We start from the raw sequence: 57671 nt of genomic DNA, 5'->3' as shown, positions 1-57671 counted from the left end.
AGCATCCGCTGGCCGCCGGCCGGGATCTGGTCGAGCAGTTCGGTGACCTCGGGCAGGAAGCCCAGGTCCGACATCTGGTCGGCCTCGTCGAGGACGGCGATCTGGACGTTCTCCAGCGAGCAGGCACCGCGGTTGATGAGGTCGCGGAGACGGCCCGGGGTGGCGACGAGGATGTCGACACCGCGCTCCAGGGCGTAGATCTGGTTGCCCATCGACGTACCGCCGCAGACGACCTTCATCTTCAGGCCGAGGACGTCGCCGTACGGCTGGAGCGCGTCCGCGACCTGCATCGCGAGCTCACGGGTCGGGGTGAGGATGACGGCGCGCGGCTTGTGCTTCTCGGTGCGGCCGCCGGCGAGCGTCGCCAGGGTCGGCAGCCCGAAGGAGAGGGTCTTGCCGGAGCCGGTGCGGCCACGGCCGAGGATGTCCTTGCCGGCCAGGGCGTCCGGGATGGTCGCCGCCTGGATCGGGAAGGGGCTGGTCACGCCGTTCTGCGCGAGCTTGCGCACGACGCCCTCGGGGAGACCGAGGGTCGCGAAGGTGACCTCGGGGGCCGCCGCCTCGACGGTGTCGTTCTCGCCGTTCTCGGGCACGACGACGTGATCAGTACTGGAAATGGACATGCGTATGCGAAACCTTCCGGAGTCTCGTCGGCACGCGCCCGTCAACTCCGTGATTCGCACACGACCGCCTCTATGCGGTCCGCCACGGCAAGGGAGAGTACGCGCCACACGGCGCGCTCTGCGGTGGCGCCGGGCAAATGGGATCAAACGATCTACCACCATACGCACCCACCACCCCTCTAGGCAAACTGAGCGGAGATCCGCAGGTCAGGGGCGCGCGGCAGATTCAGCGGGGCTGCGGCAGATACGGCGGGACCGCAGGGGCAGCGTCTCCGGCGAGCTCCGGGCGAGCCCTGTGCGGGCGTGGCGTACGCCACGCGGACGCCCTCCCCCGCCGCGGCGCCCTTCCGGACCAACCGCCGCGGACCTACGCCGTGTTGCCCGCCTGCGGTGCCGGCTCCCGTTCCACCAACTGCGCCCCCTGCTCGTGCGCGGACGACGACGGCTCGGCCGAAGGCTCCGGCGACGGCGGGGGCTCCACCGGCTTCGTCGGCTCCGGCTCGGGCTGCTCGACCGTCGGCGTGGGAGTCGGCTCACCCTTCGTCGGCTCGGGCTTCTCCGGCCGCTCGCCCTTCCCCTCGTCCTGTCCCCCCTTGGGCGGCTCCGCCCTGCCGGACGGCTTGGCGGCCCCGGACGGCGACGCAGAGGGGGAGGCGGACCGGCTGGCGGAGGGGTCGGGCGAGGCGGAGCCACGGCGCTTGCCCTGACCGGCCTGGTAGCCCGTGCCGCCTCCGCCCGTCACCGCGGAGCCCCCGTCCGGCTTCTCCCCGCCCCGCTGCCCCACGGACGGCGACGGCCCGGATTTCCGCCCTTCGTCCCCCACGCTCATACAGCCGCCGGCTGCCGCGACGGCCAGGACCGTGGCGGCCAGACGGACGGATACGTTCAAGGCACGCACGGCGGCCACCTCCGAGGGGGGCGGAATGAGGAGTCCCCCTGCCCAACTCCCGCCGCCCGCAAGAAGACACGCGCAGCGGGAAGCCCCTGCGCGCGCGGCCCGGAAGTGCCGCATGTCACGGCCCCGGCCGAGCGGCGCCCCCTCCCGAGGACGCGGGGACCTGCGTGACCGGCACCACGCCCGCCCGCACGCCCCACCGCCCCGAGCCCACTCGCACGGCCGCACCACTGGAGACGGCATTCCCCGGCCGAGACGGCAAGCAGCCCCCAGACGGCAAACGGCCCGGGACCGGCTATCCGTATCCGAGCGCGTGCAGCCGCGCGTCGTCGATCCCGAAGTGATGCGCGATCTCGTGCACCACGGTCACCTCGGTCTCCGCGACCACGTCCTCCCGCGACTCGCACATCCGCAGCGTCGGCCCCCGGTAGATCGTGATCCGGTCCGGCAGCACCCCGGCGTACCACTCACCGCGATCCGTGAGCGGAGTCCCCTCGTAGAGCCCGAGCAGCTCGGGATCGTCGGCGGGCGGTTCGTCCTCCACGAACACCGCCACGTTGTCCATCAGCCGCGTCAGCTCCGGCGGAATCCGGTCCAACGCCTCGGCGACCAGTTCCTCGAACTCCTCGCGCGTCATCTCCAGCACAGGGCCATTGTCATGCACGACCCCCGCAACTCGCCCCCCGCATATCCGTCCTCCCCCCTGGGCATACGGGACCAATGGCACGCGTCCCCGCCGCCCCAGCCACCCACGCCACCGACGCCACCGACGCCGACAAGACCGGCAACGCCCTGAGGACCGCCTTGCGGTCCGCTCTGCGCCGCGTCTCCCGGGCCATGCCCCGGGCCCCGCGCGCCCTGGCCCGGCACTACCGCTCCCGCCGCACGCACCCGACCCTCGAACTGGTCCACCACCCCCACCCCTGGGGACGTGCGCTCGGCCTCGTCGCGGTCGTGCTGCTCGGCGCCTGGCTGGGCCTGCTGATCGTCGGCAACGTCCGCACCCCCGTCGGCCCCATGAACACGACGATGACCCTGCGCCCGTCCCTCACCGGCGGTACGAAGATCAACGTCTCCCCCCTCGGCGCCCTGGAGCTGCACAGCCACAACGCCCCCGTCCGCCTGGACGTGAACGTCGACCAGCTCGACCCGGAACGCGCCCAGGCCCTGGTCGACCACCCCGAGCGGATCTCCGGACTGCAGGAGGAGATCGCCTCGGACGTGCAGCACGGCACCATCGACCTGGCCGTACGGTCGGGCGTCGCCGTCGTCGTCGGGGCCACCACACTGGGCCTCGCCGTGTTCCGCCGGCCCCGCCGCGCCCTCGCCGCGGGCGGCCTCGCCCTCGTCCTGCTGGCCGGCGCCGGCGGCACGGCCGCCGCCACCTGGAACCCCAACTCGGTCCTGGAACCCAAGTTCTCCGGCCTGCTCTCCTCCGCGCCGTCCCTCGTCGGCAACGCGCGCAGCATCGTCACCGAATTCGACATCTACCAGAAGGAGTTGGCCCGCCTGGTGACGAACGTGACCAAGCTGTACGACGTCACGTCCACGCTCCCCGCGTACCAGCCGGACCCCACGACCATCCGCGTGCTGCACGTCTCCGACATCCATCTGAACCCCGCGAGCTGGAAGATCATCGCCTCGCTGGTGGAGCAGTACGAGATCAACGTCATCGTCGAATCCGGCGACACCATGGACCACGGCAGCGCCGCCGAGAACGCGTTCCTGGACCCGATCGCCGACCTCGGCGCACCGTACGTCTGGGTGCGCGGCAACCACGACTCGCGCGAGACACAGCGCTATCTGGAGGGCGTCGACAACACGCACGTCCTCGACGAGGGGAAGGCGGTGACCGTCGGCGGGCTGCGCTTCGCGGGGATCGGGGACCCGCAGTTCACCCCGGACCGCTCGACCGACAAGGCGGGCCTGCCCTCGGAGCAGGTGGCCGGGCGGCAGCTGGCGGACGCCCTGCGTGCCCAGCGGGCGGCCGGCAGCCCCGTGGACATCGCGATCGCCCACAACCCGGACGCGGCCCGCGAGACGGACGGCGAGGTCCCGCTCGTGCTCGCCGGGCATGTGCATCACCCGGAGATGGAGGTCCTCGACCAGGGCACTCGCCTGCGTATCGAGGGCTCGACCGGTGGCAGCGGTCTGCGCGCCGTGGAGGGCAAGTACCCCGATCCCATCCAGGCCTCGGTCCTGTACCTCGACCGCGACACCCGGCGCCTCCAGGCCTGGGACGAGATCGAACTCGGCGGGCTGGGCCTGACGACGGCCGAGGTCAGCCGCCACCTGCCGAAGGAGAACCAGCCGGGGGCCGAACCCGGCGACGAGGAGTCCCCGTCCCCGTCGGGGAGCACGTCAACCGAGGAGTCCCCCGGTGGCCCGTAAACCGTTTTGGCGATACCTCCCGCCATCCCATATGCTTCTCACGTCCCCGACGCGCTGACGAAGCGCCCAGGCGGGCCGATAGCCCTCATCGTCTAGCGGCCTAGGACGCCGCCCTTTCAAGGCGGTAGCACGGGTTCGAATCCCGTTGGGGGCACGCAAGAACGTGTGCGACACTGTCGTACGCATCTTGGTCCTGTGGAGCAGTTTGGAGTGCTCGCCACCCTGTCAAGGTGGAGGCCGCGGGTTCAAATCCCGTCAGGACCGCTGGTGTTTCACGTGAAACATCGCGGCTGGGTAGCTCAGTTGGTACGAGCGATCGCCTGAAAAGCGATAGGTCGCCGGTTCGACCCCGGCCCCAGCCACAGCGAACGAAGACCCCCTCCGGGTAGCCGGAGGGGGTCTTCGCGTATGCGGCAAACGTGGACGTCTCCGGCGCACGCCCGGCGGTTCGGCCCCGCACCCGCGACGGGCGCACGCAAAAGCGTTCGCCCCTCGTTTCCCGGAGGTGAGATCCTGGGTCCCGTATGTCCACTCACCCTGCCCCCGCCCCCGCCTTCGGCGCCCTCGCCCCTCGTCTGGCCGAGCTGTCCCTGCGCGACGCGCACCGGCTCGGCCGCAGACTCGAAGGCGCGCGCAAGATCCGTAAGCCCGAGGCCCGGGCCGCCGTTCTCGCCGAGATCGAGGCGGAGGTCGCCAAGGGCGAGTCCCGCATGGCCGAGCGCGCCGCACGCGTGCCGGCCGTCACGTACCCCGAACAGCTGCCCGTCAGCCAGAAGAAGGACGAGATCGCGGCCGCCATCCGCGACCACCAGGTCGTCATCGTCGCGGGCGAGACCGGCTCCGGCAAGACGACCCAGATCCCCAAGATCTGTATGGAGCTGGGGCGTGGCGTGCGCGGCATGATCGGGCACACCCAGCCCCGTCGTATCGCCGCCCGTACCGTCGCCGAGCGGGTGGCGGAGGAGCTGCGGACGCCGCTCGGCGAGGCGGTCGGCTGGAAGGTGCGGTTCACCGACCAGGTCAACCCGGACGCCACCTTCGTCAAGCTGATGACGGACGGCATCCTGCTCGCCGAGATCCAGACGGACCGCGAGCTGCGCGCCTACGACACGATCATCATCGACGAGGCCCACGAGCGGTCCCTCAACATCGACTTCCTCCTGGGCTATCTCGCCCAGCTGCTGCCCAAGCGCCCCGACCTCAAGGTCGTCATCACCTCCGCGACCATCGACCCCGAGCGCTTCTCCCGCCACTTCGGCGAGGCGCCGATCGTCGAGGTCAGCGGCCGTACGTACCCCGTGGAGGTGCGCTACCGCCCCCTACTCGAAGAGGACTCCGACGACGCCGACCGCGACCAGATCACCGCCATCTGCGACGCCGTCGAGGAGCTTCAGGGCGAGGGCAAGGGAGACATCCTCGTCTTCCTCTCCGGTGAGCGCGAGATCCGGGACACGGCGGACGCGCTGGTCAAGAAGAACTACCGCTTCACCGAAGTCCTCCCTCTCTACGCCCGGCTCTCGCACGCCGAGCAGCACCGCGTCTTCCAGCCGCACACCGGTCGCAGGATCGTTCTGGCCACGAACGTCGCCGAGACCTCCCTCACCGTCCCCGGCATCAAGTACGTCATCGACCCGGGCTTCGCCCGCATCAGCCGCTACAGCCACCGCACCAAGGTCCAGCGGCTCCCGATCGAGGCGATCTCCCAGGCCAGCGCCAACCAGCGCAAGGGCCGCTGCGGCCGTACCTCCGACGGTGTCTGCATCCGCCTCTACAGCGAGGAGGACTTCGAGGCCCGCCCCGAGTTCACGGACGCGGAGATCCTCCGGACGAACCTCGCCTCCGTCATCCTCCAGATGACCGCGGCCGGCCTCGGCGACATCGAGAAGTTCCCGTTCATCGACCCGCCGGACCACCGCAACATCCGCGACGGCGTCCAGCTCCTCCAGGAGCTCGGCGCGCTCGATCCCGGGCAGAAGGACGTACGCAAGCGCCTCACCCCGATGGGCCGCAAGCTCTCCCAGCTGCCCGTCGACCCCCGTCTCGCCCGCATGGTCGTCGAGGCCGACAAGAACGGCTGCGCCCGCGAGGTCATGGTGATCGCCGCCGCGCTCTCCATCCAGGACCCGCGCGAGCGCCCCGCCGACAAGCAGGCCCAGGCGGACCAGCAGCACGCCCGCTTCAAGGACGAGACCAGCGACTTCCTCGCCTTCCTCAACCTCTGGCGGTACGTCCGCGAGCAGCAGAAGGAGCGCGGCTCGTCGTCGTTCCGGCGGATGTGCAAGCAGGAGTACCTGAACTTCCTGCGCATCCGTGAGTGGCAGGACATCTACAGCCAGCTGCGCACGGTCGCCAAACAGATGGACATCCATCTCAACGAGGACGACGCCCCGGAACAGCACATCCATGTCTCCCTCCTCGCCGGCCTGCTCTCCCACATCGGCATGAAGGACGTGAAGGACGCCGGGGCCGAGAGCGGCAGGGGCTCGGGGAAGAACGAGTATCTGGGCGCCCGGAACGCCAAGTTCGCGATCTTCCCGGGCTCGGCCCTCTTCAAGAAGCCCCCGCGCTTCGTGATGTCCGCGGAGCTGGTGGAGACGAGCCGCCTCTGGGGTCGCGTCAACGCGAGGATCGAGCCCGAGTGGGTCGAACCCCTCGCCGAGCACCTCCTCAAGCGCACGTACAGCGAGCCGCACTGGGAGAAGGACCAGGCGGCCGTGATGGCGTACGAGAAGGTCACGCTGTACGGCGTACCGATCGTCGCCCAGCGGAAGATCAACTACGGCCGGATCGACGCGGAGGCCAGCCGCGAGCTGTTCATCCGCAACGCGCTCGTCGAGGGCGACTGGCGCACGCACCACAAGTTCTTCGCCGACAACCGCAAGCTCCTCAGCGAGGTCGAGGAGCTGGAGCACCGGGCCCGGCGCCGGGACATCGTGGTCGACGACGACACGCTCTTCGACTTCTACGACCAACGCGTCCCCGAGCATGTCGTCTCCGGCGCCCACTTCGACTCCTGGTGGAAGCACAAGCGCCACGAACAGCCCGACTTCCTGGACTTCGAGCGGGAGATGCTCATCCGGGAGTCGGCCGAGGCGGTCACGAAGGCCGACTATCCGGACTCCTGGCGCCAGGGACAGCTGAAGTTCCGGGTCACGTACCAGTTCGAGCCGGGCGCCGACGCGGACGGAGTGACGGTCCACATCCCCCTCCAGGTCCTCAACCAGGTCTCCGACGAGGGCTTCGACTGGCAGATCCCGGGCCTGCGGGAGGAGGTGGTGACGGAGCTGATCCGTTCCCTGCCCAAGCCGATCCGCAGGAACTACGTACCGGCGCCGAACTTCGCGCGCCGCTTCCTGGACCAGGCGGTCCCCCTCCAGGAGCCGCTGCCGGTGACGATGGCCCGCGAGCTCAAGCGCATGGTGGGGGTGCCGCTGACCCCCGAGGACTTCGACTGGTCCCGGGTCCCCGACCATCTGAAGATCACCTTCCGGATCGTCGACGAGCGGCGCCGGAAGCTGGCCGAGGACAAGGACCTGGAGTCGCTGCGGCTGCGGCTGAAGCCGAAGGCCCGCCAGGCCCTCTCCCAGGCCGCCGCGGCCACCGCCGAGCGCCAGGGCGGCGAGTCCGTCGAGCGGACCGGCCTGACGGACTGGACGATCGGCTCGCTCACCCGGGTCTTCGAGACACGCCGGGCCGGGCAGCCGGTGAAGGCATATCCGGCGCTCGTCGACGACGGGCCGAAGGCCGGCACCGTCTCCGTACGCCTCTTCGACACGGAGGCGGAACAGATGGAGGCGATGTGGAAGGGCACCCGTAGGCTCATCCTCCGAAACATTCCGGTCAACCCTGCGAAGTTCGCGAGCGAAAAGCTCACCAACGCGCAGAAGCTGGCCCTGTCCGCCAACCCGCACGGTTCGATCCAGGCGCTCTTCGACGACTGCGCGATGGCCGCGGCCGACAAGCTGATCGCCGACTTCGGCGGACCGGCGTGGGACGAGTCGTCGTACCGCAAGCTGTACGACAAGGTGCGCGCGGAGATCGTCGACACGACGGTCCGTACGGTCGGCCAGGTGCAGCAGGTACTGGCCGCCTGGCAGGCCTGTGAACGCCGTCTGAAGTCCACCCGCAGTCCGGCCCTCCTCGCCAACCTCACGGACGTACGGGGGCAGCTGGACGCCCTCGTGAAGCCCGGGTTCGTCACGGAGGCGGGGCTGCGCCGGCTGCCGGACCTGATGCGCTATCTGGTGGCGGCCGACCGCCGGCTGCAGCAGATGCCGACCGGCGTCCAGCGGGACACGTCCCGGATGGAGAAGGTCCACGAGATGCGCGACGAGTACGCCTGGCTGCTGGAACAGCTGCCCCAGGGGCGGCCCGTACCCTCCTCGGTCAAGGAGATCCGCTGGATGATCGAGGAGCTGCGGGTCAGCTACTTCGCGCACGCTCTGGGCACGGCCTACCCCGTCTCCGACAAGCGGATCGTGAAGGCGATCGACGCCGCTGTTCCGTAATCGGCCATGCACACCGGGTGAGTTCGACCGTGGGGCCACCGCTCCTGTACAGTCTCTTCTCGCAGGCCAGCGCGGCAACAAGGCGCGGACTGCGAAACCTGGTCCTGTGGAGCAGTTTGGAGTGCTCGCCACCCTGTCAAGGTGGAGGCCGCGGGTTCAAATCCCGTCAGGACCGCACGACGAAGAAGGCCCGCATCCCTCTGGGATGCGGGCCTTCTTGCTGCCCCTTCGCCGCCTGTGCGTCCAAGAGCGCGCGCTGCCTGGGCTGTTGGGCCCGCGCGGGGCGCCTGGGGCTGGTCGCGCAGTTCCCCGCGCCCCCGGGGAGGGGCCTGAGGCTCTCCCTCGGCGCCGTGGGGGTTGACGGCGTCACATTCCGCCGGTACCTCAGATTCAGGGGCCAGAGACCCACGGAGGTGGCGTATGGCGGCGTCCGCTCGGCACGAGACTCGCGCATTGCTCCGTGCTCACCTGTCGGCCGCCTCCTCGTACCGCCACCTCACCCACCACTGCCCGATCTGCCACCGCCTGCTGCGGCTGGCGACGGAACACCCCTCGGGCGCCGAGGACGGCGCCGAGGACCCCACGGAGGACGAGACGCCCGCCAAGGCGTGAGACGCGTCCCGCAGGGAAAACACTCGGCAGGGGTGCGTCACGCTCAACTCCCGCCCCCTTTACCGCAGATGCCGCTCAGGCAACAAGGAGCCCGGCATGTGACGGGTGTCACTGAACGAGTTTTCGGATCGCCGGTTCTTACCAGTCCCCTACAACTAGTCAATTTAATATGTGCAATTGCACCAGTCCCCGGGGTCCTGCACAGGAGATCCGACGCCCCTCCCCAGAGTCCGTCAAGCCCGCGCACAACCCGCCGCGTCCGGACCGGAACCGACCCGGAATCGACCCAGAACCGACCCGGAACCGTCGATTCCCCCCTGGCTCCGCGCACAAAAAAGATCGCGCTGGACCCGGCGGAGTCCAGCGCGATCTACGACGCACCCTTGGCGCTTGCCTGACGATGCCCGGGAAGCCTGGGCCTCCCGGAAAGCTCTGTATGGCTCGGGCGTGGGATCTGTTGGGGCAGAACCCGCGTCGCTTGAAGCTGCTTGAGCGGTGCTTTCAGGCTTCCGGCCGATTGGGGGACCAGCCGAAATGCCCTGTTATGCGATGGTCAGGCCTCGCTGCGCTGCTGCGGAATGCCCGCGAGCAGTGCGCGGACCTCAGCCTCGCGGTAACGGCGGTGTCCGCCGAGCGTGCGGATGGACGTGAGCTTGCCGGCCTTCGCCCACCGCGTGACCGTCTTGGGGTCGACGCGGAACATGGTGGCGACCTCAGCCGGGGTCAGCAGCGGCTCGGCATCAGGGGTGCGAGCGGTCATGAGCGGCCTCCTCGGGAGAACCGAACCTTCTCGGTTCTTTCCTCTAAATTCTGCACCTTGACCCGCGTTGCCCGAAATGGCGGACGCGAGTCGAGTCGGTTATAGGACGAACGGCTTGTCCTCGGCACTACAACTACACCATCTGTCCAGCCGCGTCGGCCAAACCGATGGAATTGCCCTCCCAGGTGTTCATCAGCGACGGATGCCGATGGACCATGCCATAGCGGACAGTCACGCCACTGTGACGATCAGTCACAGTGGCGTGCAGGAGTCACGAGACCCCCCAATAGCGTGCAATGCTGAGATTCCACCCATACGTGGGCAGAAGGAGCCTCCCCCGGGCTCCTTGTCCTATTTTGACACGAGGAGGTGCGTAAGAGGCAAGGCCCGCGTAAGTGCAATCCGTCACGCTTGGCGGCTTCTTGACACAAAAGCCCGGATCGGGACCTACGTCCCACGATGACACACGCAGGTCACTGCGTTGCGTCAAGCTTGGGTCAAGGGTGGACAGTTCACCACGGTTCGGCTTTCGTGGAAAGCCTTTTCCCATCAGCCCCACAAGTCACATGTACGGACGCGAGGTTGAGCCGGTTCAACCGGTTCGGCCCGGTTCAGTTCGCCGAGCGCCGGTCCCGTACCGCCCGCCAGCGCTCGACCAGACGCCCGTACGCCTCCCCGGCGGCGAGGCCGTCCCCGGCGCGCAGGGCCTCGATGCCCTCGGCGACGTCGGCGGCGGAGTGGTCGCCGTCCAGCTCGGCGGCCGGCAGGACGTGCACGAGGCCGCCGTAGTCCAGCTCGACGAGCGAGCGCGGGTGGAACTCCTCCAGCCAGCGGCCCACGTCGATGAGACCGTCGATGAGCGGCCCCTCGTCGATGGCCTCCCGCAGGGTCCGCAGGCCCCGCGCCACGCGCCGCCGGGCCTGCACCATGGGAGTGCGATAGCGAAGCACCGGCGAGATCTCGCCGGATCCCCCCTCCCCCGACCCCTTCTCGTAGGTCCGCTCCTCGTCCGAGACGAGGACGAACCAGTTCAGGGGCACATGCCAGGTCGCGGTGCGGATCCAGGGCCGGGCGTCGGGGTTGCCGACCATCCAGCGCTCGTAGTCCTGGCTCGCCTGGTGGCGCACCAGCGGCGGCAGCACCGCGTCCAGGACCGGGGCCGGCAGCTCCTCGGCCAGGTCGCCGAGCGCCTGCCAGCCGCGCAGCCGGGTCCGCCAGGGACAGACACAGACCACGCCGTCGACCTCCAGCACGAAGGCGTCGTCGCTCTCGTGCACCGGCACGGGCACCGGCGGGGTCGGCAGCAGGTCGGCCAGCGAGCGGCGCAGCTCGTCCTGGTACGAGGGACGGTCGGGGCGCCGGGCGTAGCGGTCCCAGTGGCCGCGCTCCGGCTCGGGGAAGGCCGCCAGCGGCTCGTACACGCGGAGGTAGGACGCGTACGGGACGATCACCGAGGACACCTTGGGCACGCCTGCTCCCTCCCCCGGCTGCCACCGGGGAAACCTGCCGAATCCGCACATGGGCGGGCCGGAAAACTGTGCGGATCGCACCACGTCCGTACTCCGGCCGGGGGGTGATCCTGAGGCTGCGCCGCTGTACGGCGGACGCAGGCTCTACTCTCATGCTCACAGACCCCGCCACCCGTACGGGAGCCTGTCACCCACCGCCGCTTCTTACCCAGGAGTCACCACAGTGACCGAAGTATCTGACGGCGTCCTGCACACCCTGTTCCACTCGGACCAGGGCGGTCACGAGCAAGTCGTGCTCTGCCAGGACCGGGCCAGCGGCCTCAAGGCCGTCATCGCCATCCACTCCACCGCGCTGGGCCCCGCACTGGGCGGCACGCGCTTCTACCCGTACGCGACCGAGGCGGCGGCCGTCGCCGACGCCCTGAACCTCGCGCGCGGCATGTCGTACAAGAACGCCATGGCCGGTCTCGATCACGGCGGCGGCAAGGCCGTGATCATCGGCGACCCCGACCGGATCAAGAGCGAGGAACTGCTGCTCGCCTACGGACGGTTCGTGGCCTCCCTCGGCGGCCGGTACGTGACCGCGTGCGACGTCGGCACCTACGTCGCCGACATGGACGTCGTGGCCCGCGAGTGCCGCTGGACGACCGGGCGGTCGCCCGAGAACGGCGGCGCCGGCGACTCGTCCGTCCTCACCGCCTTCGGCGTCTACCAGGGCATGCGGGCCTCCGCCCAGCACCTGTGGGGCGATCCGTCGCTGCGGGACCGCACGGTCGGTGTCGCGGGCGTCGGCAAGGTCGGCCACCACCTCGTGGAGCATCTGCGGGCCGAGGGCGCCGAGGTCGTGATCACGGACGTGCGCGAGGACGCCGTACGGCGCATCCTCGACAGGCATCCGGAAGGGGTCCGCGCGGTCGCGCACACCGACGCGCTCATCCGGACCGAGGGGCTCGACATCTACGCCCCCTGCGCGCTCGGCGGAGCCCTCGACGACGACTCCGTGCCCGTCCTGACCGCCAAGGTGGTGTGCGGCGCGGCCAACAACCAGCTCGCGCACCCCGGCGTCGAGAAGGACCTCGCCGACCGCGGGATCCTCTACGCGCCGGACTACGTGGTGAACGCCGGCGGGGTCATCCAGGTCGCCGACGAGCTCCACGGGTTCGACTTCGAGCGGTGCAGGGCGAAGGCAGCGCGGATCTTCGACACCACTCTGGCGATCTTCGCACGTGCGAAGATGGATGGTATTCCGCCGGCCGCCGCGGCCGACCGGATCGCCGAGCAGCGGATGCACGAGGCGGCCGCTTCACGCGGTCGCTGAGCCTCGGGGAAGACGCCGCACGGCTTTCGCGCGGCGTCGGCGGTACCCGCCGGCGGCTTTAGAGAGAACTCTCACTTCCGTCGGCGGGTCGCCCGCCCAGAAACGGTTAAAATCACCGTTGACCAGCGGGGAAAGGGCTCCTCGCAGGTTCTGGGCACGGGCACGTCCTGCGGGCGACGTACCGTATGGGCGTGGGCTCAGGTACCGTGGAAGCCCTACGGACCGGTCTCTCCGCGGAGAGCCCGTTCTAGATCATGAACGCGTGTCAAGACTCTGGGGCCGTCGAGCCCCGTCACCGAGGGGGTCGAGCCATGGGGCGCGGCCGGGCCAAGGCCAAGCAGACGAAGGTCGCCCGCCAGCTGAAGTACAACAGCGGCGGGACTGACCTGTCGCGTCTGGCCAGCGAGCTGGGCGCTTCGACTTCGAGCCAACCGCCGAACGGCGAGCCGTTCGAGGATGACGAGGACGAAGACAACCCGTACGCCCAGTACGCGGATCTCTACAACGACGATGAGGACGACGAGGACGACCAGTCCGGTCCTGCCTCTCATCGTCGCGGCGCTTGACGATCTAGCCGCGCTCGACCCGGTCCGGGAGGGTTGCTCCGCCGGACCGGGTTTTGTGCGGTTTCGCTCCGCTCTGAGCGGGGGCGCCCAATAGCTCGGGTCCACCGCAATTTCGGCGACCCCGGGTCGCGTTGCGGTTCCTCGCGCAGTTTCCCGCCCCTGACGGTCGGGCCTTTTCGGCCTCAGTCAGGGGCTTACTGCCGTTCAGCCCCGTGCGTAGTCGCCGACCATTTCCGCGCCCGTGGTGTGCTCGGCGCGGTCCGTGATCTCGCCCGCGACCCAGGCCTCGACGCCGCGGTCCGCCAGGGTGGTCAGGGCCACGTCCGCCGACTCCTCGGGGACGATGGCGATCATGCCCACGCCCATGTTCAGGGTCTTCTCCAGCTCCAGGCGTTCGACCTGACCGGTCGTGCCCACGAGGTCGAAGATCGGGGCCGGGGTCCAGGTGGAGCGGTCGACCGTGGCGTGGAGGGTGTCGGGGATCACACGGGCCAGGTTGGCGGCCAGACCGCCGCCGGTGACATGGCTGAAGGCGTGGACCTCGGTGGTGCGGGTGAGGGCCAGGCAGTCCAGCGAGTAGATCTTGGTGGGCTCCAGGAGCTCCGCGCCGAGGGTGCGGCCGAGCTCGGCGATCTCCGCGTCCAGGGAGAGACCGGCCTGGTTGAGCAGGACGTGACGGACGAGCGAGTACCCGTTCGAGTGAAGGCCGGAGGCCGCCATGGCGATCACCGCGTCACCCGTACGGATACGATCCGGGCCGAGCAGACGTTCGGCCTCGACCACGCCCGTGCCGGCGCCGGCGACGTCGAAGTCGTCCGGGCCGAGCAGGCCGGGGTGCTCGGCGGTCTCGCCGCCGACGAGGGCGCAGCCGGCGAGCACACAGCCCTCGGCGATGCCCTTGACGATGGCCGCGACCCGCTCGGGGTGGACCTTGCCGACGCAGATGTAGTCGGTCATGAACAGCGGTTCGGCGCCGCAGACCACGATGTCGTCCATCACCATGGCGACCAGGTCGTGGCCGATGGTGTCGTACACGCCCAGTTGACGCGCGATGTCGACCTTCGTACCGACGCCGTCCGTGGCGGAGGCGAGCAGCGGACGCTCGTAGCGCTTGAGGGCGGAGGCGTCGAAGAGACCGGCGAAACCGCCGAGGCCGCCGAGGACCTCGGGGCGCTGTGTCTTCTTCACCCACTCCTTCATCAGCTCTACGGCGCGGTCGCCCGCCTCGATGTCGACGCCCGCGGCTGCGTAGCTGGCACCAGTTGTCTCAGACATGACGGTGAGAACTTTCGTGTCGTCCTGCGGCAGGTAAGCAGGTGTTACCCGCTGTCTACGGGCTGTCTTACGGGCGACGGATCGCGTCGGCCGCGGCCGTGGCGGCGGGCCCTGCTGCCAGCTCGGTCTCCAGGAGCTGCTTGCCGAGCAGCTCGGGGTCCGGCAGCTCCATCGGGTACTCGCCGTCGAAGCAGGCCCGGCAGAGGTTCGGCTTGGCGATGGTGGTCGCCTCGATCATGCCGTCGAGGGAGATGTACGCCAGGGAGTCGGCGCCCAGCGAGGTGCCGATCTCGTCGATCGTCATGCCGTTGGCGATGAGCTCGGCGCGGGTGGCGAAGTCGATGCCGAAGAAGCAGGGCCACTTCACGGGCGGGGACGAGATCCGGATGTGGACCTCGGCGGCGCCCGCCTCGCGGAGCATCCGGACCAGCGCGCGCTGGGTGTTGCCGCGGACGATCGAGTCGTCGACGACCACCAGACGCTTGCCCTTGATGACTTCCTTGAGCGGGTTCAGCTTCAGCCGGATACCGAGCTGGCGGATCGTCTGGGAGGGCTGGATGAACGTACGTCCGACGTATGCGTTCTTCACCAGACCCGCACCGAACGGGATGCCCGAGGCCTCCGCGTAGCCGATGGCGGCCGGGGTGCCGGATTCCGGGGTCGCTATGACCAGGTCGGCCTCGACCGGGGCTTCCTTGGCCAGCTTGCGACCCATCTCCACGCGGGAGAGGTACACGTTCCGGCCGGCGATGTCGGTGTCCGGGCGGGCCAGGTACACATACTCGAAGACACAGCCCTTGGGCTTCGCTTCCGCGAATCGGGAGCTGCGCAGACCGTTCTCGTCGATGGCGATGAACTCGCCCGGCTCGATCTCCCGGACGTAGGCGGCACCGCAGATGTCGAGGGCGGCGGACTCGGAGGCGACGACCCAGCCGCGCTCCAGCCGGCCGAGGACCAGCGGACGGATGCCCTGCGGGTCACGGGCGGCGTAGAGGGTGTGCTCGTCCATGAAGACGAGGGAGAAGGCGCCGCGCACCTGCGGGAGGACCGCGTGGGAGGCCTCCTCGATGGTCAGCGGCTTGCCGTTCTCGTCGACCTGGGCCGCGAGGAGCGCGGTGAGCAGATCGGTGTCGTTGGTGGCCGCGACGCGCGGCGTACGGCCCTCCTGCTTGGGCAGGTCGGCGACCATCTCGGCGAGCTGGGCCGTGTTGACCAGGTTGCCGTTGTGGCCGAGGGCGATGGAGCCGTGCGCGGTCGCACGGAACGTGGGCTGGGCGTTCTCCCAGACGGAGGCGCCGGTGGTCGAGTAGCGGGCGTGACCGACCGCGATGTGACCCTGGAGGGAACCGAGCGAGGTCTCGTCGAAGACCTGGGAAACGAGGCCCATGTCCTTGAAGACGAGGATCTGGGAGCCGTTGCTGACCGCGATACCCGCGGATTCCTGGCCCCGATGCTGGAGGGCGTAGAGCCCGAAGTAAGTGAGCTTCGCGACCTCTTCACCCGGAGCCCAGACACCGAAGACGCCACACGCGTCCTGGGGGCCTTTCTCGCCGGGGAGAAGGTCGTGGTTGAGTCGTCCGTCACCACGTGGCACGCCACCGAGTGTAGGCGAGATCGCGCACCGGTCCGAATCCGGTGATCTCGCCCGCCCCGGTCCCCGACTGCGGGTCGTCCCACGTCACTTGTCGGCGACGGCTCCGACCCCCGCCTTGTTTTCGCTGGTCAGCGTGATACTGCGGTGATCGATCCGATACTCCACCGTGCCCTTGAAGAGCTCCAGGAGGCTGCGTTCGGCGGCCATGAGTGAGTCGGAGCACATCTTGCGAGTGGTCCTCGGGTTGCCGAGGGTGATCTCGTCCTCGCTCACCGTCGCCTTCGCGGAGATGTCGTTGCAGCCGACGCTTCCGCTCAGGGTGCCCGCCTTCTTGTCGAGGGTGAACCAGGCCTTGCCCCGGGCGGCCTCGGGGAGCGAGGTGGCGACGTCGTGGTCCACGAGGGAGTCGATCCGCCACGTGGTGCCGTACAGCTCCGCGGGCCTCTCCTCGGTCAGCTCGACGGTGTCTCCGTCGCCGGTGGTGAGGGTGAGCTTGCCGTCGTCGGTCGTCTGAGCCGTGAATTTCTCGGTGTCGAGGGTGCGGGCGAAGCTCTTCTCGAACTTCATCGGGGCGTCGCCGCAGGCCATCTCCGTGGACCGGGCGGTCTCGAAGTCGATGCCGTCGTCCTTGAAGGCGGCGGTGGAGCCGAAGGTGTTGCAGCCGTAGTTGCCGTCGACCTCGCCGTTGTCGGCGATCTTCAGATAGGCGCTGTCGGGGGCCTGTTCGGTCTTTCCGCCCACGGTCAGGCTGTCGACCTTCCAGCGGACGCCGGTGACCGAGGACTTTGTGGCGGCCGAGCCGACGTTGCCGCTGCCGGAGTCGCCGGCCGACTCGTTGCCGCAGGCCGCGAGCAGCGGGAGCGGAAGCAGGGCCAGGGCGGTGAGGGTCAGTCGCTTGTCCATGGCGGTGGGACGGGTGGGGTGCGTGGGTGGTTCCACCGGGACGGTGCGGCCCGGATCAGCTCATGAGCGGCAACAGCCCGCTGAGGTCCGCCCGCTCGCCGCTCGCGCTGACCTCGGCCTCCTCCAGCGCGGCGGCCCACTCCACGCGGCCGGTCGCGAGCCGGATCCAGGTCAGCGGATCGGTCTCGACGACGTTCGGCGGGGTGCCCCGGGTGTGCCTGGGCCCCTCCACGCACTGCACGACGGCGTACGGCGGGATCCGCACCTCCGTGGAGCCGCCGGGCGCCCGCGCGGCGAGGGTGTCGGCGAGCAGCCGTACACAGGTGGCGAGGGCGTGCCGGTCGTACGGGACGTCCAGCCCTGGGACGGCGGCATTCAGGTCGTCGGTGTGGACGACGAGCTCGATGGCGCGGGTGAGGAGGTAGTCGTCGAGCAGCATGCCGCCGGCCCGGGTGTCGATGAGCCGGCCCGGCGGGGTGGCGGCGAGGGCGTCGGTGATCCGCTGCTCCACGCCGGCGTAGAGGGCGACGAGGTCCGAGGTGGCCTCCGCCAGGCCGTGGCTGCCCTCGGCGATGGCACCGGCGTGGGCGGCGGTCGCGGAGGCGTAGTCGAGCGCGTTCAGCTCGGCCTTCGGGGGCTCGGGGCGCGCCAGGGCACGGGTGACGCTCTCCACGGCCATGGTGATGTGCGCGGCCAGGTCCCGGACCGTCCACGCGCCGAGCCGGCTCGGCAGCGCGAGCTGCTCGTCGGTGAGGGTGCCCATGGCCTCCCGTACGTGCCCGAACTGGGCCAGGACGGCGGCGCGGGTCTTGGCGGGGTCGTAGGTGCGGGGGCGTTTCCTGGCGGGAGGCATGGGCTGAGCGTAGGGGAGGGCGAGGCGGGCGGGAGAGGTCACCCGAAAGCGTGATCGAAGGTGAAGTACGACTTTGCTCCGACGCCCCCGGGCGGCACTGGCCTTCGCCCAGAAGGGGGGGCAACATGACGGTTATGGCCGAGCGCACGTCTCAGATGTCGGTGGAGGAGTTCGAAGCGATCGCTTCCACCGCTCCCGAGACCGTCACGTTGGAGTTCATCAACGGACGGATCGGAGTCAAAGCGGTGGCGGACGGAGACCACGACACGATCGTGACGTGGCTTGCACGGCGCTGTATGCAGGCCAGGCCCGACCTGGATCTGTATCAGGGCCGAGGGCTCAGGGTGGAGTCCTATCGAGAGGGCAGAGCGAAACCGGATGCCGTGGTCACTCCTGAGGCCCACTTCGCGGGGCACGGCGAGTGGGCCGACCCCGAGGGTGCCCTCATGGTCGTCGAGGTCACCTCGTACGACTCGGACACCGACCGGCGGGACCGGCACGAGAAGCCTGCGGCGTACGGTCAGTCCGGGATCCCTCTGTATCTGCTGATCGACCGTGACTCGTGCACCGTCACCGTGCACAGCGGCCCGGACCGGCAGGTCGGCGGTTACCGCGACGTACGCACCGCGAAGTTCGGCGAGAAGGTCTGCGTCCCCGGCCCGATGAACATCGAACTGGACACAGAGATCCTCAAGAACTACGTCCGCTGATCCGAGGACCGAGAAGCCCCGCCCGGACGTGTCGATCCGGGCGGGGCTCCGTCGTACGTGGACTACTACGCCAGCAGCGCCGGGATCGTGCCCTCGTGGGCCGTGCGCAGCTCCTCCAGGGTGAGGGTGAACTCGCCCTGGATCTCGACCACGTCGCCGTCCACGACACCGATGCGCGTGACCGGGAGGCCCCGGGCGCCGCACATGTCGTTGAAGCGGACCTCCTCGGAGCGGGGGACGGCCACGACGGCGCGGCCGGCCGACTCCGAGAGGAGGAAGGTGAACGCGTCCAGACCGTCGGGGACGATCAGGCGCGCGCCCTTGCCGCCGAGCAGCGCCGACTCCACGACCGCCTGGATCAGGCCGCCGTCGGAGAGGTCGTGCGCGGAGTCGATCATGCCGTCGCGGGAGGCGGAGATCAGGATCTCGGCGAGCAGGCGCTCGCGCTCCAGGTCGACCTGCGGGGGCAGTCCGCCGAGGTGGTCGTGGACGACCTGGGACCAGGCCGAGCCGCCGAACTCCTCACGGGTGTCGCCGAGCAGGTAGAGCAGCTGGCCCTCCTCCTGGAAGGCGACCGGCGTGCGGCGCGCGACATCGTCGATGACGCCCAGGACCGCGACGACCGGGGTGGGGTGGATGGCCACCTCGCCCGTCTGGTTGTAGAGGGAGACGTTGCCGCCGGTCACCGGCGTGCCCAGCTGCTGGCAGGCGTCCGCCAGACCGCGTACGGCCTCGGCGAACTGCCACATGACCGCCGGGTCCTCCGGGGAGCCGAAGTTCAGGCAGTCGGAGACGGCGAGGGGCTTGGCGCCGGTGGTGGCGACGTTGCGGTACGCCTCCGCCAGGGCCAGCTGGGCGCCGTGGTACGGGTCCAGCTTGGCGTAGCGGCCGTTGCCGTCGGTCGCGATGGCGACGCCGAGGCCGCTCTCCTCGTCGACGCGGATCATGCCGGAGTCCTCCGGCTGGGCCAGCACCGTGTTGCCCTGCACGAAGTGGTCGTACTGGCTGGTGATCCAGGACTTGGAGGCCTGGTTCGGGGAGGCGACCAGCTTCAGGACCTGCTCCCGCAGCTCCTCGCTGGTCGACGGGCGGGGCAGCTTGTTCGCGTCGTCCGCCTGGAGCTCGTCCTGCCAGGACGGGCGGGCGTAGGGGCGCTCGTAGACCGGGCCGTCGTGCGCGACCGTGCGGGGGTCGACGTCGACGATCTTGCCGCCGTGCCAGTAGATCTCCAGACGGTCGCCGTCCGTGACCTCACCGATCACCGTGGCGATGACATCCCACTTGTCGCAGATCTCCAGGAACCGGTCGACCTTCTCCGGCTCCACGACCGCGCACATGCGTTCCTGCGACTCGCTCATGAGGATCTCCTCGGGCGAGAGCGTCGAGTCGCGCAGCGGTACGTCGTCCAGCGTCACGCGCATGCCGCCGGAGCCGTTGGAGGCGAGCTCGGACGTGGCACAGGACAGGCCGGCCGCGCCGAGGTCCTGGATGCCGACGACCAGCTTCTCCTTGAACGCCTCCAGGGTGCACTCGATGAGCAGCTTCTCCTGGAAGGGATCGCCGACCTGCACGGCGGGCCGCTTGGAGGGCTTGGCGTCGTCGAAGGTCTCGGAGGCCAGGATGGAGGCGCCGCCGATGCCGTCGCCGCCGGTGCGGGCCCCGTAGAGGATGACCTTGTTGCCGGCGCCGGAGGCCTTGGCGAGGTGGATGTCCTCGTGCCGCATGACGCCGATGGCACCGGCGTTGACCAGCGGGTTGCCCTGGTAGCAGGCGTCGAAGACGACCTCGCCGCCGATGTTCGGCAGACCCAGGCAGTTGCCGTAGCCGCCGATACCGGCGACGACGCCCGGCAGGACGCGCTTGGTGTCGGGGTGGTCGGCCGCGCCGAAGCGCAGCGGGTCGACGACGGCGACCGGGCGGGCGCCCATCGCGATGATGTCGCGGACGATGCCGCCGACACCCGTGGCCGCGCCCTGGTAGGGCTCGACGTAGGAGGGGTGGTTGTGCGACTCGACCTTGAAGGTGACCGCGTAGCCCTGCCCGACGTCGACGACGCCGGCGTTCTCGCCGATGCCGACGAGGAGGGCGTCCGACTGGGGGGCCTTCTCGCCGAACTGGCGCAGGTGCACCTTCGACGACTTGTACGAGCAGTGCTCGGACCACATGACCGAGTACATGGCGAGCTCGGCACCGGTGGGCCGGCGGCCGAGGATCTCGACGACCCGCTCGTACTCGTCCTTCTTCAGGCCCAGTTCGGCCCAGGGCAGCTCGACGTCGGGGGTCGCGGCCGCGTGCTCGACCGTGTCCAGAGGCGTCCGGCTCATGCGTTGACCAGCTTCTTGAGGATCGAGGTGAAGAAGGGGAGGCCGTCGGTGCGGCCGGTGCCGATCAGCGGCTCCACGGCGTGCTCCGGGTGCGGCATGAGGCCCACGACGTTCCCGGCCTCGTTGGAGATGCCGGCGATGTCGTTGAGCGAGCCGTTGGGGTTGAAGTCCAGGTAGCGGAACGCGACCCGGCCCTCGGCCTCCAGCTTGTCCAGCGTGTACTGGTCGGCCACATAGCGGCCGTCCATGTTCTTCAGCGGGATGTGGATCTCCTGGCCGGCCGTGTAGTCGGTCGTCCAGGCGGTGTCCGCGTTCTCCACCCGCAGCTTCTGGTCGCGGCAGATGAAGTGGAGGTGATCGTTGCCGAGCATCCCGCCCGGGAGGAGGTGGGCCTCGGTGAGGATCTGGAAGCCGTTGCAGATACCGAGGACCGGCAGTCCGGCCTTCGCCTGCTCGATGAGCGTCTCCATCACCGGCGAGAAGCGCGCGATGGCGCCGGCGCGCAGATAGTCACCGTAGGAAAACCCGCCGCACAGCACCACGGCGTCGACCTGGTGGAGGTCCTTGTCCTTGTGCCAGAGAGCGACGGGTTCGGCACCGGCGAGCCTGATCGCGCGCTGTGTGTCCCGGTCGTCGAGGCTGCCGGGAAAAGTGACGACGCCAATACGTGCGGTCACTTTCCGACCTCCGCGACTTCCTCCACCTTGACGGTGAAGTCCTCGATCACGGTGTTGGCGAGGAAGGATTCCGCCAGTTCGTGGATGCGGGCGAGCGCGGCGTCGTCCACCGGTCCGTCAACTTCCAGTTCGAATCGCTTTCCCTGACGTACGTCGGAGACGCCCTCGAAACCGAGGCGCGGCAGCGCGCGCTGCACCGCCTGGCCCTGGGGGTCGAGGATCTCCGGCTTGAGCATGACGTCGACTACGACGCGTGCCACTGGCACTCCCGGTGTGTGGTGCTGAGCAGGTTCCTTCAGACTACCCGTACAAAATTTCTACGCGGGTAGATTCGTAGGAATCTACAGGGATTCCGGGTGACGGCGGTCACGATCAGGTATCGGACGATCACCGTCGCGAAAACTTCCGGGAAAGATCCCGGATCCCTATTGCGCGAGGGACACGCGGGCGGATTAAGTCTGTCTTCACAATGCAATGCCGGGCACTGTACAAATGAATTGGCAATAGCCGATACTTTGCCCAATTAACAGCCGGACAGCCGACATCTCCCTGACGTCACGGCACGTCAACGGAGAGATGTCGCACGAAGGGACCGATATTCGTGGCGCAGCGTGTCGTGGTCACTCTCTCCGACGACATCGACGGCTCGGAAGCGGCGGAGACGATCGCCTTCGGACTCGACGGCAAGTCGTACGAGATCGACCTGAACGAAGCCAATGCCAAGAAACTGCGTAAGGCGCTCGCGCCCTACGTGGAGGCCGGCCGCAAGCGGTCGAAGTCGGGCAGCGTGTACAAGCAGACCCAGGTGGCCCCGGACCCCGCGGCCGTACGCGCCTGGGCCCAGGCCAACAAGCTGGAGGTCCCCGCACGCGGCCGGATCCCCAAGAGGGTCTACGAGGCGTTCGCCGAGGCACAGTAGGCGCGTCCCCGTCGGCCGTCCTCAGGGCCCGTCAGCGGGCCCCGGGGACGGCTGACTTGGACGTCGGCGGCAACCGACTTGCGTTGCCCCCCGGCGGATCAGCTAGAGTCTGGAGCACGCCGAGGGGCAAGGCCGAAAGGCCCGGCTCACCGGAGTCACGCGGGTGTAGTTCAGTAGTAGAACATCCCCCTTCCAGGGGGAAGGCGCAGTGTGCAATTCCTGTCACCCGCTCTGGATCACTTACCGAACCACTGTTGTGGATCAGGTAAAGTAGTCCTCGCGCCGATCGGTGGGAGCCGGTCGGAGGCAATGCGGACGTAGCTCAGTTGGTAGAGCGCAACCTTGCCAAGGTTGAGGTCGCGAGTTCGAGCCTCGTCGTCCGCTCTGGAAAGCAAGACCCCGGTCCACTCGGCCGGGGTCTTCTTCGTGTTCCCACAGCCGTGCTTCTCGCTCTCCTCCCGCCCGTCTCCCTCGTCTGACATTTGTCATGCCGGGTGATGACAGCGCGCACTGCCTCTCGGCCCGTACCGCCGGGACGCTGGAGACATGAAGACGAAGGGGGACGAGGACGTGAACACTCACGGTCACGAGAAGGTGATCGAGGTCACCGACCTGCGGCGCGTGTACGGGGGCGGTTTCGAGGCCGTACGGGGGATCACGTTCTCCGTCGGCCGGGGGGAGCTTTTCGCACTCCTCGGCACCAACGGTGCGGGGAAGACCTCGACGGTCGAACTGCTGGAGGGGCTCGCACCGCCGTCCGGCGGCCGGGTGCGGGTTCTCGGGCACGACCCCTACGGGGAGCGCGCGGCCGTACGCCCCCGGATCGGCGTGATGCTGCAGGAGGGCGGCTTCCCCTCCGAGCTGACCGTCGCGGAGACGGTACGGATGTGGGCCGGCTGCACCAGCGGGGCCCGTCCCGTCGGCGAGGCGCTGGAGGTCGTGGGGCTCGGGCGGCGGGCCGGCGTACGGGTCAAGCAGTTGTCCGGGGGTGAGAAGCGGCGCCTCGACCTGGCGCTCGCGCTCCTCGGGCGCCCCGAGGTGCTGTTCCTGGACGAGCCGACCACCGGGCTCGACGCGGAGGGCCGCCAGGACACCTGGGAGCTGGTGCGGGAGTTGCGCGACGCGGGGACGACCGTGCTGCTCACCACGCACTACCTGGAGGAGGCGGAGGACCTGGCCGACCGGCTCGCCATCCTCCACGAGGGGACCGTCGCCGCGACCGGCACCCCGGCCGAGGTGACCGCCTCCCAGCCGTCCCGCATCTCCTTCGAACTGCCCACCGGGTACTTCCTCGGCGACCTGCCGCCGCTCGGCGAACTCGGCGTCACCGGACACGAGGAGAACGACCGCGTGGTGGTGCTGCGCACGAACGAACTGCAACGGGCGGCCACCGGGCTGCTGCTCTGGGCCGAGCGGACCCGGGTCGAACTGCGCCGGCTGGAGGTGCGGTCCGCCTCGCTGGAGGAGGCGTTCCTGCGGATCGCACGGGAGACGGCGGCGGCGGCGGAGGCGGCGCGTGCGGGCGCGGGCGGGGAATCCGGCACGGGTACGGGAGCCGGCGGCCGGGGTCCGGGGGTCGGCGAGAGCCGACGCGTCGGGACGGGAGCCGGATCCACCACGGACTCGGGACTCCTTTCGGGCACGGGAACACGCAAGGACGGGATGACGGCATGAGCGTGACCACAGGCACCACGGGCACGGCGACGGGCGCGGGCGCGGAGCCCGTCGTCACGGTCGGCACCACGACCCTCAGGAGCCGGATGACCGCGCTCGCCCGCGCCGAGCTGACGCTGCTGGGGCGCAGCCGGGCCACGCTGGTCACGGCGCTGTTCGTCCCGCTGCTGCTGCCGCTCAGCGTCCGGTCGGCGACCGACCAGATGGACCTGGCGGAGGTGGGGCTGAGCGTCGGGATGGTCATCCTCCCCGCCGCCATCGGCTTCTCCCTGCTCTTCGCGATCTACACCGCCCTCACCAACGTCTACGTCGTGCGCCGCGAGGAACTCGTCCTCAAGCGGCTGCGGACCGGTGAACTGCGTGATCCGGAGATCCTGGTCGGGGCGGCGCTGCCCGCCGTCGGCATCGGCGTCGCGCAGTGCCTGCTTCTCGCGATCGGCTGCACGATCCTGCTCGACATCGGCGCGCCGGCCGCGCCCCACCTGGCCGTACTGGGTGTGCTGCTCGGTGTCGCCCTGTGCGTGGCGCTGGCCGCGGTCACCGCGAGCTTCAGCCGTACCGCCGAGAGCGCACAGGTCACCAGCCTGCCGCTGATGTTCGTCTCCCTGCTGGGCTCCGGCATCACCGTGCCGCTCGAAGTGCTGCCCGACCGGGTGGCGTCCATCTGCGAACTGCTGCCGCTCAGCCCCGTCATCACCCTGGTGCGGGGCGGCTGGACCGGCGACCTGTCCGCGTACGACGCCCTGGGCGCCGTCGCCACCGCGCTGGCCTGGACCGTGCTCGCGGTGTTTGCTGTACGGCGGTGGTTCCGCTGGGAACCGCGCCGATGAGGGGAGTTGAGCCATGCGGGGGCCGGGGTCCTGGTGGCGGGGGAAGAGCACACCGGCCAAGGTGGAGACGTACACGCGGTGGTCGTTCCACTCGTTCGCGGTGATCGAGCTCCTCGCTTTCGGGCTGCCGCTTCTCAGCAAGGTTCCGCTGCCCCACTCGGGCTGGCTGTTCCTGCTGGTGTGCGTGCACGCGGCGCTCGGCGCGACGACCGCGGCGTGGGCACTCGACTGGGTGCGGGGCACCCGCGAGCAGCCACTGCGGCTCATGTGGGCACTCGGCGTGGTCAGCGCGCTGCTCGGCGGCATCGCGTTCGCCCTCGGCGACCGGGCGAGCGACGACTCCGCGGCCACCGTGCTGGGCTCGATGTTCGCCGGAGTGCTGATGTTCGGCCTCGGCCTCGTCACGCTCGGCATCCGCAGTCGGCGGCGCGTGCTCCACCTGATCGCGGGCTTCGCGGGCGGCTTCGGAGCACTGGCCCTCGCCCTGGGCGCGGACGCCGCCGACGCGTTGGCCGCCTCGCTCCTGGTGCTGGTCAGCACGTCCTTCTTCGCCTTCACCTCCGTCTTCTCCGTCTGGCTCCTGCGGGCCGTCTACGAACTCGACGACGCCCGCGACACCCGCGCCCGTCTCGCCGTCGCCGAGGAGCGGCTGCGCTTCGGACGCGACCTGCATGACGTGATAGGCCGCAACCTCGCGGTCATCGCCCTGAAGAGCGAGCTGGCCGTCCAACTGGCCCGCCGGGAAAGGCCCGAGGCGGTCGAGCAGATGATCGAGGTCCAGCGGATCGCGCATGAGTCGCAGCGCGAGGTGCGGGAGGTCGTACGGGGGTATCGGGAGGCCGACCTCGGCGTCGAACTCTCCGGCGCGCAGGGCGTGTTGGCGGCGGCCGGCATCGACTGCTCGGTCGACGGGGCGGACACCGCCGGACTGCCGGGCGAGGTGCAGTCCGCGCTCGCCTGGGTGGTACGGGAGGCGACGACGAACGTCCTGCGGCACGGGAACGCCGACCAGTGCGCTGTGGTGCTGCGGGTGGGAGAAGGGCAGGTGGTGCTGACCGTGGAGAACGACGGGATTCGGGCGGGCGGCGGCGAGGAGGCGGGCGCCGGACGTTCCGTCGGTTCCGGTTCCGGGGCCGGGACCGGATCCGGTTCGGGGCTCGCCGGGCTGCGGGAGCGGCTGGCGGTCGTGGACGGGACGCTGGAGGCGGGTCCGGTGGACGGTGAGGCCTTCCGGGTGGTGGCACGGGTGCCGCTGAGGTCTGCGGGCTCAGCGGATTCTGCGGACTCGGCGGACTCGGCGGGTCCGACCGGAACAATCGGCTCGACCGGCTCGACCGGCTCGGTCAGGGCGAAGGGGGCCGGGTCGGCTTCGCGAGGTGCGGGAGCGGCTGTCGGGTCGGCTGTGGTACGGGAGAGCGCTTCATGACCGGCGTACCGGAGGCGGGGCGGCGGGTACGGCTGTTGCTCGCGGACGACGAGCATCTGATCCGGGGGGCGCTGGCCGCGTTGCTGGGGTTGGAGGACGACCTGGTGGTGATCGCGGAGGCGGCGAGCGGGCCGGAGGCGCTGGCGATGGCGCGGGCGCACGAACCGGATGTCGCGGTGCTGGATCTGCAGATGCCGGGCGCGGACGGTGTGAGGGTCGCCACATCGCTGCGGGCCGAACTGCCCGGCTGCCGCGTGCTGATCGTGACCGGTCACGGGCGGCCGGGACACCTGAAGCGGGCGCTTGAAGCGGGTGTGCGCGGGTTCGTCCCCAAGACCGTCAGCGCACAGCGGCTCGCGGAGATCATCAGGACCGTGCACGCGGGGAACCGTTATGTGGACCCGGAGTTGGCCGCCGACGCGATCTCCTCCGGGGACTCGCCGCTGACCGCGCGGGAGGCCGAGGTGCTCGAATTCGCTGCCGACGGTGCCCCTGTCGCGGAGATCGCCGAGCGGGCCGCGCTGTCCCAGGGGACGGTCCGGAACTATCTGTCGTCGGCGGTCTCCAAGCTCGGCGTGGAGAACCGGCACGCGGCGGTGCGGCTCGCCCGGGAGCGAGGTTGGGTATAGTAGGCCTCGCGCCACGGCGCAACGCGGACGTAGCTCAGTTGGTAGAGCGCAACCTTGCCAAGGTTGAGGTCGCCAGTTCGAACCTGGTCGTCCGCTCGGCAAAGAAGACCCCGGTCCCCTGGACCGGGGTCTTCTTCGTGGTGGGTGCGCTGTGCGCTGGCTAGCTCCAGCTCGTGCCCGTCAGCCGCTCGTACGCCTCCACGTATTTGGCCCGGGTCGCGGCGACGATCTCCTCGGGCAGCGGCGGCGGGGGCTGCTCGCTCTTGCGGTCCCAGCCGGAGGCCTCCGAGGTCAGCCAGTCGCGGACGAACTGCTTGTCGAAGGACGGCTGGGCGTGGCCCGGCTCCCAGAGGTCGGCCGGCCAGAAGCGGGAGGAGTCCGGGGTGAGGACCTCGTCGGCGAGGACGAGGGTCTCGCCCTCGTAGCCGAACTCGAACTTGGTGTCGGCCAGGATGATCCCCCGGTCACGGGCGATGTCCCGGGCCCGGCTGTACACGGCCAGCGTGGTCTGGCGCAGCTGGGCGGCGGTCTCCGCGCCGACCTGGCGGGCGACCTCCTCGTACGACACGTTCTCGTCGTGCTCGCCGACGGCGGCCTTGGTGGCCGGGGTGAAGATCGGCGCCGGCAGCTCGGAGCCGTCGACCAGGCCTTCGGGAAGGGCGAGACCGCAGACCGTACGGGAGTCGTTGTACTCCAGCAGGCCCGAGCCGGTGAGGTAGCCACGGGCGACGGCCTCGACCGGGACCATCGCGAGCGACTTGCAGATGAGGGTGCGGCCCGCCCAGTCGGCGGGGGCTTCCGACGGGAGTTCGGTGCTCAGGACGTGGTTCGGGACCAGGTCGGCGAGCTGGTCGAACCACCAGAGGGACAGCTGCGTGAGGACCCGTCCCTTGTCCGGGATCTCGGTCGGCAGCACCCAGTCGAACGCGGACGTTCGGTCGCTGGCGACCATCACGAGGTCGCCCGCCTCGTTCTGGTACAGCTCGCGCACCTTGCCGGTGTGCAGATGCACCAGGCCCGGAACCTGGAGCGGCTCGGGCTTTTCTACGAATCCGGACACGGTTCCTCCCCGTGGTGATGTCCAAGTGGCTCGATTCTCCCGTACGGGGCGACCGATCTTGCCCAGGGGTCGCCTCGCCGAGACTCGAGGCCGGACTCGGCAGGGAACTCAGTCACGTTTGCAGATGCGGTCCAGGAGGTTTGCGGTGGCTCGTTGGACCCGGGTGTCGACGTGGCCCGGTCGGTCCAGGGCCGGGGACCACGCGAACGTTCCGGATGCGAAGACCCAGGCGCCGGAGGGAGCTCGGTAGAGGGAGGTCTCCTGGTGACGGACGACGTCGTCGGCGTCCCGGTACGGGGAGTGGGCGAGGAGGATGCGGCCCTGGTGCTCGGGGAGCGGCGTGCGCGGGAAGTAGCGGTCGGCCTCACCGGCGACCATGCCCTCCAGCTCGTCGTTCTCGTGGGCGCCGGTCGCGTCCCAGAGCCAGTGGTCGGCGTTGCGCACGACCAGGGGGTGGGGGTCGGGGACCCGGCCTTCGTACTGGATGCCCATCAACTGCTGCTCGGGGCGGTCGATTTCGCGCCACAGTGCGGGTTTGCCGGGACCCCGGCGTTTTCGGCAGGTGAGGAGACGGTCGGGGACCCCGGACGGGGACGGGCCCAGCTCCACCTGCCAGTACATGGTGTTGGAGGAGAGGAAGACGAGCGAGGTGCCGCTGTCCCGGGCGAGCTCGGCGGTGCGGCGCATCTGCGGCGACCAGTACTCGTCGTGGCCCGGGAAGACCAGCCCCCGGTAGCGGGCCGGGTCGACGCGGCCGGAGTGCAGGTCGCGGGCGTCGGCGTAGGCGAGGTCGTAGCCGTAGCGCTCGGCCCAGCGGATGAAGTCGTAGGCGTGGCCGACGTGCAGAGGGAGGCCCGCGCCGGCGTACGGGCGGTCGAAGGAGACGGTCGTCGCCGCGTCGGACTCGCCGAGCAGCCGTCCGTCCTCGTCCCAGGCGTGGTAGAGGCTGGCGCCGGTGCGGCCGTCCTCCGGATACAGGTTGTACGCCTGCCATGTGATGTCCGGGAGCAGGAGCAGCAGGTCGGCCTGGCGGTCGTCGCGGATGGTGAACGGCACGTGGGAGCGGTAGCCGTCGGCGGTGGTCAGGACCGCCACGTACGCGCCGACGTTCCAGTACGTCGGGATCTGCAGGCGCCACGAGAGCCACCAGTGGTGGCAGGAGACCGTACGGTCGGCGGTGAGGGGCGGGGGCTGGACGATGCCCGAGAGGCGTGGGCTGGTGATGATCTTCGCCGCGCCGTCGCCGCTGTAGTGGCCGATGCGGTAGATGTCGACGCCGAATTCCTGGGGCGGGTCGACGGTGATGTGGAAGTCGATGGACTCGCCGGGGGCCGCCGCGCCCGTCGCGGTGAAGCCCTTGATCTGGCGGCGCACGTCGTCGGCGGAGCGGGGGCCGCCCGGCGCGGTACGGGGGGCGGGAACGCGGGCTCGCGTGCCGGTGCGGCCGCCTTTGGCCGGGATGTCGGGCTCCGGCGGGCCCGGCTCGACGTACCAGGGGACCACTTGGCCCGTGTCGTCGAAGTAGGTCACATTGCCCCGAAGCCAGGGGACGGGGCCCTGACCGAAGGGGTCCGTCACCGCGTGGGCGAGTGCGCCCGACTCCCAACGCCGAATGTGGTGCTCCGAGCCCATGAATGGTCCCCTCCCTCGTCCCCCGTGAGCTTCGCAAGCCCTTGCTATGTACGCGATCGGTCCCAGCACATCACATTACGCACGCGCTCCGTCACCGTTCGTTGCTAATTGGCGAGAGTGGAACAGATGGCTCCGGATGGGGAGTTGGGCTGGGCGGGTGGCCGGCATGTGCTGCCGCAGGTGGGGCGGGGGCTTGGGCGAGGAGTCCGGCGGGTGGGACGGGGCGGGGGCCCGTGTTTCAGACCAGGCGGACCGGCTTCTCCGGGCGCACGCCGAGGCGGCGGAGCCAGTCGCGGAGGGGAGCGGGATCGCCGTCCTCCACCAGGGTCAGGACCCTGGGGGCGAGGTCGGCCGCTCGTTCGCCGTCGACCAGGAGGGAGGGGCCGTCCAGCCAGTCCAGACCGGGCGTCGCGCCCGCCGTGTCCATCGCCGCGCAGCAGACCATCGCGGTGACGTGTTCCGCCAGCAGCTCACGGCCCGTGCGGGGCGGCTGCATCGGGAAAAGCGGCAGCAGCCCGTCGTCCCACAGCGCCCGATCCGGCCCCTGCGCCTCGGCTCCGCCGCCCGCGGTGGACACGGCAGCCGGGGTCGCGGCCTCCTCCCGCGCCAACTCGGCGGTCAGCGCGGCCGCCAGGCCGGCGGAGCGGGCGTTGGTGAGACCGGGTTCGTCGTCCTCACCGAGCCCGGGACCGCCGTCGACGCCGCCGATGCTGGCGCCGGCGTCAAGGTTGGCGGGGAAGTCGGCGGCGACGCCGATATCGGCACCGGCCCCGCCACGGTCGCCGCCCTCGCCCTCGCCCTCGCCGAGTTGGGATATGTGGTCCCGGTCCGGCTCCTGGTCGGGGTTGTGCTCATGTCGGCGGTCGGCGTGGGGGCCTTCGGCGGCCCGGTCACCGTCGGCGGCGTCCCCGGCGGGCGGCTCATGCCTGGCGGCGGTGGTCGGGGCGGGCCGTTCGGCGTCGGGCGCCGCGGTGCGGGGCTCGTGGTCGGCGGCGTATCCCTGGTGCCGGTCGTGGGCAGCGGCTTCGGACGCCTGGTCCGTGGTCGGGGCCGGGGTGGGGATCGTCGGCGTCGTCAGGGTCGTCAGGTGGTTCAGCACGCGGGAGAGGGTGGGGCCGCCGGGGGCCGGACCGGTGGGGTCCGGGGTCGGGTCGCTCGTGGTGCGGCGGACGCCCAAGGTGTCGAGGACCCGGTGGAGTCGAGCCGCGTCGGTGCGCCATTTGCGGTCGACGACCTCGTCCGGGTACTCGTGCCAGTCGACCGGGGACCAGTCGGCGCCGGACTCGGCCGGGCCACCGTGGAAGAGGCGGGCCGCGAGCAGGGACGCGGCCTCGTCGACCGTGCCGGGCTCTTCGAGGAGGTCGCAGGCGGGGCGCTCGCCGAGTCGGGAGGCGAAGCCCTCGGCGAGGCGGTCGCGCCGGGACAGCTCCGTGAGCGCGGCGACGACACCCGCGTCCAGACGGGACGGCCAGCGGCCCATCCGCCAGGCGGGCAGGGCGACCCGGGTGAGGAGGCGGTCCCAGCCCGCGTAGGCCAGGCCGACCTGCTCCTGGGCGACGATCCGCAGGCCGTAGTCCACAGCCTGTGCGCGCTCGGCCGCCGCCGCGGCGACCCCGCGCTCCATCTCGGCCGCGTGCCCTCGGCAGCCACGCAGGAGCAATCGGGTGACCCAGCCGACCCCGGCCAGCACCGAACGCACGAGCGGTCCGTGCGTCGGCGAGGAGGTGACGGCCACGGCCGCGTCCAGCCCGCGCACGAAACGGCGGGCCGCCGCTATGTCCGGATGCGCCGAAGGTCCCGTACCGGCGACGACGGGGGCCAGCACCGCCCGTAGCTCCCCGACCCGCATCCACCACAGGAAGGGTGAGCCGATGACGAGCACCGGGGCAGTGGGCGGGTGGTGCCGACGGGGAGAGGAGAGTCCGGTCTCCCCAGCTGATCGCGGACCCGAGTGCGGGCGGGGTGACGATCCGCGGGCGTCCGTCGTCTCGTCGGCCCGGTCGGTGCGCGCGGCGCCGGTGCGCGTGCCGGCCGACCCGGGACCGGCGGTCTCCGATCGGGGCGCGGGCGAGCTGTGGGACGGGTGGGTGCGGTCCTCCAGCCAGCTGTCGCAGTCCGGGGTGAGCGCTATCGCTGAGGGGGCCGGGACATCGAGACGGTCCGCCAGATCCCGGACCAGACGGTAGAGGTCGGGGGCCGCCTGTTCGGTGATCGAGACCGTGGGGCTCACCGCGGGCCGAGCGCGGGCGACGACCAGCGCGATGCCGGTGGCGGCGAGGAGCACCACGGCGGCGATGCCGCACACGATCCAGCTCGCCATGGACCAGCCCGGCCCGGTCAGATGGCCGGTCGACCCGCCGGCCAGAAGGACGACGGCGGCCGCCGCGGGCAGCAATGCCACGGCCAGCGCCCTGCTGCGGACCCGCAGCACGGCGAGGGCCCGGGAGCGCGCGGCCTGCGCGCCCGCCTCCTCACCACCTGCCATACCGGTCACGACCCGACGTCACCCCCTGCTGTCCCGTGTGGCGCACACCGCGACGACTGCGACGACTGCTCGTCGAAGTGGTCACCGCCGAATGCCCTGCCGTTGCTCACTCCCCCACTGTGGCACCCACCACTGACATCGCAATGCCGGTGAGCCAAGTGCCGGAATGCTTGCGCCGCACCCTAGTTGGGGGCCCGGCCGTCGTCAGCCGGATAGACCATCGCTCACTCGATGGAATGGCTTTGGGGAGAGGTGGATGACGCTGGGCAAGGATCGGGCCCCGGATTCCGAAGGAGATTCCAGGGGTTCCTGGGGGTCTCCGAGGGTTTCCGGGGCCTGAGGTTCGTACCCGTTGGTGATGCTTCGCATGCGGATGTCGCGAAGAGGGTGGATGTGTTCGGTTGTGTGGAGGGTCGCAGCCGGGCGCGACGCCTCAGCCGCTCAGGCCTCGGCCGCTGCCTTCGCCGCGATGTCCGAACGGTGCTGGGAACCGTCCAGGCCGATCCGGGCGACGGCCGTGTAGGCGCGGTCGCGGGCCTGGGTGAGGTCCTTGCCGGTGGCCGTGACGGAGAGGACGCGGCCGCCGGCGCTGACGACGTGGTCACCGGCGCGCTTGGTGCCGGCGTGCAGGACGTACGCGTGCGGGGCGTCCACCGTGGCGACCTCGTCGAGGCCGGTGATCGGGTCACCGGTGCGCGGTGTGCCGGGGTAGTTGTGCGAGGCCACGACCACGGTGACGGCCGCGTCGCCGCTCCAGCGCAGGGGTTCGAGGTCGCCGAGGCCGCCGGTGGCGGCGGCGAGCAGGACACCGGCCAGCGGGGTCTTGAGACGGGCGAGGACCACCTGGGTCTCCGGGTCGCCGAACCGGGCGTTGAACTCGATCACCCGTACGCCTCGGCTCGTGATCGCCAGCCCCGCGTAGAGCAGGCCGGAGAACGGGGTGCCGCGGCGCCGCATCTCGTCGACGGTCGGCTGGAGCACGGACTCCAGGACCTCGTCGACCAGCTTCGGATCCGCCCACGGGAGCGGCGAGTACGCGCCCATGCCGCCGGTGTTGGGGCCCTCGTCGCCGTCGAGCGCGCGCTTGAAGTCCTGGGCGGGCTGGAGGGGGACGACCGTCACGCCGTCGGTGATCGCGAAGAGGGAGACCTCGGGGCCGTCCAGGAACTCCTCGATGACGACCCGGCCGCAGGCGAGCGCGTGCTCGCGGGCCTGGGCGAGGTCCGCCGTCACGACGACGCCCTTGCCGGCCGCGAGACCGTCGTCCTTCACGACGTACGGCGCGCCGAACGCGTCCAGGGCCTCGTCGATCTCCTCGGCGGTGGTACAGACGTACGACCGCGCGGTGGGTACGCCGGCCCCGGCCATGACTTCCTTGGCGAAGGCCTTGGAGCCCTCCAGCCGCGCCGCCTCGGCGGACGGACCGAACACCGGGATGCCCGCCTCACGCACGGCGTCGGCGACACCCGCGACCAGCGGGGCCTCCGGCCCCACGACCACCAGGTCGGCCTCCAGTCGTGTGGCCAGCGCTGCCACGGCGGCGCCGTCCAGTGCGTCGACCGAGTGCGACTCGGCCACCTCCGCGGTGCCCGCGTTGCCGGGGGCGCAGTGGAGTGCGGTGACATCGGGGTCGAGGGACAGCGAACGGCACAGCGCGTGCTCACGAGCACCGGTACCAATGACGAGGACCTTCACGGGCCCAGCCTAGCCGGAGGGGGCGGGGGGCTTTGTAGGGGCTTCCGAAGGGTGGGACGGCGATGGTTTGTCGGATCGCACGAACGGGGTGGGGTCAGGGTGACCCTCGCGCTCCCGAGTCGTGCGCCCGTACCCTCCGTGACGCGGCCGCTCGCACGCGGGCCCGCGCCACCCCGACCTCTCGCTCTCTCGCTACTCGTTCGTGATCTCCTCGACCACCGTCGCGCCGAGTTCGCGCACGATCAGTTCGTGGCCGGAGAGGGCCGACTCGTCGAGGTCGGGGTCGTCGTCCTCGGGGATGTCGTCCTCGGGGGAGACGGGCGGGGGCTCGGGAGCCGGGGGCGGTACGGGAGCGGCGGGCTGTGCGGCCGGAGCCGACTGGTGGGGCGCGGCCGTGCCCGGGGATGCCGGGCGGGAGGCCGGGGCAGGGGTCTGGGGCGGGCCGGGACGGGATGCCTGGGCCGGGGAGCCGCCGTAGCCCCCGGTGCCGCCACCGCCGTAGCCGCCTCCGTGACCGCCTGCGGCCGGGGCGGCAGACCCGTAGCCGCCGGGGGTGGCCGGAGGGGCCGAGCCGCCCGAGGTGTCGATGACGGCCTCGATCTTCCAGTGCACGTTGAACTGCTCGGCCAGGGCCGCCCGCAGGACGTCCTCGCTGCCGCTGCTCGCGAAGTTGTCGCGGGCGCCCGCGTTGACGAAGCCGATCTGCAGCGTCGTGCCGTCGAAACCGGCCACGTGCGCGTTCTGGCTGAGCAGGATCCAGGTGAAGCGGCGGCGGTTCTTCACCGTCTCCAGGATGTTGGGCCAGAGCGTGCGGGGGTCGGGCCCGCCCGGGGCGGGGTTGTAGGCGGCGGTCGGGGCCGGGGCCGCCGCGGTAGGACCGGGCTGGGCGTACGCCTGGGGTGCGGGCGCGGCCGGGCCGGGGGTGGGCGCGGACGGGGCCCCGGGCGCGGAGCCGCCACCGGCGGGCGCGGCCGTCGGCCATCCGCCGGGTCGGCGTCCACTGCCGGCGCCGGCCGGCGTGGGCCAGGAGCCGGGAGCGGCGCCGCCGGGGGCGCCCGACGCGCTGGGCGGGGGAGAGATCGTGGAACCCGCGCCCGGCTGGGCGGGAGCGGTGGGGGGCCCTGCCGGAGCACCGCTCGCGGCGGCGGCCGGGGCGATCGGCGCGGCCTCGTGGGGTGCGGCCGGAGCCACCCCGGTGGGACCACTTCCGCCCGGACCGGCCGCCGGCCCGCCGGCGGCGCCCCCGGAGCCGTACGCGTCCGATCCTGGACCCGGCACGGGGCCGGCACCCGGCGCACCCGCACCGGAACCAGACCCGGCGCCCGCCCCCCGAACCGCGGCCCGAGCCGCCGCGGGCCCGCCGCCCGGCGGAACCTGTGCGGCGGCCGGAACCTGCGCCGTGTGCGGAGCCTGGGGGGTGTGCGGAGCCTGGGCGCTGTGCGGAGCCTGGGCGCTGTGCGGAGCCATGCCCATCGGAGGGGCCGCTCCCCCGTGCGCGTCGGGACCTGGCACGTATCCCATGGCCGGGGCGGCGCCGCCGCCGGAGAAGTTCACGCCTCGTTCCAGGCGGTCCAGGCGCGCCATGACGGACCGTTCGTCGCCGTAGGTGGCGGGGAGAAGTACGCGAGCGCAGATCAGTTCGAGCTGGAGGCGGGGCGAGTTGGCGCCGCGCATCTCGGTGAGACCTTCGTTGACCAGGTCGGCGGCACGGCTGAGCTCGGCGGCGCCGAAGACGCCGGCCTGGGCCCGCATCCGCTCCAGGACATCGGCGGGGGCGTCGATCAGCCCCTTGTCGATGGCGTCCGGCACGGCAGCCAGGATGACCAGGTCCCGCAGCCGCTCCAGCAGGTCGGCGACGAACCGCCGCGGATCGTTGCCGCCTTCGATGACGTGGTCGACGACCTCGAAGGCCGCGGCTCCGTCCCCGGAGGCGAAGGCCTCGACGACCGAGTCGAGCAACGACCCGTCCGTGTAACCGAGCAGCGAGGTGGCCATGGCGTACGTCACGCCCTGGTCCGTCGCACCGGCCAGCAGCTGGTCCATCACGGACATCGAGTCACGCACGGAGCCGGCCCCGGCGCGCACGACGAGCGGGAGGACACCCTCCTCGACCGGGATCTTCTCCTGGCCGCAGACCTCACCGAGGTAGTCGCGGAGCGTGCCGGGTGGGACGAGCCGGAACGGATAGTGATGCGTACGCGACCGGATGGTCCCGATGACCTTCTCGGGCTCGGTGGTCGCGAAAATGAACTTGAGGTGCTCCGGCGGCTCCTCGACGACCTTCAGCAGCGCGTTGAAACCGGCCGACGTGACCATGTGGGCCTCGTCGATGATGTAGATCTTGTACCGGCTGCCCGCAGGCCCGAAGAAGGCCTTCTCCCGCAGGTCACGGGCGTCGTCGACGCCACCGTGCGAGGCGGCGTCGATCTCGATGACGTCGATCGACCCCGGTCCGTTGCGGGCCAGGTCCTGGCAGGACTGGCACTCCCCGCACGGGGTGGGTGTGGGCCCCTGCTCGCAGTTCAGGCACCGGGCCAGGATGCGCGCACTGGTCGTCTTGCCGCAGCCGCGCGGCCCGCTGAACAGGTACGCGTGATTGACCCGGTTGTTCCGCAACGCCTGCTGCAGCGGACCGGTGACATGCTCCTGCCCGATGACCTCGGCGAACGACTCCGGGCGATAACGGCGGTACAGCGCGAGAGACGACACGCATACGAGGTTATAGGCGCCCACTGACAACCCGGCGCCCAAGACGACGAAGACCCCTCACGCACCCGCCAGAGCCAACCTACCCTTGCTGCCTTCCGGCCCTGGGGGAGTTCAGTCAGATAGCGCCGCGTGAGGGGCTGCACCCAGCCTACCCGATCCCCGGGGGCCGCCTACCCGCCTCCCCACCCCTCGCTCCCACCTCGACCCCACCTCGGACCCACCTTGATCACCCGTCGTCGAACGAGTTCGCAAGCACCCTCCGCCGTCATGTAATGTTTCCGGCGGAGGATTCGCCTAGAGGCCTAGGGCGCACGCTTGGAAAGCGTGTTGGGGGCAACCCCTCACGAGTTCGAATCTCGTATCCTCCGCCAGTGCCTCACCGGGCACGATGTCGAAGGGCCCCACCGCAAGGTGGGGCCCTTCGACGTTGTCCTCAGGCCTCGTTGTCCTGGTTTTTGTCCACAGCGGGTGTCTCCGGGCTTCCCCAGATGGCTTCGGCGATCTTCCGGGCGACGTCCTTGAGCATGGCGTCCGGCACATGGAGGTACCGCGCCCGCATGCTCGCGGAGGTGCCGGGCTCCCACCCCATGATCTGGTCGATGACGCGGGCCGGGACTCCGAGCAGCATGAGCACGGTGGCGGCCGTGTGCCGGGCGTCGTGCAGCCGCCCGTTCCGGACCCCCGCGTCTTCCAGCAGCCGTTTCCAGTCGTGATAGTCCGTGTTCGGGCTCAGCGGGCCACCCAGCGGCTTGGTGAACACGTAGTCCGACTCGGTCCACAGGTCGCCGGCCGCCTTGCGCTCTCGCTCTTGCGTCTCGCGGTGTGCACGGAGCATGGCGACCAGCGGGCCCGGCAGGGGGACGGCGCGGCGGCCCGCGCGAGATTTGGTGTTCTTGGTCTCACGTCGGACCTGCACCTTGGCTGGGCAGTAGCCCGCCTTCCGACCGCACGGCGAGGCTTCCGGGCATCCGTGCTCGTACCGGGGCCGCAGACGGTTCCGGCGTAGCTTCAGGTACTCGTTGTCCAGGTCGACATCAGACCAGCGGAGTCCGAGCGTCTCGCCCTGCCGCAGCCCGAGCGCCAGGGCGAGCATCCACCGGGCACTGTTCCGACGCTTGTTGGCTTCAAGCAACAGGCACTGAACCTCTTCCACGGAGTAGGGCTCCACCTCGGCTTCGTCCTCTTCCATCCGCGGTGGCTTCGCCAGCGCGGCGGCATTCTTCGCCGCGTAGCCACGCCGTACCGCCTCCCCCAGCGCGGTTCGGGCGGTGCGGTGGGCCTGGTGAGCCGTACCGGCCTTGCGCTCCCCGTTCGCCTGCATGCGGCGGTACAGGCTTTCCAGGTGCTCGGGCTGCAAGCGGTCAAGGCGGTGCTTGCCGACACCGGGCACGAGGTGCACGCGAACGGCCACCTCGTAGCCGTCGTAGGTGTTCTCGCTGACAGTCGGCTTGGCGATGTTCTCAACCCAGTGCTGAAGCCACTTCTCGACTGTCCACGCCTTGCCCGGCTGTTGCGCCGAGCCCGCGTCACGCTGCTTCTCCAGCTTTTTGACTTCCTCGACCAGGTCATCACGCGTCTTGCGCGTCAGGTGTCGGCGGTAGGGCTCCCCGTTGTCCTTGTAGCCCATCGGTACACGGGCGTGCCAACGACCGTCTTTCCCGAAGTAGATCGCCGACTCGCCGTTGGCGCGGCGGGTGCCCTTCTTCTTCTCTGCCACAGGCAGGCTCCTGTTTCTTGGTGTCGGGATGGAGTCCGGGGCGGTGGGCTGTCCTGTCCGGGAGTGCCACCGCCCCGGGCCTGGTCAAGCGGCGCGTTGGGCTGCGCGGAGACGGGCGACGTACGCGGCCGGGGCGTCGGCAGGGACGCGGCGGAGTCGGCCGACGGGTACGGACTCCAGTTCTCCGGAGCGGATGAGCGCGTAGCAGGTGGTGCGGCCGATGCGGAGTCGGCGGGCGGCCTCTTCGACCTTGAGGAGAACCAGGGTCGGGTCTTCGGTCGGGGCGAGGGGAAGGGTGGTGGGTTCGTCCACGGCTCACTCCTGTGGGGCTGAGTTCATGGGCAGGTGCCGCCGCACAAACCGCAATATCCGCAGAAACCCCGGGGATGGCCGTTGACCTGCGGTGTTGTGGTGTACAGGTGGCGGCGGGTGGTGCTCCGCAGAAACCCGCGATATTCCGCAAAAATCAGAGGCGGCCGTCGACCGGCCCCGGACGCGAGGGTGGTGCTCGTTTTTTGCGGAATATCGCGGGATTGTGCGACGGGGCCCCGGCCCGGATGGGGCGGGGACCGCGCCGCAGGTCAGCGGGGGTGTCCGGGGTTTATTGCGGATTTCGCGGTTTGTGCGGGAGGGGTTGTGAGCGCGGCCGGGGTCACCGACCGCCCTGCCGCAGGGCGGGGTGGGCCAATAGGCGGGGCGCCGGGGGGCGTCCGCGCTTGCCGGTGCGCTCGGGTTGGTAGGACCGCAGGTATCCGTGCTCTTCCAGCAGCGCGAGGGCGGGTTCCAGGTCGGCAACGGTGGGCACCTCGCTGCGGGACAAGACGCTGAACACGTCCCGCCGGCTTACGTCCTCCCATCCGTTGTCCCGCAGCGCTTCCAGCACGCTGCGGGCCCGGGACAGGACCGGGTCGGCGCCCATGACGTCGAACACGGCGAGGGCATGGGCGGTGTAGTACTCCCCCAGCTCGATCGCCGCGCGCATGGTGTCGACGGTGACAGGGTGGGCGTAGCCGTTGCCGCCGTGTTCGGCGAGGTGCAGCAGCGCGGCCATACGGGCGGTCGCCCCGGCAAGCTTTCCCGCCCAGTTGGAGATGTGGCCCAGCTTGCCGCCGCGCGCCTTAAGCTGCGGTTCGATGCGCTTCTGATAGGCGATCAGCGCCGCGTCCGCCTCCGGGGTGAGCTGGATGACGGCCGGGTCGGTCCACTCCGCCAGGGACAGGGTGAGGTCGACGACCCGGGCGGTGTAGGCGGCGGCCGTCTCTTCCGGGACCGGGTCGGTGATGATCTCGCGTTCGCCGACCGTGGACACCGGCAGGGAGTACAGGAAGCGGGCCAGCAGTCCGCGTCCCTCGAACCCCTTCACCTTCCCGATGTCCCTCAGCACGTCGGGCTGGACGGCGAGGCCGATGGTGAGGGCGGGGGCGTCGATGTACTCGCGGCGGGTCTGCCGGTTGACCCTCAGCCGGTCCCCTGCATGTCCCTTGAGGAAGACTTCCATGTTGGGGGCGCCGGAGTAGCGGCCGGCGATGATGTCGAAGATGCCGCCCTCAGCGCTCATCACCGACAGCCGGCCGCCCTGTTCCGCCATGAGCGAGGTGACCGTCTCGGGTGTCGAGTCGTCCGCCAACAGCACCGGTTCGGCGGGGACGGTGAGCGTGTCGGCCGTCTGCGCGAGGCCAACGGCGGTCGCCACCATCTCATCCCGCTTGTCCCCGTCGGCGGACGCGGCCTTGGCGGCGGCCTTGTCCGCCGCTTCCTTGGCCAACCTCGCCGTCAACTCCGCTTCCACGATCACCGGCTTCATCGCGGTCTTGAGCTGCTTCTCAGCCTCATAGAGGGGGTTGGTCAGCAGCGCGAAGACGGCGGACTTGCGGTTGGCGGGCGGGAGCGCCACCACGGTGTAGAGGTTGGTGGGCTCACGCCAGTTGCCGCGCACGTGGACCACCGACCGGCCGCCGGCCGCCGTGGCGAGCACGGCGAGGGCGATCGAACCGGCGAGGTCGACCGGGGTCTGCGTCTCCTGTGCGACGGCCGCCACGAACTCCCCCAACCAGGCGGGGAGGACGTGGGCGGGGAACGCCGGACGCTCACGGCGGCCAGTGAGGGGAATGGGGTCCTCCCACACGTCCGGTGCCGCGTCGTCCTCGCCGGGCGGGTCTTCCAGGGTGGGCAGTCCGGCCCACAGGTCGGGACTGTCCACAGGCTGTGGAGTCATGAGGCCGCCCTCCCTTCGGCGGTGGTGGTGTGGGGGCAGATGCCGACGATGACCCGGGCGGTCAGCCGGATGACGGCGGCACGGCCCCGGGCGCGTTCGTGATGTCCGCAGGCGCAGAGCCAGTCCGCGACGGGGATGCCCTCACACTGGATCTGTAGCCCCGGGGTGATGCCGGTGACGGTGACCGTCTGCGGGTCAGAACCAACAGCGATATGGACGCCCTTACGGGCGGCGACCTTCGGTTCGCCCACGGTCGGCCGTGGCGGGCCCTGTACGGCGCCCTGAGGTCCGTTCGTGGGGGTTCGGGATGCTTTGTTCATGCCGCACGCTCCACAGCCGTCTCAAGGCCGTTGGCGACCGCGCGGCGCGCGTAGCTCTCCGGGACGCCCACCGAGACGGCGGCCGTCACGATCTCCTCGCCGATCGCCGCCAGTCCGCACGGCCCCGGGCACCCGGTGTGCTGTGCGGCGAGGAACCGGGCGACGCCGAACGCCTGTGATCCGGCACCGGATTCGGTGCGGGCCGTCACCAGGGCGAGGCCGCGTTCCAGGCCGGTGCGGACGTAACGCTCGGTGTGGCGGCACCCGGTGGCCACCGACCGGTTCCACGTGGCGTGGGTGGGAAGAGAAGAGGCCACCTCCCCCCGGGCGGGGGTGGTGTCTTCCTTCACCGCCAGGGCGCGCACGGCCGCCGGAAGAACGGCCATACGACCGTTCCCGGGTCCGAGCCAACGGGCGTACTGCGTCAGGGACTTGATGTCGACGCCCGGCCGTACCGCGTTGGACGACGGCATGGCGCCCCGGTACAGCCAGTGTTCGCCCCGCGTCGTCGGCACGGTGCGGGTGGCGGGCAGGGTCTCGCGGGCCCACGCGACGGCCGCCGGGTTGTCCAGGTCGACCACGGTCAGCCCGGCCCCACCGGGGTGGTAGGCGACCGTCACCGCCTCACGCCATACCGGCACCCACACGGGCGAGGTGAGAACGTGCGGGTCGGTGGTGGCAGCGGCCCACGCGTGGCACGGCGCGGGGCACTGGCAGGGGCCCGCGTTCTTCATGTTGGGTCGGCCGCCGCAGGCGCCGTCCTTGCAGGCAGGGCAGTTGCCGAACGGGACCTTGCCCCGCCGCAGAGGCAGCACCGGAACTCCAACCGCCGCGAGGGCGAGGGCGACATTCAGGGGTTCGGGCGTCGCGCTCATGCCACCGCCCCCAGCGTCGCCGTGGCGGCGAGGTAGGCACGGCCGATGTGCTCGGTGTAGGCGGGTGGGATCGCCTCCGTCAGTTCCTCGCGGACGTCGGTCCACGTGATCCCCATGGCGGTTTGGAGTTCCGGGACGGTCGGCTTGCCACCACCGTTGCCGTACGCGGCGACGTACGGGCCGTCGTAGAACCGGCCGTGTCGGTAGCCGCGTACGCGGCCCCGATGCCGGACGTGCGCCGGCTGTTCGATCGCCCACCCGCCCAACTCGAAGTTGCGGTGTCGGATTACCCCGAGCCCGAACATCTCGCCGCACAGCGTGAGGTCCTTGCGGATCTCAGCGCGGCCGTTGGGTTGCTCAATGGCATACGGCAGACCGGTCGCGTCCAAGAGGTCGCGGGTGGGCGCCACCAGGTCGACATGGGCGCGGCCCCATCCCTGCGAGGCATTGGTGCCCACCGTCAGCGCGCATCCGTGCTGGCACGGCGGGGACGCGTGGACGAACGCGTACCGGCGGATCTCGCCCGACGCGATCAAGAGGGCGAGGTAGGTGAGGGCGTCACCCCGGTGCTGGGGGAAGGGGTAGTTCGGGCGGTCGGCGATGTCGCAGCCATCCACCTCGAACCCGGCACGGTGGTAGCCCACGGCGGCACCACCGGCACACGAGAACAGATCCAGCAGACGCGGCCGGGGCGCTCGCCCCGATCGGGTGGCAAGGGCCGTTCGGCCCTCGCCGAAAACACGCGGTTGGGTCATGCTGTAGGTCTCCTGTTCTGCAACGTCGGGATTGGAGACCGTGGGCGGCGGGCTGTCCTTGTCCGGGAGTGCCGCCGCCCACGGGCAGAGCTAGAAGGGCGGTTCGTTGCTGTAGCCGCCGGGCCCCCACGGGTCACGGCCGCTGTCGCGGCGACGCAGCCACCGGGGCCGACGCGGCAGGGGCATCAGGAACCAGCGGTAGGACTCGTTCCAGCAGTCGCAGAACTCAATGTCGCTGCCGGCGTACTCGCCGTTGTGGTCGCCGTAGGGGTACTCGATGCCGCCGAATCCCTCGCAGTTGGAGCAGTCGGGGCGGGGCGTGTCGGTCAGGACCAGGGCCCGGCGGGGCCAGTGGGCGACCTGAATGCGCAGTCGGATCACGGGGGTTGATCTCCCTCTGTCAGCCGTAGAACTTGTTGCGCTTGATGACGGCCTTGCGGATGTTGACCGTCGTCCCGTGGCTGTGGCCGCTCGGGCTGAACACCTGCACGGCGATCCAGCCGCCGAAGATGACGGCGGCGAGGATGACGAGCTGGGTCACCAGGGCGGTCAGGGCGGTGATGAAGGCGGTGAGCATGAGCAGTCCGCCGCACACGGCGAGGAACCCGACGCCCCCGAGCGCGATGTTCACCGCCGTCCGGGAGACGGCCGGCTTGGCGACGACCGGTTCGGGCTTGGCGGGCTCGATGGCATAGCCGGTGACAACGCGGCCGTCGGGCAGGACGACGCTCGCCACGGCCGGGATGGTCCCCGGCTGTACGGGCATGAGCGGGGCGGTGTGGGCAGGGGTGAGCGGGGTGGGGGTGTGGACTTCCACGGCCGCCGTCTCGTGCCCGGCCGGACGGCCGTACGCGATGGGTTCGTTCACGGTGCTGGTCTCCCTTCGGGTCAGCGGGTGATGCCGGGTAGGGCGTCGGTGAAGGCGGTGACGAGCTGGTTGACGGTGTCGGCCGCGCCGGTGTGGGCGAGGTAGAAGCCGAAGAGCGCGACGGCGACGGCCGCCCCGGCGCCGACCGCGCGGAAGCGCAGCAGCAGCACGACGACGACGGCGAGCAGCAGAACGAGCGGGATGGTGAGCGTCACGGTGTCTCCCGGCGGGTCAGCGGGTGCCGGCGCGGTAGGTGCGCGCGGCGCGGTTGTAGATCCAGCGGCCGACGCGTATGCGCTTGCCGGTGGCGTCGCAGCGGCGGCAGTCACGGCCGCGCTTGGTCTTGCCCTTGCGGTCAGTCTTGAGTTCGTGGCCCATGCCGTCGCACTTGCGGCAGTCCCCGAACGGGCTCAGCCAGCACTTGACGACGTAACCGAGGGTGACGATCAGTAGGAATGCGGTAGCGAGGGCTGCAAGGCTCATCAGGGGCCTCTCAGAGGGGTTGAAGGGGGTTTCCGCAGGTCGGCCGCTACGTGCTAGCGGCCTGATCAGGGGCAGTTTTGGTCGCTAGCAGGGTTGCTACCGGTAGCGACGCCTGCCGCTACCGGTAGCAGTCCGTGAGACCTATCCGGCGTCCCGCTTCTTGTTGCGCTCCGTAATCGCGGTGGCGATGTCGTCGCGCTTGATACCGCGCTTGTTGACCTGTTCGCCGTCGATGCGCCGGCTGATCTGCACCGTGCCGATGCCGAACGGCTTGAGCGCGGCGGTGAGCGCTTCCGCCTTGGGCTTGGGCTCCAACTCCGCCCACGGGCCGTAGACGTCGGGCCGCAGGTCGGCAAGCCGGTCCACGACCGTTTCGGACCACACCTTGGCCTCGCCCTTGCCGAGCACGGCCGCGACGTCGTCAAGGATCGTCGCGGACGTCTCCGGCGCGGGTGCCTCGCCGACCGCGTCACCCGACAGCGTCCCCTCCGCCTCCCGCAGCGCGGCGGCGCGGGTCAGGATGCGGTCGGCGTCGCGGCCGTCGGCGAGGTAGGTGCGCACGATCCCGGAGTCGTCCGACATGCCCTTGAGCAGGCCCACACCCTTGTGGGACTTCAGCAGCTTGGACGCGTCCAACCCCTCCGAGTACGAACCCGCACCGAGGATCGTGTCCGAGACCTGGTAGGCGCCGACCCGCAGCGCGAACCGGGCCTGATGCTGGTCACGCAGCTCCGAGGGGCACGCCTTGTCGTCCGGCTTCTGCGTCGCGGTCATCACCGAGACACCGACCGCCGGGGCGACCCGGGCGAGGTAGACCATCAGGGAAAGGATCTCCTTGCCGTGCTCGGGGTGGGTCAAGTACTCCTGCACCTCGTCCACCACGAACAGCGTGAGCGGCATGTTCAGCTTCTTGTCCCGGCTGATCTCCGGGGTGAGCTTGCCCTCCGGGCAGACGTGCAACGGCAGTTCGGACAGCCGGTGGTACCGATCTTCGACGTCCGCCTTGAGTTCCCGCAGCGAGGTCAGCAGGTGCTGAACCGGGTCGACCCCGTTCTTCGGCACGATGCCGAACCCGATGCGGTGGGCGACCTTGGCGAACGTGCGCCAGTCCGGCGACGCCTTGCCGTCGAACACGTACAGCCTGACGTACGGGTCCAGCGCGGCGGCGAGCGCGATCGTGCGGGCTGAGAACGTCTTGCCCTGACGCGGCACGGCGCCGACCAGCAGCGACAGCCACAGCATCGTGGCCATGACCGGGTTGCCGCGCTCGTCCACCCCCCACGGGAACGGCTTCCAGAAGTCCACCCGCGTCGCCCCCAACAGCGGGGACTTGCCCGACGGCACGGCGAGCGGGTCACGGTCGGCGATCCAGTACGACACCCGCCGACCGCTCGTCTCGTCCTTGTCGAGGAAGAGCTGAGTCGGGGCGATGTCCATACCGGAGGCGAGACGGGCGTGAGCCTTCATCGCGTCTTCGAACGTCTTGCCGTACGGCAGATCCACGACCACGCGCCAGCCGTCCCCGTCCCGGCCGATCGGCCGGGGGAAGGCGATCGTCTGATCCTTGGTGGTCAGCCCGGACGCCTCATGTGCGCGGATGACGATGTCCGAGGACAGCTTGCGCTTGCGGAACGTCACCTTGGCCATGTCGATGAGCGGCCGGTCCGCCGGCGCCCCGACCACACCCAACGTGGTGGTCAGCGTCGCCACGGCCAGCATGAGCAGCCACGACGGCGCCATGACGTACAGGGTCAGCGCGGCGGCCAGACCGACGAAACCGGCGATCGTCGCCACGATCCCCCGCAGCCGGACGCGGTCGTTGCGCTGCCGCGACAGCTTCAGGTACTCCGCCGCGTCCTCGTTGGCCACGGAGGCGAGCCGCAGCGTCTTGCCCTCCGCGTCGAACACCCACCGGCCGATCGCGGCCGACCACCGCCACGCGCCGCGCGGCGAGTACACGCAGATCTTCGGCGTGTAGACCAGCGGCAGCCGCACGGCGTGATAGCCGACCACAGCCGAGTAGTGTCGGATCGCCCACTTGCGGACGGCCGTCCGCTGGTCAGGGAGCTTCACCCAGTCCGGCAGCACCGGCATACGGGCCTTGTCCTTGGCTTCCATCCATTCCGCGACCGAGGGCGGGTAGACCTCGCGCGGCGGGTCCACCGGCGCCCCCTCGGTCAGGCCGTCGGCCTCCGGGTCGTCGGTGTCGGGGAGTTCGGCCTCCCACTCCCCCGGCTTCACCACACCCTCGCTCAGGTCGGCCGGGGCGGGGTCGGTCTTCTTCAGCGGGAACGGCACGATGTCGGCCGTCGGCTGTTCGGTGCCCTCCGGGTCCTCCGGGGGCGGGAAGGCGGTGGTTTCCGTCACGATGTACGCACTCCTTCGGGAGTCGAAGGGTCCGGCCGGCTTGCTGTGGAAGGTCGGGCGGCCGGACCCGGGTTCGTGTGGTTCAAGCGGCGCGCTGTTCCTCGGGATAGGCGCAGGTCACGCAGGCTCCGAGCGTGGGCGGGATGACGTATCCGGCGTCCCGGCCGCACTCGGGGCAGCGGCGGCGGGCGGCATTGGCCTTGGCGAGCGCCGCCCACCTCGCCGGGGTCATCGGCCGCACCGGCCGGGCGAGGTCGACCCGGTACAGGTAGGCGGTCAGCGGTTCGCGCCGACGGCGTGGCCTCAGGATCTGTGCCGCGATGTCCTGACCTCCCGGCCGCAGTCCACGGATGCGGAGTTGGCGGCGGGTGGCCAAGTCGTCGGGGGCGTAGCGCCACGGGTAGGTGGGGATGCCGAAGCGCTCGCCGGTCGGGTCGAAGCAGTCGGCGAGGGTCAGCCGGCTCACGCGGCTTCAGTGCCGGCGGCGGCGCGCTCGGCAAGGATCGTGTCCCGCAGCATCCGCGCGTTTGCCGGCGAGGTGTGGATCTCGCGGCGGATGCCCTCTGCCGTGATCCGGCTGTCCGGCCAATCGGCGGTCGCGGTGCGGGCCTCAGCGAGCAACTGTTCCGTCGTGCGCTTCGGCCGGGGCGACCGGGCCACGTCGGGAACCTTGCCGGTCGCCCGCCGGGATCGGGGGGAGTCGGCCGCCACCGTCCGCCCTCCGGTCGGGGCAGGGTCGACGCTCACCGGGTCGACCGGCGAGGCGATCGCCGGGACGGGCTTGAAGGGGAGCGTCGACTTCATGAAGTCGACCGCCACCGGATCGGGCGCGGGGAATCGGGTCAACACCACTGACGGCGCCGGGGTCGATTCCCACAGGTCAGCCATAGACCGATTCCTCATGGTCTCGGTAGATTCCTCCGCATTCGCGTCAGCGTCGGGAACCGGGGCAAGGGCGGGGGCCGTGCCGCCGAACATCGACGCGAGCGCGGCATCCGCCCCGGCGGTGATCCGGTCGCGCTGGACATCTAGCAGCCTCGATCCGAGCGCCGCGTCCCCGATCCCGACCTTGCGGGCCAGACGCCATGACGCTCGATCCGACCGCTTCCGCACCCGGCTGACCGGGTGCTGAGCGGCACGGGCGCGGTGGTAGGCGAGGGCCTGCACGATGTCGGCGGTGCGCCGCTCGTTCTCCGCGTCGCGGCCGTCGGTGTGGACGACGATGCGCCGGGCGAGGAACGCCATGCCCTCCGCCGACACGGACATGCCCATCGGGGTCAGGGCGTAGATCACGGTCCGTCCCGGGTCCGGCGCGGCCATGGCGCCCATGACGGCGGCGGCGGCCGGCAGCGCCCACAGTCCGATCCGGACGACGCGCGGCGAGGACTGCCCCAACATGGTCAGCCCCAACAGCACGAGCGCCAGAACGGCCGTCGCGCCCTCGCCGGCGGCGAGGGCGCCGAGCGCGGTGCCCTTGCCGTAGGCGTGCCCGATGTTGCTGTACGTGCCGATCCCGCCGATCACGCCCGTGGCGAGCATGGGCACGAACGCGGCCGTCAGGACACCGATCTGAACCTTCGTCAGAGGCTTGCGGGTCTCGCTCATGCCGCACCTCCCAGGGCGAACACGACAGCCAGGATGAGCAGAGCGCCACCGGCGCACGTCGCGTCGACAGCGCGGCGCAGGCAGGTGAACTTGGCGACCGCCAGACGGGACAGGCCCGCGATGTCGGCGGCGAGGTCCCGAGACTCGGCAACATCCGTGATCTCCTGCGCCGTGAGCGTGGCCCACAGCGGGAAACCGTGCCGCCCCTTGATGTTGGGTCGCACCGACCGCAGCAACAGCCCGGCCGCCCCGATCAGCAGCGCCAACCCGCACCCGCCCGCCACATACGCGGGGACATTCAGCGGCAGGTCACGGGCGACCGTCCAGGCGCCAGCGAGCACCGCGCCGACGAACGCCAGCAACAGCGCCGTCTTGGCGTCGGTCCGCGCAATCTCCGCCTTCACTTCAGCATGCGCGGCCGTCAGGTTCTGCGTCACGACGCTCATGCCGCTTCCCCCGTCTCCGACCGGTGGCCGCGAGCGGCGCGCAGGAACGGCACCGTGTGGGTCAGCGCGTCGGCGTACAGGGCGTCCCAACCGGCGATCTCGTCACCGGCCGCCGCCTCCGCCCGCAGGTCGGCGAGGATGTCACGGGCTGCGTCTTCACGGGCGGCACGCTCGCCGTCCGTCTCGGACTCCAGCGGGCCCCGGAACAGGTCGATGTCGATACCGAGCGCCAGTTCCGCGAACTCGATGTCGCCGTGGGCTTCCTGGCCGGCGACGAAAGTGCGCATACGCATGGTGGATCTCTCCTTGAACGTCGGGATAGGAGATCCGGCGCGGCGGGCTGTCCTGTCCGGGAGTGCCGCCGCGTCCGGAGGTGAGGGCCAACGCCGCACGTCGCGGCGGGCCAAGTAGCCCCGGGCGGAAGTCGATTCCGCGCCCTCACGGCTGGATACCGGGGCCGACGGTCGTCACCCGGCCGTCACGGGGACGGGGTCACGCCCCGTCGATCTCAAAGCACTCTGTTGAGTTCTCAAGGAACCGGCGCTTCCTTCGTACTCACCCCTGCGGGCTTTCCTCCGGACGCTGTCTGTGCAGGTCAAGCGGTTTCCCCTTTGAGTCGGGGCGACTCTTGCTGACTAGCTTGCACTAGTCTGCTGTGGTGCACAACCCCTGTGGAGTGATGCGCACTAGTTCGCTGTGGTGGGTACCCTCAAGACATGACTGTCACAGGAGGGCCCAAGCCAAAGGCGGTGCAGGTCGCAGACGCGCTCCGCGACGACATCAAGAAGATGAAGCCGGGGGAAAAACTCCCGTCTCAGCGAGAGCTGATGGACCGCTTCGGGTATGCCAGCCAGACCATCCAGAACGGGCTAGCCGCACTCCGGGCCGAAGGGCTGATCGTGTCGGCGGGGAACCTGGGCAACTTCGTCAGCGACGGGTCTGCCCCGGGTGGCGACGTACGTGATGACATCAAGGAAATCCGCTCCCAACTCCAGGCGTTGACCGAACGGCTCGAAGCACTGGAAAGCCGCTCCGCACCAGGTGGCGCTTGATCTGCAACCAGCATGGGAGTAACGGAGTGTGTGAGGTAAGTGACAGAAAGGGGACGGCGACACGGGGGTGGGGACATGTCCAGTGACACCCCTCTGTCCCCTTCCCTGTCCCCCCTGCCCGCGCGCGAGACTCGGAGTAGGCACTCGGAGGAGGGCGCATGACTGACGACAGGCCCGCATGGGCGCGACGCATCGCTGCCGAACGACAGGCGCGCGACTGGTCACAGCGTGACGCGGTCAGGGCCCTGCGTGCGCACGCACCCACGGAGCTGCCGGCAGAGGACAGCATGATTCGCCAGTGGAAGCGCTGGGAGTCCGGCCAGGCACCGAACGACTTCTATCAACCGATCATCGCGGCCGTGTTCGGCACGGTGACACACGCGCTCTTCCCCGCTCCGTCACGGCGGGACGGTGACAAGGAGATCTTGACGGCGAGCGGTATGGAGACTCTGGAGATCGTGAGTCGCCTGAACCGGTCCGACGTCGACGGCGCGACGCTAGATGCTCTCCGGATCACCACGGACCGCCTCTGCTCTGAGTACCCCTACATGCCAAGCGATCAGCTCCTCATCGAGGGGCGGCAGTGGCTTCGCCGCGTCGTTGACCTGACCGCGAAGAACCTCACGCTTGCCCAGCACCGCGAAGTTCTCGCCCTGTCCGGCTGGCTCGCCCTGCTAGTCGGCTGCGTCGAGTACGACACTGGAGACCGCCACGCGGCCGAGTCGACGCGCCGCGCCGCCCTGTCGCTCGCGACGGAGGCCGACCACCCTGAGGTGGCGGGGTGGGCCCACGAGATGCGGGCGTGGTTCGCCCTCACGACCGGCGACTATCGCGGTGTCATCGCGGCAGCACAGGCCGGATCGGAGGCAGCGCCGAACCATGGCGTTGCCGTACAGCTCGCGGGCCAGGAAGCCAAGGCATGGGCGCGACTCGGAGACCGCCGACAGGTTGAGGTGGCACTGGACAAGGGACGCCGGCTGCTTGAAGGGATGCCGCATCCCGAGAACCTGGACAACCACTTCGTGGTGGACCCCGCCAAGTTCGATTTCTACTCGATGGACTGCTACCGACTGGTAGGAGAGGACCGGCTTGCCCGGACGCTCGCGGATGAGGTTCTACGCGCCGGAACTGACTTCGACGGCACGGAACGCTCACCCATGCGGAACGCCGAAGCACGGGTAACGCTCGGAGTCACCGCAGCACGTGAGGGCGACCTCGAACAGGCCCTCATCCATGGCGAGCGAGCGCTACATGGCGACCGACAGTCCGTCCCTTCCCTCATCATGACCAGCCGAGAACTCGCGGCCGTCATGAGGCAGCGCTACAGCAAGGAACAGGCAGCACAGGACTACCTGAACCACCTGCAAGAGCTGGGCCGTGAGAAGCCGGGATTCCTCCCTGCCTGAGCGGCACAAACAGAAAACGGGCGCGGCCTCCGAAGGAGACCGCGCCCGTCCCACTTCCCGTTCTCACTCGGCCCGTTTCGTAATTTCCTGTAAATCCGCTAGAGATTTACCCCGGCCACTAACTTGGCTGCGAAGCCGGCCTCTTGCGGGGCTTCCTCTTCTTACGTCGGAGTGATCCTTCAGGCATCGGGATGCGCGCCAAAGCCACACCCAGCCCAAGTCGCTGCACTATCCGCGCATTGAAGAGAAGGCTTATCTTGCTGAAGAAAAACAGGGTATCCGCGAGACTTCCTGCACGGTCGTTAGCTATCGCATAAACGATTACAGGGCCGTCGGCGGGCTCCTCTATGACTTCCTGCCAGTACTCCGAGGCATCTCGATAGATGCGATCTTTGTAGGCCTGTTCGCCTCTGTAGAGTTCCGCCGAGACGCTACCTTGACTAAACAAGTGAGAGAGGGTGGCCGAACTCGATTGCTGCTTCACGCAGATTAGGTGCATATCCTTGCTCAGCAGATCGCAAATCTCGATCTTCTGCGAGGGCCCACCGATGTAGTAATTATCCTTGTCCAGTAGAACCCACTTCCGCTTCTTTGCCACTCGATCGTTGTAGTCGCCTTCCTTCTCCTTCGGATCCCACTCCTCGAAGTTGAACTCATCCGTCATGTCAGGGATCTTGCGGATGGCATCGTTAACCGACGTCACGTAATCCCTATTTACCTCATACCAATCCCCGAGGGACAGCACGTACGTCTTTCCCGAGTGCTCCAACTCGCAGACGACCCAATCGCGCAGGGTGCGCTTCTTCCCTGACGCCTGGCCTGAATCCGCGATGGGAACAATCTTGGTATCGCCTAGGGGGTCTTCACCTTCGTAGCACTCATCCAGGAATCTGTATGCGCCGCTCAAAGTAACTTCGTCAAGTTCAACCACCTTCCGTCGGGCAGAAATCTCGAAGTGATTGACTTGCTCATCGTCGATAATTTGCGGCATTGCCAGCGATATCTTCCCCTCCCTCCGCTCCTTCACCCATTCGAGCAGCATCTCATCAAGGGTCGAAACTACTTCGGAGCCCGCACTGAGGGGCTGGAAGTAATCCAGGAACGGGAAGCCTCTCTTATAATCCGTGGCTTCGTACCGCTCTAGAAGTTCGGTGAGAACCTCAGGAAGCCGCTTCAGGGGAGCGGAGAGGTTGACCTGAAGCGAATCTGCTCCAGCCAGGCTGCTGACATAGGATAGCTTGTCGGTCTTCCCTTGGATTCGACGTACCCAATCCTGTTCCAGAGGAATAGAGAAATCGGAGATTCTACTCCCGGTACTCAGATGGGTACGCTGTTGACGGGTTACCGCATCAAGGTTGCGCGTATCCACGGTGATTAGGTCATCCTCGTCCACCGAGTTCGCAGAAACTCGCAAACCAAACCCTTTTTCCAGCCTTGCAGGGTCCAATGCGCTGTAACCTGACATGCCAAACGTGAGCGCGAATATTCGCTCAGACACTTTGGCCAACAGAACAAACGAAGTTGACGTATTCCAAATATTGGAAACGTCGAAATGGGGCTTCAGGAAACCCAGCCATTTAGGTTGAGTTGGCTTGTCCTGTTGAATGTACGCCTGCGCGGGGAACCCGAGGGAATCAGTGGGGTCTAGCTTTTCAAGTCCAAGACTCTCGATATAGACGGGCCTGATGAGTTCGGAGAAATCGGCAACGTCTTCCCGAGCAAGATGCACCGTCAGCTTCATGGCTCCCCTTACACGTAGCCCACGCGCGTAACACCCTGACCCTCACGATAAGCGCAGCCGTGTTCAATGGGAAGTGCATGGATAAAGGGCGATAATCGAACGTACTTTCTGTTTCGAAATGGGTTGTGCCGATAGCCAGGCGTCCAGTAGCAGCGAAGGGCTCGACGGCGCTGCGCCGGCCTGCGGGACATGCCGTTCGGCACGCTTCGTTGTCCTGGTCTTTGTCCAGTACGCCGACGGCCGCCACCGTTCACCGCAGTACGCGCACCCGCCCTGACCTGCGCCGCGAACCCCTACGAACGCCCCCGTACGGCCGCGCGGACAGTTGGAAAGCGTGTTGGGGGCAACCCCTCACGAGTTCGAATCTCGTATCCTCCGCCGCCGCCTGAGCAGGCGAAACGAGAACCCCGGACCGCTCAGCGGCCGGGGTTCTCGACATGCCCTGGTCTCAGTTTTGGTCTCATTTATTTCGACTTTTACGACATTCCGCCCAGGTGTAGTGACGTGACTCCCTCGCGGCGGCCGGTAGCCATTCCAGTCGGTCTGCAGTCCGGGGCCTGGCCGGGGACCGATTCGGTTCCGTATCTACCGTCCCGACGGCGAACTCGGATTCTGCGACGAGCGCACCGCCACACCGACCGCCCTGCTCAAACTGGGCGCCCACTGGGGTCACCCCGTCGCCGTGGAGCAGTTCCAGACAGCGCCTCAGCCGAGCTTCACTATCCGCACTGCGTGGACGGTGCCGGGGCGTGCCCGCCCGAGGACTGCGGCGGCGGACCCGGCTGCAGCGATTTCAAAGTGATCCTCGCCGACCCGGCGCATGAGGAACACCACGCCATTCGGGTGTGGCTCGGACTTCGGTCCGCCACAGAATTCGGCCCTGACCGTTTCGCGCCGGACGAGGCCGCCGCGCGGCTGCTGCGCCTCACGGCACGAGGAAGACGAGCCGCCCGGCCACGCCACCGTTCGCGGCACGCGCTGGTAACGGAGGCAGGGGCGGGCGGCGATCGGGTGGGCTCATCTGGGCGCGGAGTGCAGTTCGCGTACCAACTGCGGGGTGAGCAGCTCGCCGGCACGGTCGGCGAGGACGGCCATTTCATAGCCGACGAGGCCCACATCGCACCCTTCGGCGGCGAGGACGCCGAGGCAGCTGCCGTCGCGGATACGACCGACCATGAGGAAGCCCCCAAGCATTTCGATCATGACGAGCTTCATGCCGTGGAAGCCGTGTTCCGTCGCCGCGTTCTGGGCGAGGCTGGTGATGCCGGAGACGACGGCGGCCAAGTGGTCGGCGCGATCTCGGCCGAGACTGTCCGAGGCGGCCATGAGCAAGCCGTCAGAGGAAACGGCGACGGCATCGGTGACGCCATCGGCGGTGCGCACGAACTCCGAGACGAGCCAGCCGAAACTCTGGACGGCGGTGGTCACGATGACGCTCCTTGGGGGTTTCTGGCTTCGGCGCGGGCGACACCTGCTCGGAAGCCGTTGAGCAGGGAGGAGACAGGGGGCCTGGCGGGTGGGGGTGAGGTGGAGGGGTCCTCCACGGGGGCGAGCAGGCGCCCGGGGAGGACAAGGAGGGCGGACAGGCCGCCGCCAGGAGTGTCGAAGAGGTGGACTTGAGCGCCTTCACCGAGGCGGTGGGTGAGTCGGCCGACGACCAGGTGGCCGAGGAACCGGGTGGGTGCGGCAACGAGGGCCTCCTCTCCGGAGTCGGAGAGGAGGGCGCCCGCACGTGCTTTGTCGGCTTCGGACATGCCGATGCCGTGGTCGACGACACCGAAGGAGTACGTGTCGTCCTCGATGTCGTACCAGCCGTGCACCTCGACCGGTTCGGTCGGGGGCGAGAAATTCAGTCCGTTCTCGATGAGTTCGGCGAGGAGGTGGGCGACATCTGCGACGGCGTGCCCACGCACCCGCACCGGCTCCACGGTCGCGATCAGAACTCGACGGTACTGCTCCACCTCGGCGACTGCGGACTGGACGACCTCCAGACCGTCTGCGGGTGCTGCCGTGGGCCTTGGCGGATTCTGCCCGGCCAGGACCAGCAGGCTTTCGGCGTTGCGCCGCATACGGGTGGCGAGGTGGTCGAGTTCGAAGAGCTCGGCGAGGGCGTCCGGGTCGAGTTCCTGCCGTTCCAGGCGGGTGATGAGGCTGAGTTGGCGACGTACGAGGCTCTGGTTCCGGCGGCCGAGATTGGCGAGCGATTCCGTGGTGTTGCGACGCAGGCCGGCCTGCTGGGCAGCCAGCTGGAGGGCCGTGTGTTCCACCTGCTGCAGGGACGCTGCGACCTCGGCGATCTCGGCCGCGCCGCCCAGCAGCCGTGCATCGGAGGTGTCCTGCGCGTCCTCCGGCGTCAGGAGCTGAGCAGAGTCCTGCGGGGACTGCTGGATACGGGCGACGGCTGCGGGCAGTCGGCGGCGCGCCACGTCGTGAGCGGTCTCGGCGAGTCCACGGAGCGGGCGGGTGAGCGACCGGGAGGCGACAGCGGCGAGGCCCGCGACCAAGGCGGCGATGAGCGTGCCCGTGACGAGATAGGCGGCGAGGGCGAGTTCGGCGTCGTGGCTGAGCCGGTGAGCCCGGACCCGTACGTCGTCACCGACCGACTGCTGGACGGCGTAAAGATCGTCGACGAGTACGGTCATCGCGTCCCACCAGGTGCGGGCGTCGGCGCGCAGCGGGGAGCCGTCGGCGGAGCCTTCCGCCTGTTTCTCGTAGGCGGTGGCGCGTTCGGCATCCTCGGTCGCGAAGGTTTTCTCCAGTGCCGCGCGCTGAGGTGCGGTGGCGACCTGCCGGAAGCGGGTGAGGGCGGCGACGCGGGTGGCTCGCACCTCGGTGAAGTCGATGTACTCACGGCCGTGGAAGGCGCCTTGGGCGAACACACCGTTGAGGAGCCCGCGTTCGAGGGCGACGGATTCCTTGGCGGCGGCCAGCTCGCGCAACGCGGCCAGCCCGTCACGCAGTTGGCGGTCGGCGCCGGTCGCGGTCTCCGCCACCGGATCGACGGCGTTCAGGGCGTTGACGGCGCTGGTGTAGAAGGTGAGGGTCGCGGCCTGGCCGACGGTGCCTCTGTCGGCGGCGGCTCGGATGTCGGCGAGACGCCGCAAGTGCCGCTGGACGACGTCCTCGACGGCGCTTTCAGTGCGCATTCCGCGCAGTGCCGTGTCAACGCGCTTGCGCGTGGCGGAAAGCGGTGGGCGGAACTCCTTCTCACCGCCCAAGAGGCCGTTGGTCAGGCCGCGTTCGCGCTGCAGCTGGTGCACCAGGGCCTGGATGCGCAGGCTGAGGCCGACCTCGGCACGGGTCGTCCGGGCATCGCCGAGGGCCTCGGCGCGGCCGTGCACGGCGAGACCGGCCACCGCCAGCAGCAAACAGATCGGGACCGTGATGACCACCGCCACTCGGCCCCTGATGCTGCGCCAGCCAGGCATCGGCCGTCGCCCGGGAGTCGTTCGGCCCCCGTGGCGGCGCACTGAACCACCCTTGCCGAATCTGCCCTTGCCGATCGCGGCAACCTTGCCGCGCAGCGGCCATACGGGCATCCACACCCTCATGTCACGAAGCTAGTCCGCCCGCCCTAGCGGCCGGTTTCCTGCCTGTTAGACCGCGTGGGACATTCCGTTGCGCCGCTCTCACACCGCCGAGCAAGAGCTTGTGACCGTGGAATGGTCAAGCACAGGGGTGTGGTGTGGGCGGGAGCGTGACGAGCGTGGCTCCTGTACAGGGCATCCCTGGCATGCGTGCGGCACTGGCCGGCCGGCGATGTTGTTGCCTGAACGAAGTGAGGTGTCCTCCTCGCGACCTGCCATAGCCCCCTGACCGCGGAAATTCGCGTCAGGCCATCGAGGCGACTCACTGGTCGTGCGGAGGCGGCCGAGCGGGTCCTGTCGGCGTACGTCGCCGAGGCGCTGCGATTCAAGCGCGACCGGGACCGGCTGCTGGAGCTGGTCGACTGTCTGCAGGAGGAACACGGCCCCGTCACTGAGGACGAGCGTGCGGCAGCTTTCCAGGAGTGGGAGGACCTCGACGCCGAACACGAGCAGCGCCGCGCCACCGGAAAGCACAACGCCGGAGAGGCTGCGTGAAGGCGCGAGTGGCTGAGCACGGGCAGCCGCCTCTCCGTGTCTTCGTACTGGACCGCGAAGCCCTGTCCCTTGCGGTACGAGGCGACCGGAAGATGATCGCCTGGTTCGACCTCGCGGCTCGAGGCGAAGCCGAGGTGGTGACGTCTCCGATGAGGCTGGTCGAGGCGTACGACGGCAGAACCACCGAGCAGCGCCGGGACTGGGTGTTCTCCCGGCTCAAGGTCGCCGACATCGGAAAGGACGAGGCGCGCCAGGCCCGCCGCCTCCTGGCTGGTGCCAAGCTGCACGGCCACAAGTACGCGATCGACGCCGTGCTCGCCGTCATCGCGCGACAGCAGAAGGGACAGGTCACGAATGGCGCCTGCCGCCTTCGCGCCCCTCACCAGCGGCGGTTACCGGGTGCGGCACGCCGACCTGCCGCTGTGGCCGACGGGCTGGGCGCCGCCGACGCACCGTTGCTTGTCATGACCGTTCGGGAAGGCGTCACCGTGGCGCGTTCCTGTCGGTCACCTCGCCGCAGGGGTGGGGGTGTCGCCGGCGCGGTGTGCCCGTCGTCTCGGCCGCGGTCAGCGGACCGGGTTCCAGCCGTCGGTACCCGCGAGGTGCTTCTGGGCGGTGCAGTCGGCTGACAGCGCACACGCTGTCGCTCGCCCCTTTACTTCTTGGCCGGACCGTGGCTGTCATCAATGCCACATCTCCATGGAAACCGGTGACTCCCGAGCGCCGGGAAAATATGTTTAGCCGCCTTACTAATGCCTTTCACCGCTCTGCGGTATCCGGACGGAAGTGAGGCGAACCGTGGCGCGTCCCGAGAGACCGCTGGATCCCGCGGCCGGCCCCGTGCCACGCCTCGCCCATGAGTTGCGGGAGCTGCGCCGGGCCGCGGGCAGTCCCTCGTACCGGACCATGGCCGGCGCGGCGGGGTTCTCGGCGGCGGCGTTGTCCAAGGCCGCGTCCGGGACGCGGCTGCCGTCGCTCGCGGTGGTCCAGGGGTATGTGCGCGCCTGCGGGGGCGACCCGGGCGAGTGGGAGCTCCGCTGGAAGCGGGCCGAGGCCGAGGCCGCGGGGGAGGCGCTCGACGACGCCGGGGACTCGGCGCCGCCGTACCGGGGGCTGTCCCGTTTCGAGCCGGACGACCGCGATCTGTTCTTCGGCCGGGACCAGTTGGCGGAGGAGTTGCGGGAGCTGGTGTGCGGCCACCG

Annotated in this window: 51 protein-coding genes, 8 tRNA genes, 1 other RNA gene and 1 pseudogene (2 of these 61 cut by a window edge); 25 read left to right on the top strand and 36 right to left on the bottom strand. The window is 69.8% G+C overall.

What is annotated here, in order from left to right; all coding sequences use genetic code 11:
* The 3 genes from RM704_RS24575 to RM704_RS24565 form a co-directional block, all read right to left on the bottom strand.
* Positions 1-623, bottom strand: partial view of a DEAD/DEAH box helicase gene (locus tag RM704_RS24575; protein WP_033526763.1) — the 5' portion only. It extends 1588 nt beyond the left edge of the window; 623 of the gene's 2211 nt are visible here — the first part of the coding sequence; it begins with the start codon at positions 621-623; its stop codon lies off the left edge, out of view.
* Positions 624-990: 367 nt separating this feature from the next.
* Positions 991-1521, bottom strand: coding sequence for a hypothetical protein (locus tag RM704_RS24570; protein WP_192829627.1), 531 nt, complete (start codon positions 1519-1521; stop codon positions 991-993).
* 292 nt (positions 1522-1813) lie between these two features.
* Positions 1814-2164, bottom strand: coding sequence for a metallopeptidase family protein (locus RM704_RS24565; RefSeq protein WP_009327618.1), 351 nt, complete (start codon positions 2162-2164; stop codon positions 1814-1816).
* 74 nt (positions 2165-2238) lie between these two features.
* On the opposite strand from RM704_RS24565, the gene RM704_RS24560 reads away from it, so the two are divergent.
* The 7 genes from RM704_RS24560 (at position 2239) to RM704_RS24530 (ending at position 9029) form a co-directional block, all read left to right on the top strand.
* Entirely contained in the window at positions 2239-3909 is a 1671-nt protein-coding gene (locus RM704_RS24560; protein ID WP_033526761.1) for a metallophosphoesterase family protein, read from the top strand.
* 81 nt (positions 3910-3990) lie between these two features.
* Positions 3991-4063 (top strand) — tRNA-Glu (locus RM704_RS24555).
* Between the two features lie 35 nt (positions 4064-4098).
* Positions 4099-4173, top strand: a tRNA-Asp gene (locus tag RM704_RS24550).
* A gap of 24 nt (positions 4174-4197) precedes the next feature.
* Positions 4198-4271: transfer RNA gene (locus RM704_RS24545), tRNA-Phe, on the top strand.
* Between the two features lie 162 nt (positions 4272-4433).
* Entirely contained in the window at positions 4434-8417 is a 3984-nt protein-coding gene (gene hrpA / locus RM704_RS24540) for an ATP-dependent RNA helicase HrpA (protein ID WP_033526760.1), read from the top strand.
* A 100-nt stretch (positions 8418-8517) separates the two neighbouring features.
* Positions 8518-8592: transfer RNA gene (locus RM704_RS24535), tRNA-Asp, on the top strand.
* Positions 8593-8837: 245 nt separating this feature from the next.
* On the top strand, positions 8838-9029 hold the full coding sequence (locus RM704_RS24530; RefSeq protein ID WP_033526759.1) for a DUF6274 family protein: 192 nt from the start codon (positions 8838-8840) through the stop codon (positions 9027-9029).
* Between the two features lie 553 nt (positions 9030-9582).
* Here the strand turns inward: RM704_RS24530 and bldC are convergent.
* Together bldC and RM704_RS24520 are read right to left on the bottom strand one after the other, a co-directional pair.
* The gene (gene bldC / locus RM704_RS24525; protein ID WP_003949541.1) at positions 9583-9789 is read right to left on the bottom strand and encodes a developmental transcriptional regulator BldC; all 207 of its coding nucleotides are present in this window, start codon (positions 9787-9789) and stop codon (positions 9583-9585) included.
* 611 nt (positions 9790-10400) lie between these two features.
* Positions 10401-11258 (bottom strand): DUF8083 family protein, encoded by an 858-nt coding sequence (locus tag RM704_RS24520; RefSeq protein WP_033526758.1) that lies wholly within the window; start codon positions 11256-11258, stop codon positions 10401-10403.
* 223 nt (positions 11259-11481) lie between these two features.
* On the opposite strand from RM704_RS24520, the gene RM704_RS24515 reads away from it, so the two are divergent.
* Positions 11482-12576: a Leu/Phe/Val dehydrogenase gene (locus RM704_RS24515; RefSeq protein ID WP_033526757.1), complete on the top strand. Its 1095-nt coding sequence runs from the start codon at positions 11482-11484 to the stop codon at positions 12574-12576.
* Positions 12577-12887: 311 nt separating this feature from the next.
* On the top strand, positions 12888-13142 hold the full coding sequence (locus tag RM704_RS24510) for a DUF3073 domain-containing protein (protein ID WP_033526756.1): 255 nt from the start codon (positions 12888-12890) through the stop codon (positions 13140-13142).
* A gap of 204 nt (positions 13143-13346) precedes the next feature.
* Here RM704_RS24510 and purM read toward each other — a convergent pair whose 3' ends face one another.
* The 4 genes from purM to RM704_RS24490 form a co-directional block, all read right to left on the bottom strand.
* Positions 13347-14417, bottom strand: coding sequence for a phosphoribosylformylglycinamidine cyclo-ligase (purM, locus tag RM704_RS24505; RefSeq protein WP_033526755.1), 1071 nt, complete (start codon positions 14415-14417; stop codon positions 13347-13349).
* Positions 14418-14484: 67 nt separating this feature from the next.
* Positions 14485-16011: an amidophosphoribosyltransferase gene (gene purF, locus RM704_RS24500; RefSeq protein WP_033526754.1), complete on the bottom strand. Its 1527-nt coding sequence runs from the start codon at positions 16009-16011 to the stop codon at positions 14485-14487.
* Between the two features lie 84 nt (positions 16012-16095).
* The gene (locus RM704_RS24495; RefSeq protein WP_033526753.1) at positions 16096-16914 is read right to left on the bottom strand and encodes an META domain-containing protein; all 819 of its coding nucleotides are present in this window, start codon (positions 16912-16914) and stop codon (positions 16096-16098) included.
* A 55-nt stretch (positions 16915-16969) separates the two neighbouring features.
* Entirely contained in the window at positions 16970-17767 is a 798-nt protein-coding gene (locus RM704_RS24490) for a maleylpyruvate isomerase family mycothiol-dependent enzyme (protein ID WP_033526784.1), read from the bottom strand.
* Between the two features lie 125 nt (positions 17768-17892).
* Between RM704_RS24490 and RM704_RS24485 the strand changes: the two genes are divergently transcribed.
* Positions 17893-18477, top strand: a complete 585-nt coding sequence (locus RM704_RS24485) for a Uma2 family endonuclease (protein WP_033526752.1) — start codon at positions 17893-17895, stop codon at positions 18475-18477.
* Between the two features lie 65 nt (positions 18478-18542).
* Here the strand turns inward: RM704_RS24485 and purL are convergent, their stop codons facing one another.
* From purL to purS, 3 genes are read right to left on the bottom strand one after another with little or no spacing between them, the layout of a single operon-like run.
* Positions 18543-20801, bottom strand: a complete 2259-nt coding sequence (gene purL / locus RM704_RS24480; protein ID WP_033526751.1) for a phosphoribosylformylglycinamidine synthase subunit PurL — start codon at positions 20799-20801, stop codon at positions 18543-18545.
* Positions 20798-21478 carry a phosphoribosylformylglycinamidine synthase subunit PurQ gene (gene purQ, locus RM704_RS24475; protein WP_033526750.1) on the bottom strand — a complete coding sequence of 227 codons (681 nt, stop codon included), beginning with the start codon at positions 21476-21478 and terminating at the stop codon, positions 20798-20800. Before purQ ends, purL begins: the two co-directional genes overlap by 4 nt.
* Positions 21475-21738: a phosphoribosylformylglycinamidine synthase subunit PurS gene (gene purS / locus RM704_RS24470; RefSeq protein WP_033526749.1), complete on the bottom strand. Its 264-nt coding sequence runs from the start codon at positions 21736-21738 to the stop codon at positions 21475-21477. Before purS ends, purQ begins: the two co-directional genes overlap by 4 nt.
* A gap of 341 nt (positions 21739-22079) precedes the next feature.
* Here purS and RM704_RS24465 point away from each other — a divergent pair, with 341 nt between their 5' ends.
* The 8 genes from RM704_RS24465 to RM704_RS24430 all read left to right on the top strand — a co-directional run bounded on the left by RM704_RS24465 (position 22080) and on the right by RM704_RS24430 (position 27052).
* On the top strand, positions 22080-22397 hold the full coding sequence (locus tag RM704_RS24465) for a histone-like nucleoid-structuring protein Lsr2 (RefSeq protein ID WP_033526748.1): 318 nt from the start codon (positions 22080-22082) through the stop codon (positions 22395-22397).
* Between the two features lie 159 nt (positions 22398-22556).
* Positions 22557-22628 (top strand) — tRNA-Gly (locus RM704_RS24460).
* An 80-nt stretch (positions 22629-22708) separates the two neighbouring features.
* Positions 22709-22781 (top strand) — tRNA-Gly (locus tag RM704_RS24455).
* A gap of 162 nt (positions 22782-22943) precedes the next feature.
* Positions 22944-24071 (top strand): ABC transporter ATP-binding protein, encoded by a 1128-nt coding sequence (locus RM704_RS24450; RefSeq protein WP_311591211.1) that lies wholly within the window; start codon positions 22944-22946, stop codon positions 24069-24071.
* Positions 24068-24901 (top strand): ABC transporter permease, encoded by an 834-nt coding sequence (locus tag RM704_RS24445; RefSeq protein ID WP_052145975.1) that lies wholly within the window; start codon positions 24068-24070, stop codon positions 24899-24901. The genes RM704_RS24450 and RM704_RS24445 overlap by 4 nt, the downstream gene beginning before the upstream one ends.
* A 13-nt stretch (positions 24902-24914) precedes the next feature.
* Positions 24915-26327 carry a sensor histidine kinase gene (locus RM704_RS24440; protein WP_033526747.1) on the top strand — a complete coding sequence of 471 codons (1413 nt, stop codon included), beginning with the start codon at positions 24915-24917 and terminating at the stop codon, positions 26325-26327.
* On the top strand, positions 26324-26956 hold the full coding sequence (locus RM704_RS24435; RefSeq protein ID WP_033526746.1) for a response regulator transcription factor: 633 nt from the start codon (positions 26324-26326) through the stop codon (positions 26954-26956). Before RM704_RS24440 ends, RM704_RS24435 begins: the two co-directional genes overlap by 4 nt.
* Before the next feature lie 23 nt (positions 26957-26979).
* Positions 26980-27052 (top strand) — tRNA-Gly (locus RM704_RS24430).
* Positions 27053-27116: 64 nt separating this feature from the next.
* Here the strand turns inward: RM704_RS24430 and RM704_RS24425 are convergent.
* The 6 genes from RM704_RS24425 to ffs all read right to left on the bottom strand — a co-directional run bounded on the left by RM704_RS24425 (position 27117) and on the right by ffs (position 36679).
* Entirely contained in the window at positions 27117-28016 is a 900-nt protein-coding gene (locus RM704_RS24425; RefSeq protein ID WP_033526745.1) for a phosphoribosylaminoimidazolesuccinocarboxamide synthase, read from the bottom strand.
* A 108-nt stretch (positions 28017-28124) separates the two neighbouring features.
* On the bottom strand, positions 28125-29648 hold the full coding sequence (locus RM704_RS24420) for a N,N-dimethylformamidase beta subunit family domain-containing protein (protein ID WP_033526744.1): 1524 nt from the start codon (positions 29646-29648) through the stop codon (positions 28125-28127).
* 238 nt (positions 29649-29886) lie between these two features.
* Complete coding sequence (locus RM704_RS24415; RefSeq protein WP_033526743.1) at positions 29887-32133, bottom strand: membrane protein; 2247 nt, start codon at positions 32131-32133, stop codon at positions 29887-29889.
* A gap of 441 nt (positions 32134-32574) precedes the next feature.
* A complete protein-coding gene (purD, locus tag RM704_RS24410; RefSeq protein WP_033526742.1) occupies positions 32575-33828 on the bottom strand; it encodes a phosphoribosylamine--glycine ligase in 1254 nt (417 codons plus the stop codon).
* Positions 33829-34020: 192 nt separating this feature from the next.
* Entirely contained in the window at positions 34021-36537 is a 2517-nt protein-coding gene (locus RM704_RS24405; RefSeq protein WP_311591209.1) for a DNA polymerase III subunit gamma and tau, read from the bottom strand.
* Positions 36538-36582: 45 nt separating this feature from the next.
* Positions 36583-36679: signal recognition particle sRNA small type (ffs, locus tag RM704_RS24400), an RNA gene on the bottom strand.
* A gap of 141 nt (positions 36680-36820) precedes the next feature.
* Between ffs and RM704_RS24395 the strand changes: the two genes are divergently transcribed.
* Positions 36821-36908: transfer RNA gene (locus tag RM704_RS24395), tRNA-Ser, on the top strand.
* A 62-nt stretch (positions 36909-36970) separates the two neighbouring features.
* Here RM704_RS24395 and RM704_RS24390 read toward each other — a convergent pair.
* The 15 genes from RM704_RS24390 to RM704_RS24320 form a co-directional block, all read right to left on the bottom strand.
* Positions 36971-38254: a tyrosine-type recombinase/integrase gene (locus RM704_RS24390; protein WP_033526673.1), complete on the bottom strand. Its 1284-nt coding sequence runs from the start codon at positions 38252-38254 to the stop codon at positions 36971-36973.
* A gap of 84 nt (positions 38255-38338) precedes the next feature.
* Complete coding sequence (locus RM704_RS24385; protein ID WP_033526674.1) at positions 38339-38566, bottom strand: excisionase family DNA-binding protein; 228 nt, start codon at positions 38564-38566, stop codon at positions 38339-38341.
* Between the two features lie 340 nt (positions 38567-38906).
* Entirely contained in the window at positions 38907-40454 is a 1548-nt protein-coding gene (locus RM704_RS24380; RefSeq protein WP_033526675.1) for a YfjI family protein, read from the bottom strand.
* Between the two features lie 11 nt (positions 40455-40465).
* Positions 40466-40789 carry a hypothetical protein gene (locus tag RM704_RS24375; protein ID WP_311591208.1) on the bottom strand — a complete coding sequence of 108 codons (324 nt, stop codon included), beginning with the start codon at positions 40787-40789 and terminating at the stop codon, positions 40466-40468.
* Positions 40786-41664: a bifunctional DNA primase/polymerase gene (locus RM704_RS24370; RefSeq protein WP_033526677.1), complete on the bottom strand. Its 879-nt coding sequence runs from the start codon at positions 41662-41664 to the stop codon at positions 40786-40788. Before RM704_RS24370 ends, RM704_RS24375 begins: the two co-directional genes overlap by 4 nt.
* Entirely contained in the window at positions 41661-42419 is a 759-nt protein-coding gene (locus RM704_RS24365; protein ID WP_311591206.1) for a DNA cytosine methyltransferase, read from the bottom strand. Before RM704_RS24365 ends, RM704_RS24370 begins: the two co-directional genes overlap by 4 nt.
* Before the next feature lie 90 nt (positions 42420-42509).
* Complete coding sequence (locus RM704_RS24360; protein WP_033526678.1) at positions 42510-42800, bottom strand: hypothetical protein; 291 nt, start codon at positions 42798-42800, stop codon at positions 42510-42512.
* A 19-nt stretch (positions 42801-42819) separates the two neighbouring features.
* Positions 42820-43287, bottom strand: a complete 468-nt coding sequence (locus RM704_RS24355; RefSeq protein ID WP_033526679.1) for a hypothetical protein — start codon at positions 43285-43287, stop codon at positions 42820-42822.
* Positions 43288-43307: 20 nt separating this feature from the next.
* The gene (locus tag RM704_RS24350) at positions 43308-43502 is read right to left on the bottom strand and encodes a hypothetical protein (RefSeq protein ID WP_033526680.1); all 195 of its coding nucleotides are present in this window, start codon (positions 43500-43502) and stop codon (positions 43308-43310) included.
* Positions 43503-43518: 16 nt separating this feature from the next.
* A complete protein-coding gene (locus RM704_RS24345; RefSeq protein ID WP_033526681.1) occupies positions 43519-43770 on the bottom strand; it encodes a hypothetical protein in 252 nt (83 codons plus the stop codon).
* A gap of 141 nt (positions 43771-43911) precedes the next feature.
* Positions 43912-46137: a cell division protein FtsK gene (locus RM704_RS24340; RefSeq protein ID WP_033526682.1), complete on the bottom strand. Its 2226-nt coding sequence runs from the start codon at positions 46135-46137 to the stop codon at positions 43912-43914.
* A gap of 82 nt (positions 46138-46219) precedes the next feature.
* A complete protein-coding gene (locus RM704_RS24335) occupies positions 46220-46603 on the bottom strand; it encodes an RRQRL motif-containing zinc-binding protein (protein ID WP_033526683.1) in 384 nt (127 codons plus the stop codon).
* Complete coding sequence (locus RM704_RS24330) at positions 46600-47742, bottom strand: hypothetical protein (protein WP_033526684.1); 1143 nt, start codon at positions 47740-47742, stop codon at positions 46600-46602. The genes RM704_RS24335 and RM704_RS24330 overlap by 4 nt, the downstream gene beginning before the upstream one ends.
* Positions 47739-48188, bottom strand: coding sequence for a Pycsar system effector family protein (locus RM704_RS24325; protein WP_033526685.1), 450 nt, complete (start codon positions 48186-48188; stop codon positions 47739-47741). The genes RM704_RS24330 and RM704_RS24325 overlap by 4 nt, the downstream gene beginning before the upstream one ends.
* The gene (locus tag RM704_RS24320) at positions 48185-48475 is read right to left on the bottom strand and encodes a hypothetical protein (protein WP_033526731.1); all 291 of its coding nucleotides are present in this window, start codon (positions 48473-48475) and stop codon (positions 48185-48187) included. Before RM704_RS24320 ends, RM704_RS24325 begins: the two co-directional genes overlap by 4 nt.
* A gap of 429 nt (positions 48476-48904) precedes the next feature.
* Here RM704_RS24320 and RM704_RS24315 point away from each other — a divergent pair, with 429 nt between their 5' ends.
* A complete protein-coding gene (locus tag RM704_RS24315) occupies positions 48905-49240 on the top strand; it encodes a winged helix-turn-helix domain-containing protein (RefSeq protein ID WP_311591204.1) in 336 nt (111 codons plus the stop codon).
* Between the two features lie 158 nt (positions 49241-49398).
* Positions 49399-50646 (top strand): NsdA family TPR-like regulatory protein, encoded by a 1248-nt coding sequence (locus tag RM704_RS24310; protein WP_078937063.1) that lies wholly within the window; start codon positions 49399-49401, stop codon positions 50644-50646.
* Positions 50647-50764: 118 nt separating this feature from the next.
* On the opposite strand, the gene RM704_RS24305 is transcribed toward RM704_RS24310, so the two are convergent.
* Positions 50765-52387 (bottom strand): DUF6119 family protein, encoded by a 1623-nt coding sequence (locus RM704_RS24305; RefSeq protein ID WP_078937064.1) that lies wholly within the window; start codon positions 52385-52387, stop codon positions 50765-50767.
* A 189-nt stretch (positions 52388-52576) separates the two neighbouring features.
* On the opposite strand from RM704_RS24305, the pseudogene RM704_RS24300 reads away from it, so the two are divergent.
* A pseudogene (locus RM704_RS24300) lies at positions 52577-53227 on the top strand (IS1096 element passenger TnpR family protein); the annotation flags it as partial.
* Between the two features lie 177 nt (positions 53228-53404).
* Here RM704_RS24300 and RM704_RS24295 read toward each other — a convergent pair.
* Positions 53405-53815 carry a roadblock/LC7 domain-containing protein gene (locus tag RM704_RS24295; RefSeq protein ID WP_033526688.1) on the bottom strand — a complete coding sequence of 137 codons (411 nt, stop codon included), beginning with the start codon at positions 53813-53815 and terminating at the stop codon, positions 53405-53407.
* Complete coding sequence (locus RM704_RS24290; protein ID WP_311591202.1) at positions 53812-55785, bottom strand: sensor histidine kinase; 1974 nt, start codon at positions 55783-55785, stop codon at positions 53812-53814. Before RM704_RS24290 ends, RM704_RS24295 begins: the two co-directional genes overlap by 4 nt.
* Positions 55786-56199: 414 nt before the next feature.
* Here RM704_RS24290 and RM704_RS24285 point away from each other — a divergent pair, with 414 nt between their 5' ends.
* The 3 genes from RM704_RS24285 to RM704_RS24275 all read left to right on the top strand — a co-directional run.
* Positions 56200-56469, top strand: a complete 270-nt coding sequence (locus RM704_RS24285) for a CopG family transcriptional regulator (RefSeq protein WP_078937069.1) — start codon at positions 56200-56202, stop codon at positions 56467-56469.
* A gap of 92 nt (positions 56470-56561) precedes the next feature.
* Positions 56562-57098, top strand: coding sequence for a hypothetical protein (locus RM704_RS24280; protein WP_311591201.1), 537 nt, complete (start codon positions 56562-56564; stop codon positions 57096-57098).
* A 169-nt stretch (positions 57099-57267) separates the two neighbouring features.
* Positions 57268-57671, top strand: the 5' portion of a protein-coding gene (locus RM704_RS24275; RefSeq protein ID WP_033526690.1) for an nSTAND1 domain-containing NTPase. Its footprint extends 3385 nt past the window's final position; only the first 404 of its 3789 coding nucleotides appear in the window; it begins with the start codon at positions 57268-57270; its stop codon lies beyond the right edge, outside the window.

The organism is Streptomyces gottesmaniae (assembly GCF_031845845.1).
In the GTDB taxonomy this organism is placed as follows: domain Bacteria; phylum Actinomycetota; class Actinomycetes; order Streptomycetales; family Streptomycetaceae; genus Streptomyces; species Streptomyces akebiae.
Note: the sequence above shows the minus strand (reverse complement) of the source record. Positions and strands in the feature narration are given on the sequence as shown.

Coding starts and splice junctions, on each gene's coding strand:
- RM704_RS24560 (WP_033526761.1), top strand. CDS start 2,239: ATGGCACGCGTCCCCGCCGCCCCAGCCACCCACGCCACCGACGCCACC.
- hrpA (WP_033526760.1), top strand. CDS start 4,434: ATGTCCACTCACCCTGCCCCCGCCCCCGCCTTCGGCGCCCTCGCCCCT.
- RM704_RS24530 (WP_033526759.1), top strand. CDS start 8,838: ATGGCGGCGTCCGCTCGGCACGAGACTCGCGCATTGCTCCGTGCTCAC.
- bldC (WP_003949541.1), bottom strand. CDS start 9,789: ATGACCGCTCGCACCCCTGATGCCGAGCCGCTGCTGACCCCGGCTGAG.
- RM704_RS24510 (WP_033526756.1), top strand. CDS start 12,888: ATGGGGCGCGGCCGGGCCAAGGCCAAGCAGACGAAGGTCGCCCGCCAG.
- purM (WP_033526755.1), bottom strand. CDS start 14,417: ATGTCTGAGACAACTGGTGCCAGCTACGCAGCCGCGGGCGTCGACATC.
- RM704_RS24495 (WP_033526753.1), bottom strand. CDS start 16,914: ATGGACAAGCGACTGACCCTCACCGCCCTGGCCCTGCTTCCGCTCCCG.
- RM704_RS24490 (WP_033526784.1), bottom strand. CDS start 17,767: ATGCCTCCCGCCAGGAAACGCCCCCGCACCTACGACCCCGCCAAGACC.
- RM704_RS24485 (WP_033526752.1), top strand. CDS start 17,893: ATGACGGTTATGGCCGAGCGCACGTCTCAGATGTCGGTGGAGGAGTTC.
- purL (WP_033526751.1), bottom strand. CDS start 20,801: ATGAGCCGGACGCCTCTGGACACGGTCGAGCACGCGGCCGCGACCCCC.
- RM704_RS24450 (WP_311591211.1), top strand. CDS start 22,944: ATGAAGACGAAGGGGGACGAGGACGTGAACACTCACGGTCACGAGAAG.
- RM704_RS24445 (WP_052145975.1), top strand. CDS start 24,068: ATGAGCGTGACCACAGGCACCACGGGCACGGCGACGGGCGCGGGCGCG.
- RM704_RS24440 (WP_033526747.1), top strand. CDS start 24,915: ATGCGGGGGCCGGGGTCCTGGTGGCGGGGGAAGAGCACACCGGCCAAG.
- RM704_RS24435 (WP_033526746.1), top strand. CDS start 26,324: ATGACCGGCGTACCGGAGGCGGGGCGGCGGGTACGGCTGTTGCTCGCG.
- RM704_RS24420 (WP_033526744.1), bottom strand. CDS start 29,648: ATGGGCTCGGAGCACCACATTCGGCGTTGGGAGTCGGGCGCACTCGCC.
- RM704_RS24415 (WP_033526743.1), bottom strand. CDS start 32,133: ATGGCAGGTGGTGAGGAGGCGGGCGCGCAGGCCGCGCGCTCCCGGGCC.
- RM704_RS24375 (WP_311591208.1), bottom strand. CDS start 40,789: ATGAACAAAGCATCCCGAACCCCCACGAACGGACCTCAGGGCGCCGTA.
- RM704_RS24370 (WP_033526677.1), bottom strand. CDS start 41,664: ATGAGCGCGACGCCCGAACCCCTGAATGTCGCCCTCGCCCTCGCGGCG.
- RM704_RS24365 (WP_311591206.1), bottom strand. CDS start 42,419: ATGACCCAACCGCGTGTTTTCGGCGAGGGCCGAACGGCCCTTGCCACC.
- RM704_RS24345 (WP_033526681.1), bottom strand. CDS start 43,770: ATGAGCCTTGCAGCCCTCGCTACCGCATTCCTACTGATCGTCACCCTC.
- RM704_RS24330 (WP_033526684.1), bottom strand. CDS start 47,742: ATGAGCGAGACCCGCAAGCCTCTGACGAAGGTTCAGATCGGTGTCCTG.
- RM704_RS24325 (WP_033526685.1), bottom strand. CDS start 48,188: ATGAGCGTCGTGACGCAGAACCTGACGGCCGCGCATGCTGAAGTGAAG.
- RM704_RS24320 (WP_033526731.1), bottom strand. CDS start 48,475: ATGCGCACTTTCGTCGCCGGCCAGGAAGCCCACGGCGACATCGAGTTC.
- RM704_RS24315 (WP_311591204.1), top strand. CDS start 48,905: ATGACTGTCACAGGAGGGCCCAAGCCAAAGGCGGTGCAGGTCGCAGAC.
- RM704_RS24310 (WP_078937063.1), top strand. CDS start 49,399: ATGACTGACGACAGGCCCGCATGGGCGCGACGCATCGCTGCCGAACGA.
- RM704_RS24305 (WP_078937064.1), bottom strand. CDS start 52,387: ATGAAGCTGACGGTGCATCTTGCTCGGGAAGACGTTGCCGATTTCTCC.
- RM704_RS24280 (WP_311591201.1), top strand. CDS start 56,562: ATGATCGCCTGGTTCGACCTCGCGGCTCGAGGCGAAGCCGAGGTGGTG.